Genomic DNA, 57,671 nt, shown 5'->3' on the forward strand with positions numbered 1-57,671 from the left:
GTTTTGCAATCTTTTCTTTAGGCAAAATATTTGGCTTATAAGGTATATATTTTTTACAAAAGTTCTTTGTCTTTTTATTGTATTTTTATGAGCAAAAGCACTTAGAAAACCGCTTTGTGTAAGTCTTCTTGTTAATTGACTATATGATATTTTTGCATTAGCTATTCTCTAATAAAACAAACACTAAGACATATATGAATTACAAGAACTATTTTTTGTTCCAGCAATTATTTTTTTTGCTTTCATATTTTTTCATAATTGATAATTAAATCATTATTGTAAATCTTTTTTCTATCGCCTCATTGGTTGCCATGTGCTAAATTAACTTCTTTTTTTGCATAATTCAGCATTTCTTAATTTTTGTTTTAATCTTTTTTGGTTGATATTGAAGATTTTGCTTTCAAGGATAATTGCTTATTTGTTAAATTGGAATATGTAGTTATAACATCTATTTTTTTGTTTTCTATTTCATGAATAATAAAACCACCTATAACATTTTACTATATATGTTAGGTGGTTTATTTTTGTTACAATTTAACGCTTTTTTTATGAAATTACAATTTTTTTAAAGAAATTAGCCACCATTGTCTTAAAAACTTCTTCTAAATCATTTTCATTATCTTTTGAATAATAATATGTAGTTAGTAATTTTGTGTTTTTATTCAAAAGATCTTTTGTTGAAGAAATAATAATTGGTGATTTTTTTTGTATACGCGTTTCAAATATGTTAATTAATAAGTCAAAAAATCATTGGGATTTCAAACCTAAACTAAGATTTGCAATGAATAATACATCAACATTATTCAAATAATAACATATTGATTGTTTTTCTTCTTTATTTGATGATAGAAAATTATATAGTTCATTAGCATTTAAAAAGGCTACTGTCTTGCCTTGGCTAATTACATTCATTAGGGCTATATATTTAATAATATCATTGCTTATTGTAAAATTGGCTCCTCATAATCAAATGTTAAAATCAAAAACGCCTTTTCCGGTGATCATTGTTCTAAATTTAGCTCTAATATCTTCACTAGCAATAGTTTTAGGTAATGAGTCTATAAAAATTTTTGTTGTTTTTTTTAAAGCAACAACATCAGACGAATTGTTATTTTTTTGAAAATATTTCTTAAATATTGGATCTAACTCTGTGATTGATGTCAATCAGAATTTTTCTAGTTGTTGGCTTCTTATTATCTCCTTATCATTACTATAATCTTCAGCCAAAAAACCATAAATATCAACAAACAGCTTATAGTCAGGCTTTTTATGATTTTTGATAACTGAATCATGATATCTTTGTAAGATACCCATACCCTTTTTTATTTGTTTTTCATTAAGGTTTAATCTTTTAATTTCTGTTTGAATAAAATCCTTTGAAAGAACTTCATTCCTTAATTCATCAATATTTATTTTTTCATTAGGTGATAATATTGAATCAAAAATCTTTTTCTCCATTATTTATTCCTTTTAGTCATCTCATGTTAGTAGATCGTTTAAATCATCATTAATATTATTATATTTTTTACTAAATAAAGAATAGCTATTATTTCTATTTAGAGAAGCTTGACATAATTCATTATCGATTAAATATGCATCATATAAGTTTCTTCTTGCAAAGTCATTGGCTATTTTTAGGATGTAATTGCATATAATGGCATTATTTATAGAAATTGAATATTTTATTATATTGTTAATAGCATTATCCTTAAAATTTAATGACTTTATTTTTTTTAGCATCAAAATTTGCGATGGACTGAGTTCTTTTCTTGTGTGGTAACTAATATATTCTTCCGAAGTGAGATCTTCAATTAATTCATGTTCATTAATAATTTTAAAATCAAAACAATCTTCCTGCTGCAAAGAAATTTTTTCACTAGAGAAGACCTCAAAAAAGTTTTTTGAAACATTATTAAATTCTGTTTCATCATAATAATAAAATGCATTATTCTTAATTAAATTATTATATAAAACTTCACCTAATTTATTTTTTAACAAATTAGCGATAAGGGAATTTTTTACAATTCCATTGGCACATAGTGGTTTTATTAATTTAAATAATAAAGTGCCATCTTTGTCTTGCAGGGTTTTAATTAGACCTAAACCCTCTAATTTATTTTTAGCATCTTTTATTTGGTTTATCGACATAACTAGAAATTCTGAAGTTTTGGCTAAATCATATTTCTTTAGTCTATTTATATTATATAAATCATATAAATGTTGATAGAAAGCAACACCCAGACTTCCAATAATAGGAGAATAGAAGGTTCTTAAATTAATTAAATCTTTTGAAGAAATATCAGCTGAATTATCAACCAAAAATTTAATTTGATCCATTTTTATCCCCCCTCTTGTTTATATATTTGTTTTTGCATAAAATTGATTTATGTTAAAACGCATTTTTACTTGATAGCAAAATTATTTTATGGGACTAAGAGAATGTTTTGTCTCATTTTTATTAGTTTTTTTGGGGCTAAGTATTTTTAGTGTAATTTATAGACATCGTTAATAGCCTTTATCATCTAAATTTAAGAAAAATTTATAAAAAAAATTCAGTTTTCTACATGAAAATGTTTAAAAAAATAACTGTTTTTGGGTTAAAAATGGCTAGTTTTGATTACTTATAAAAATATCTTTTTGATTTAAGTTGAATTCTATTATTTTTATTTAAAAATCATTATTATAGAATTTTTATTTAATATTTTTTTATATCTTTTCAATGTCTCTAATTTAAAATTAAACTTAATATTATTTTATAATTAAACTATGAAATTAAATAACCTACATCTTAATACGACGTTTTCTTTTTTGGAAAGTACAATAACTGTTGATGAAGCAATAAAACAAGCTCTTAATAGTGGTATAAATTATCTTGCATTTACAGAAAAGAATCATTTTTTTAGCTTAGCTGAAGCTAATAAAAAATGCATGGAAAATAACATTAAGGCTAATTTTGGGCTTGATGTAAAACTAATGATTGATGACCAATGATACCAATTTATCTTGTTTGCTAAGCATCAAAAAGGTTTTGAGATCCTTAAAAAGCTATCTTATCAATTATTAAATAATGAAATAATTTATCTTAATGATATTCTTGATTTTGAAGATGATATTGTTATTATAGAAAACCCTATTTTAAGCTACTTTAAATTAACTAAAAATGTTATAAACAAATCGAATTATTATATAGGATTCACAATCATAGATATTGAAAAAAATAAAGAATTTTGTTCTTATTTTCAGAATATTTTGGTTGTAAATAATTTTAACACAGTCGATTTTCAGGATTTTATGATTATAGAATTACTGAATAAAATGAATAATAAGACAAATAATATATTGTTTGATGGTACTTTGTTTTTTGATGTTGATGATGGAGATGGCTTGATGAATAAATTAGTAAATAGAACTAATGCATTTGTTGAGTCAATATATTTTGAACATCAAAAAAATAAATATAATTTGCCCTTTTTTAAAAACGAACAAAACCTTGATTCAAAAGGTTATCTAAAATTCTTAATATGAGAAAAAATTAAAAATAATAATAAAATCAAGGCACTTTTTGAAAACCAAGCTTATAAGGATAGACTATTAAAAGAATTTCAAATTATTTCACAATTAAGATTTGAGGATTATTTTTTAATTATTCAAGATTGAATTAATTGGGCTAGAAAAAAAGGGATTTCAATTGGCCCTGGAAGAGGTTCTGCAGCTGGTTCGTTGGTTTCATATATTCTTGGAATTACAGAAATTGATCCAATAAAATACAATCTTATTTTTGAGAGATTTCTTAATCCTAAGAGAATTTCAATGCCTGATATTGATGTCGATGTTCAGGATGACCAAAGACATGAAATTATTAATTATCTTGTACAAAAATATGGGTATGAATGTGTTGCTAATATTGTAACTTTTTCTGTTCTAGGTAAAAAATCTGCGATTAGAGATGTTTTGAGAACTTATAAAGATGTATCTTCCGATAAAATAAATCAAGTTTCAAAATTAATTTCGTCTGATGACAGAAGTTTATTTGAAGAAGCAAATAAAAATACGGCATTTATTAGTGCTTTGCAGCAAATTAAACCAACAGATAATTCTTTTGCTAAGAACGTTATCAACCAAACGTCGCGAATTTCTGGTTTCTTTCGTCAAACAGGAACACATGCCGCTGGAATTGTAATATCATCAAGGCCAATAATGGAGCTTGTGCCGACTTTTAAAAATATTGATAATTTTCAACAAACGCAGTTTAGCATGGAATACCTTGACTATTTTGGTTTAATAAAGATGGATATTTTAGGCCTTAGAACCCTATCGACAATTAAGCAAATTGAAGATGAAGTTAAAAAGAAAACAAAAAAGGATATCAATTGAGACATTATTGATTATAATGATCAAAAAACATTTGATCTTCTTTCACAAGGAAATACTTCCGGTATTTTTCAAGTGGAAAGTCCTATAATGATTAAGGCCTTAAAGCAAATTAAGGTAAGCACGTTTGAGGATATTAGTGCTATTATATCATTGAATAGGCCAGGACCAATGGCTTATGTATCAAGCTATGCAAAGAGAAAATCAGGTATAGAACCAATACCAAGCATCTCGTTGGAATATGATGAAATTGTTAAAGATACATATGGAATTATAATTTACCAAGAACAAATTATGCAAATAGTTCAGAAAGTAGCAAATATGACTTTCGAAGAGGCTGATTTGTTTAGAAAAATTATTTCAAAAAAGAAAGCTGATGAAATGAATGATATTAAGGATTCATTTATTGGACAAGCAACTAAAAATGGATATAGTTTAGAAGTGGCTAATAAAATTTTTAGTAATATTGAAAAGTTCGCTGATTATGGATTTAATAAATCGCATGCTGTCGCTTATTCAATGCTAACATTCAAAATGGCTTATTTAAAGGCGAATTTTCCATTAGAGTTCTATAGTTCATGCATTACAAGTTCAAATGGAGCCCAAGCGACGATTTCAAAATATGCAAATGAAGCAAAAACCATGGGCATTCAAATTGTTAGTCCAGAAATAAATCTTTCAACAAATAAGGCAATAATTTCTGATAATAAAATAATTTTACCATTAGGTTTAATCAAAGGCATTGGTCCCGAGATAATAAGGATAATTATTAATGATCGCAAAGTAAATGGCCAATATAAAAATTTCTTACATTGTTATTTTAGCTTGTTTAAAATTAAAACATTTGGCAAATCGACATTAGAGACATTGATTAAGGCTAATGCATTGCGAAATTTTAAATTAAGTCAAAAAACAATGCTTGAAGAGATTGATTCATCTTCGAATTCTAGTGTTTTTGTACAACAAAATTTATTTAAAAATACGGTTGATATTGTTGATAAAATCATTAATTGTGAACCACAAAATGTTTATGAAGATGAAACTCAAATAGTTGAAAAAAATGAAATTGAATTGCTTGGCCAAATATACAATTATTCAACAACACAAAACTACGAGATTGACGGCAATAGATTAATAGATACAAGACCTAATAATGAGTATGTAATGATTGTACAATGCGTTAATGTAGTAGTTGGAAATGATAAAAATGGTAGACAATATCAAAGAATTGATTTTCAAGATTCAAGTTTTAAAGTAGTTGCTTTTATGTTTAGAGTTGATCCTGAGCTATCCAAACTTAAACGCAGGCTTGTAAAAATTAAATTTATAAGAAAATTAGATAATAAAATTATTTTAAGAAATTACGAGGTAATTAAATAATGAAACAAAAAATATTAATTATTGATGGTACTTATTTAACGTATCGTTCTTATTTTGCAATAAATAAGAATAATACTTATTTAACAAACGCAGAAGGCGTTTCAACAAGTACAATATTATTATTTTTTAGAACATTGTTTAATCTTATTGAAGAATATTCGCCATCGCATATTTTTATAGCATTTGATGCAGTCGGAAAAACTTTTCGTCATAATTTATATGAGCATTATAAGGAAGGCCGAGCAAAAATGCCGAATGAATTTTACAATCAAATGACTATAATAAGAAAATTACTTACATCTTTAAATATTGTAAATATAGAAAAAACAGGGGTTGAAGCAGATGATTTAATTGCCAAGGTATGTTTTGAATATCCCTTGATTGAAAAGATAATTTTTTCAGCTGATCAGGATCTTAATCAATTAATTAATGAATATACTTCAATAATTAAAAAAACAAAAGAAGGAATTATTATTTTAACGCCAAAAAATTTTAAATCAATTTATGGCATTAACCCTAATCAAGTAGTTGATTATAAGGCCATAGTCGGTGATTCAAGCGATAACTTTTTTGGTGTTAAGGGTGTCGGGTCTAAGACAGCTATAAAACTTCTTGATCAATATCAAACCCTTGATAATATTTATGAAAATCTAGAAAATTTATCATCTTCTAGGCTTGCGCAAAAATTCATTGATTATAAATCTATTGCATTCAGAGATCAACATATTGCTAAATTAGTTACTAATTTTGAATTAGAAGGTATTAAATTAAATTTATTAGATATAGCGAATGTTGAGCTAACCCTTGACGCCGTAAAAATTATTGACGAGTTTCAACTTAATTCAATAAGAAGAGCATTTTTTAATAAAATAAAAATTATTAATTAAAGCCCTATTTCAGTAAGAAAAAACGCACAAACAAGGTGCGTTTTTTAAAGTTATTATGAGTTATCCTTCTTGGTTAATTCTTCTTCATATACTTCTAAATTTCGTTGGTGTAGTGCTAGTTTTTCTTGTTTTTCTTTAATTTTATCCTCACTAGCATTTTTCATAAAGTTTGGGTTATTAATAAAACTTTTATTAAATTCTATTTCTTTTTTCGTTTTTTCAATTAACTTTTTAAGTTCAATAATTTCATTTTCCTTATCTTCTTTGCTTTGTTTAATGAAGACCTTGGCAAAGGAGGTTTGAATAGACAAGTCATTATTTTCGCCAATAACAAAATTTGACAATTTAAAGATTATTAGTTGTTGATTTTCAGAAATATCGAAGTTTTCGATAAAGTAGTTTAATGTAATGTTTTTAGATATTTGTTTTTCTTCACGATATTTTCTAAACGTAGTGATTAGTTCGATTAGGTTGTTTATTTCATTTGAATTAAATGTATCTTCAATTGTGTAGTTGGCAAGTGCATTATCCCAAAGCTCCTCGTTGTATATTTCTTGAAACAAATAATCTGTAACAAAAGGCATATATGGTTGAAGCATTATTAAGATTTCTCTAAATAAATAATGAATAAAATAATCATTTTTTTTGAATTTTAAAAACTCTAAATATCATGATGAAAATTTATTGATCATAAATTCTTGAATATGTTTATAAACAACGGTGAATTCATAGTTTTTCATTGCTTCATCAATTTTAGATGTCATTTTTAAAAATTCTAGTAATATTCATTTATCGAAATTGTCTAATTTTTCATATTGCAACTCGCTTTTAATATTAATAGGAATATTTTTTATTAGGCGACCAATGTTTCAAATTTTATTAATAAATAACCTTGCGCTTTGAATTTTTTCATCTCCAAAATTAATATCTAATCCAGGTGTGCAATTAAATATTAAAGACATTCTCAAAACATCTGATCCATATTCGTCAATAACCTTAATAGGGTCAATACCATTTCCAAGTGATTTAGACATTTTGCGTCCGTGTGAATCCCTTACTAACCCATGTAATAAAACCTCTTTAAATGGTATCTTGTCCATAAATTCTAGGCTTTGAAAATACATTCTTGATACTCAAAAGAAGATAATGTCATATCCCGTTACTAATAAATTTGTAGGAAAGTATCTTTTTAATTTTTCTGATGATTGTGGTCAGCCCAAAAATACAAAAGGCGCTAATGCTGAGCTAAATCAAGTGTCTAAAACATCGCTATCTTGAATTCATTCATTACCAGGTTTTTCAGTTTGTACTTTAATTTCGTTGCCTTTGTATCATACCGGAATTCTATGACCTCACCAAATTTGTCTGCTAATTGTTCAATCATGAACATTTTCCATTCATTTGACTAGATTATCCTTAAATCGTTTAGGTATTATTTTTACACCTTCCATAGAATCTAGATTTTTTAGAAGTTGTTCTGAAAGTGAATTCATTTTCACAAATCATTGTGGTTTTACTAATATTTCGATTGGTTCTTTGGTTCTTTCACTATAACCAATATTTGAAATAATATTTTCTGTCTTGTAAATAAAACCTTTTGTTTCAAGATATTGCGCAATTTTTATTCTTGCTTCGAAACGGTCTAAACCTTGAAACTCCTTCGCTAATGAGTTCATTAAACCATCATCGTTAATACACTCGTTGATGCTAAGACCATAGTTTTTGATAATTTCAATGTCATCAATAGCATGAGCTGAAACTTTCATCGCCCCTGTCCCAAAATTGGGATCAATATTTTCTGAACTAATAATTGGAATTTCTTTTTTTGTTAATGGATGAATTACTGTTTTATTTTTTAGTGAATTAAAACGTTCATCATTTGGATTTAAGGCAATTGCAACATCGGAAAACATTGTTTCAACACGGGTGGTAGCTACAAGCAAGTAATTATTCTTATCATTTTTAAATGGATATTTAATGTAATACATTTTTTGATTAGTTTCAGTGGGTATTACCTCAATATTAGATAATGCGGTTTTTAGCTTTGGATCCCACAAAATTGCTTTTGTATCACGATAAATCAATCCTTTATTATACATATCAATAAAGACTTTTGCAACCGCTTCCGATGCATCCTTATCAAGAGTAAATCGTTCGCTATTATAATCAAGTGCTAATCCAAGTTTTGCTCATTGGTCATTAATGTTTTGCGAATATTCATCTTTTCATTTTCAAATCTCTTTAATAAATTTTTCTCGTCCTAGTTGATATTTATTTCTTCCGCTCTCTGATAATCTTTTTTCAACAACGGCTTGTGTTGCGATGCCTGCATGGTCTTTACCAGCCACTCACATAACATCAAATCCCTTTATTTTTTTATATCTAATAATTGTATCTTGAATATATGTATCTAAGGCGTGCCCGATATGAAGCTTTCCAGTTACATTTGGAGGCGGTAAAATTATTGTAAAAGGAGGTTTTTTGATATCATGTGTTGAAAAGGTTTTCATATCTATTCACTTTTGATGGCGTCCTTGTTCAACGAGTTTGTGATTAAAATTCTTATCCATGTTATCTCCTAAATTTGTAGCAATGTTTTGTATACTGAAATCAATAATTTTCTCCTCATCGTAATTTCTTTTATCCTTAATAGCTTTTTCATTCTTATTTAATGAGCGATCAAATGAAAAAATATCTCTTATTTTTTTATTCTGAGTGTTATCTTTGTTTATTCATTTAGATAATTGATTTCACTTGCAACTTATATAATGATCTGGTTCAATTTCATATTCAAAAATATTTTCAATTTCATCAATATTATCAATAAATTCTTCATAGTTAGATAATAGGTAATCATCTTTTTTGTCTAACATTTTTTTAACAACCGGATTTATCGGGTTGTCTACAACAATGTTTGTTTTACCTCTCTCAATAATTCGCGAGTTTATCATTATTTGCAAATCTGTTGTTAACTTACTGGCCGTTTTTATATCACTTAATAAGTAAATCCCGATGGCTTCATTTTCAAGAATGTATTCATTTATTTTATTAAGTACTTCGATTTGGTTTTTAGCATCAATTTTATCAATGTTGTTTCCGATTACAATTAAGCTTGGATTGTTGATTAAAATTTTACTTAGCTCAAGAGCAATTTTTTCATCCTTAGAAAGATAAGACAATTTCATTGTAAGTTTGTCTAGTGAAAGGTTTGCATTTAAAAGGATTCTATAAATATTGGATTTAAAAATAATTCTTTTCATCGCTTCTTCAGCGTCGCTTGTTTCAAAAATTCTTTTATAGATTAGAAACTGATTAAAAAGATTATTAAGTAAGAAGTTTAATTCTTTTAGATTAAAAAATGCTCTTAAAAAAGGATTCAAAAAGGTTAATTCTTGATTAAAATCTTCTTCAAATTCAATTTTATTTAATGAGTGGAGGTTGGTTAATAATTCTTTTATATTTTTAAATATTTTTTTGGCATTTTCTATATTATTTTGAAAAACATTTGCTAATTTCGAATTGTAATTTTTTGTTTCATCCCTAATACTTTTACCGATATTTTCAACATTTCAATGAAATTCTGCTTGTTTTTCTTCAAACTTATACTCGTATTCCTTGATTGTTGAAATATCAATATAATCACTAGTTTTCTCATTATTGTCTTCTTTGTCTACAAGTAATAAGCTTGGGGAATGATTTTTTTTATTTTTTAGCGATTTAAATCTTTCGATAAATGAACTAAAATTGTTGGTTATCATTGAATTAGCAATTAATTTTATTTGCTTTTTTAATTGTGTTCTAGTTCAGTAAGTTCCTAATAAACTAATTTCATTGATTATATTTTTTCTCAAATCATATAAATCATCAATAAACGAAAGTAGGGAGGTGCGATTTAGAAGCGAAATTAGAAAGAAATGTTTTGTTAAAAAACGCTGTATTATTTTATTAATATAATATCTACCATAATAGTGATTAAAAGAATCAATTTTAAGATTTGTTTTTAAATGAAATTTATTTAAGAGAATTTCACTGCTGAAGCTTTTTCTTAATCTAGAAAAATATTTATTATTTTCCTTTTTAACTTGTTTTTTTTCTTTTAATTTGTCTATTATTTTTTTTATCTTAGTTAGTAATTTACTTTTAAAACCATGATTTGAGTTTATGTCTTTTTTGGAACATATTTCAAGATAATTAGTTTTGGCTTCTTTATATTCATTATATTGCATTAACGACTTTCCAGAAACATAGTTCTTTATTGTTTGCTCTATATATGTAAAGAAGGATTGCTCATGATTTTGTATATTTTTTGCGATATTATGAATAATGCCTGAGAGATTTTGCATTAGTAAAATTTGGTCATTTTGATTTAATTTATTAAGATTTTGCGCATTATTTTTTGAGAGTATTAATTTTAATTCATTTACTAATGGTTCTAATGAGTATTGAAGTTGGTAATTTGTTTTAGAATATTCTAATCTAAAATGGTATCTCGAATCTTGGTAGACATCTTTTCAACTATTTTTAAAGATATTATTAAATGAGCTAGTAACTTTATTTTCTTTTATATAGTTTTTCAGATAAGCAAAAACAGTTTCTTCTGATTTTGTTTCAAATAGCTCATCGCTTTCAAAGCCATATGCAAGATTATCACGGAAATTTTGGTTTGAATCTATCATATAGAAATTTTCATCATCTTGTTTAAATTCGATAAATCCTTGAAAATCTTTGATTTTATTATCTCTATCTATCAAGAGATTGAAAATGTTTTTTTTAGATTGAATATTATCAGCAATAATGCCTAAAATACTGCTTTTAGAAAGCTTAAAATTTAAATCATTAATAAGATATTCGAATGAGTAATAATTGTTTTTTTTGATCTTATTTATTTTTTTTAGTTCTTGAACTCTAAAACCAGTAATTTTTTTCTTATTCATTAGAATCTGTCACCTTCCTTTGTTTTAACTAGCGATGCAACAACTCTATATGTTGCAAGTATGACAGCTAGATTAAAGAAAATCTTAACAGGACCCGTTAATGTTTGGCCAGTAAAATTAACTCAAAAATCAGTTTTTAATGTTTGAGTATCGGCTCATGCGAGTAACACGGTGTTTGCCAGTTCTAGTAGAGCGCTAAATGAAATAATAGCCATAACCTCAAGGAACGTTTGGTATTTTTTTCTCACAAAAAGGCGATATATAACAACAAATAAAATCATTCCAATAAAACCAGATGTCGTTAGTAGAATATAAAATGTTTTATTTTTAACAAAACGATTGTGTTCGAATATTGAATTGTCAAGTTTAGAAAATATAGTTACAATGATTAAAATTTGCAAGGATAATAGCACTAAAGTAGAAATAAATGAGAAATTCATCATTGCCGTAGGTCTTGGCTTGTTCTCTAAAATAATGATTTTAACTTCATAGAATGCAATTTTTTCTGAAAAATATTGTAAATCTTCAGAATTCCCTTTTGCTAGTGCTTCAGCAAACTGAATTTTAAAAAATTCTACAATTTGCTTATATTTATATATTCGGTAGTTTCTTGAAAAGAAAAGTTCATTTATGTTAAAAAAGTAATATGATGCTATTCCTGGAATAAATCCAGCAATAGCCACTGCAATAGTATATAAGAAACTATAATATGTAGGAACTAGAGCAAATGAAATGAAATCTGCCAATACTCCTGTGATCATTCCGACAAACGGTCCGAAAATAAAGCCTGTAATTTTTATTGGTAGGCCTATAAAACCAAATTTAAATGATGGTAGGGCGCTAATTGGTAAAATTCTTACTGAAATTAGAAAGAAAACAACAGAGATAGCAATTAAAACACCCACAAAGGCAATTCTTTTTGGGTTTCATTTTTTGAATGAAATATTTGTTTGTGATCTTAGCCATCTAATATAATGACTCAAGCCGCCTGGTAACTTTGAATTCATGCCTTTCCTTCGCTATCTTTTTAATAATAATTATATTATTATATTCTGAAACTACTTATAAAGTATGGTTATGCTTTGCTAATATTTTCTTGAAAATCACTTATTTTTCTCGAGAATGGGTAAATTAATAAAAGTTTTATAAAAGCTAGAATTAACTATTACGCCAGTGTAGATAAAATATGACATAACACTTAGCAATAAAATGATATACATAAATGATGCGACAACACCAAATTTCTTATAATCAAATACTGAGGTTAGAGATCCAAAAATTAAAATGTATAGGGTAGTTGGCACTGTTACTATTAGTGCGCCGGGATTTACATGTGAAAATTTTAGTTTAAAGTTAGGTGCAAATTTAAAGAAAAATAAAAATGCTACATATGTTATTATGGGTAAAAATAAAACTGTTGGAATTCAAAAAATAAGTTGAAATTCTCAGGGTAACATTTTAAGTGTTGTTGTGTGATCAACATTAATACTAAATACATTCTTTAATATAAAGTTAAGAAAAGCTGATGTAACTAATAAAAAAACTACGAGTAATACTGTGATAATTATGCTTGTTATAAATCCCTTGATTCGTGTTCTCCACATTGAGGATGAAGTTTTTTGTTCGTATAGAGCATCAAATGATCAAATAAATTTGCTATAGCCCTTTGATGATATTCACAATATAGATATGGTAAGAAAAATAAATGCAGCAATTCCGCCTGGGCTACTTCAAATTTCTGAAAATGCCGGAATAACGTTTTCAATACCGGGAATTAGCTGGCCTAGAATTGTGACTTTGATAACAATCTCTAACTGAGAATTTATTGCTCCAATAATTCCCATAACTAAACCTAGAGTCGGTATAAATGAAAGAAAAAGGTACATTGCGTATCCTGTTGGAACAAAGGCAAATTCATTTGAGTTTATTTTAGCATATGTCGATCTAACTATTTCTTTTCCTTTTACTTTCGAACTTCGCAAGTAATTTGGAATAGCAACAAAGAGAATCCCGTATATAATCGCCTTTAAAGCCTTTTCAAAAAAGTTTTGTTTATTTTTATTTTTTATTACTTGTTTTGCTGAAATAGAATTAGCATTATTATTTAGTTTTTTTTCTTGGTTTTTATCATTATTTCAACCGGTCTGGAGTAAGTTTTTATTCCTTTTTTTCATAAAGATCCTTAATTATTTGGCTTAGCTCAATTGCATTTGCTTTCCCAGCAGTTTTTTTCATTACTTGGCCAAGCATAAATTTTGAAGCTCTGTTGAAATTTATTTCAAATTCTTTGTTTAAAGTTGGGAATTCATTTAAAATTTCTTTAATAATATCTGTTAATGAAATTTCCTTGTGTTCAATGAAAAGGTTATTTTGTTTAATTATTTCATCAATATCATTGTTTTCGTTTTGATTAATTAGAATACTTAGGATGGTTTTTATGCTGGTCTTTTGTATTTTTTTATCTATTGTATATTGAATGATTTTTGACATAACATCAATATTTAGTTTTAGCTTTGATAATGACAAATTATTCTGATTTAGAAATGAAACGATTTCGGCAAAGAAAATATTCACGCTCTTCTTAAAATCTGTTGTGTTGAGCATATCAATGAAACTTGCATATTCCATATTTTCAATTAATTGCATAATTTGAACATTATTTAACCCATATTTTAGATAACGCATTTCTCTTTCATATGGTAGTTCTTCAATGGTAATGCTATCAACAAATTCTGGTTTTAGTTCGATACAAGGGATATTGGGATCTGGGAAATATTTATAATCAATTGAGTCAGATTTTGAACGCATTGTTATAGTTTTTAGTTTAGATTCATCAAATCTTTTTGTTTGTTGCGAGAAAGTTTGGCCGCTTTCATAACATGATGTTTGCCAATTATATTCATATTCTATTGCTTTTTCAATATTAGAAATTGAGTTTAAATTTTTTACTTCAACTCTTGTGTTTAGGTTATTAGTTCCTTTTTTTCTAACAGAGATATTTAAATCAACTCTTAAGCTACCTTCATTCATTTTGGCATCGGAAATGTCAAGAGCTAGCACAATTTTTCTTATTGCATCAACATATGCGACCGCTTCTTTAGCACTATGAAGAACTGGATTAGAGACAATCTCGATTAACGGAACACCTGAACGATTGTAGTTTAGTAAGGTTTGATTGCCTTCATGAAGAGATTTAGCTGTATCTTCCTCTAGGTGAATTCTCTCAATCTCAATATCTTTTCATTCATTATTGACTTTAATTTTTATTTTTCCATTTTTGCCAATTGGATTAAATTGTTGTGTAATTTGGTAGCCTTTTGTTAAATCTGGATAAAAATAGTTTTTTCTATCAAAACGAATATTATGGTCGATTTCCATATTTAAAGCTTTTGCCAATTTTATTGCCTTAATGATGGCCTGTTTATTTACGATCGGTAATGAACCAGGATATGCTAAATCAATGTGCGATACATAAATATTAGGGTTGGATGTATAAAGATTAGGTTGTGATGAAAACATTTTGGTTTTTGTATTAAGTTCAATATGTATTTCAATACCAATAACTAATTCTCAATTTTTATCCATTTATTTCTCCTAGTTTTTTTTCAAAATATAATGCTTGGCTAAATAACTTTTTGTCATTATTTCTTTTTGTATCAAAAGCAATATTAAATGGTAAATGGTTTTTTAAATCAATACCAAGTTTCATTGTTAATGATGGATTCCCAACTAGATTTGCATAAGTTAAAATAAAATCTAAATATGATTTATATTTTGACCCATTTTTAATATTGGGAGCAACATCATTAGAGGCAGGATAAACAAAAACATCAGCTGTGTTATGAATATTTTCAAAATATTCAACCAAGACTCTTCGCATCTTTTTGGCTTTTACAAAGTATCTAATTTGATTATTGGCTTTGAGAAAAAAAGATCCTAGAATTAGACGTGATTGAACCATTTTGCCCAGATATTTTGATCTGGTTTTTTTGAATGTATCAATCCAATCCTTGCCTTCTTCTCTTAATCCGAAGGAAACACCAGTAAGATTGGCGAGATTTGAAGATGCTTCTGAAAAGGCAATTATTTTGTAAACTACATCTATTGAGTTAAGAAGCTTTATATTTTCTTTAATTTTAATTAGTTTAATTCCATCTTTTTCCATCACATTAAGAAAGTTTTTGTATGATTTAGCAATTTCTGGATTAAGTTTATCAAAACAATCTAAATAGGCAATAGATTTTGGCTTTTCTTCCTTAATCTCATCATATTTAAAGCTAAGATCAATTGAAGTTAAATCATTTTTTAGATCTTGCTTGTACAATATTGATGATAATTTTATTAGGTCCTTAATGTTGTGTGTAAAATAAGCCACAGTATCTAATGAAGAGGCAAATGCAAAAAGTCCATATCTGCTAATTGCTCCATATGATGGTTTAAATCCAATCTCACCGATATTTGAAGCAGGTTTTCGTACAGAGTCTCCGGTATCTGAACCAATTGCAAAGTCGATATCTTTACTAAAAGTGGCAGCAGCACCTGACGATGATCCACCAACTAGATATTCTTTATTTAAAGGATTCTTTATTAAACCAAAGGCAGAATATTCCCCCGATCCCCCGAGACCGAATTCATCAAGATTTGTTCTAGCAACACATGTTGACCCATTTTCTTCGAGCAATTTAATAACACTAGCTTTATATCCAGGTCTGAAATTGTGCAAAAACAAGCTCGAGGCTTTACATTCAACATTTATGTCAGCATAGTTATCTTTTATTGTGTATATTGTATTGGATAGTGGAAGACTACTATCATTTAATTTAGCATCTTTGAAAATGTAGGATATAGCATTATTATCATCTTGTAATAATTTATCAATTATATTTTGAATATTTTTATTCTTCATGAACAACTCTTTTCATAATAACTAGATCTTCATTGCTATTATATGCGTTTTTAAGAAGTTTTTCTTTGTCAATTTTAGTGCAATCACATATTTCGTCGTCTCTTAAATCATTAAAAGAAATTTTAGATTCGTTGATATGCGATAACGGTTTTATATTGGCTAGATTTATTTCGTCAAGATCAGTTAGCGATTGGTTAATTGAGTCTAATAATTTTTTGGCCATATTAATAACTTCATCAGATGGGTCTAGTAATAAATTATTTGCTATTGTTTTTAGTTCTTCATCGTTCATTTTTGGTCCTTTTTATCAACGCGGTTGAGATATAAAAATTTGATTATTATATTCATTAAATTCATCAGGTAAATTTTGAAATTTTATTGAATATGAATGCAAATATAATCTTTTTGCTTTTTTTCCACCATATTTAGTATCTCCCAAAATTGGAGATTTTAGATATTCAAGAGTAGCCCTGATTTGGTGCTTTTTTCCTGTAACAATTTGAGCGTAACTACGGTTTCCTTCCTTGAAGAAGATGGTTCTAGCTTTTATTCCAAAATCTGGATTTACTCGCATTTTTTCATTTTTAATATCTTTTTCAAGGCGTACAGTTATGTCAAGCTTTTCTTCGTTAAAGTCTGCAACAAATTGATAAATTTTTTCAAAATATTTTTGATACTCATCAAAAACTACTAAGGTTTTATAGTTCTTTGCATATACCACTAAGCCACTAGTTTTTTTATCAATTCGGCCGATTGAAGCCGGTACAAAAGAAGAAGTTTTTTTAAAATTTAGATATTTATGAACTTGGTCATCTAGGCAATTTTCTTCTGAATGCATTGCGATGTTTATTGCTTTATCAACAATTAAAATATTTTTATCCTCATATATAACTTTAAAATTAATATTTGCAGTATTTCTCTTTTTTGGTTTTTGAATTTCAGAAATTCCATAAACAATAATTTCATCGTCTAACTGTAATTTATATTGTTTATCGTTAGTTTTAACTCCATTTACTCTTATGTCTTTTTCACGAAAAATTTTTTCAATTCGTGATTTCGGGACATTGTCACATACTTTTAATATGTATTTATAAAGAATACGATCCACATCATCTTTTTTTGCTCTAAATTTATTCATTATATGTTTCCTCTACAAATAATTCATTATTGGATGCGTCGACTCTTTGAGAATCAAATAAGTCAAAATTTTCATCAGCCATTTCTTCTTCGATATTCGAGTAGCGGCTAAATTCAGGAAAAGGAGGAAGTTCAGCTAGTGTTTTAATTTTAAAATAATCATAAAATTTGTTAGTTATTCCATAAATGATGGGATTACCTGGGGTTTGAGCTACACCTACCTCCTCAATAATTCCTTTTTCTAATAAACTTGCAACAATTCCGTCACTAACAACACCTCTAATGTTTGAAATCATTGAACGAGTTACTGGTTGTTTATATGCAACAATTCCAGCTACTTCAATAGCTGCATTTGAAAGTCTTTGTTTCTTGACAATTGTAACTAGTTCAGATATATATTCCTTTACAGCCTCAACTGTAAGAAATTTATAAACATCATTGAATTCATAAACCTTAATACCATGATCTTGGTTATTAAAAAAAGTCTTGAAATCTCTTAATATTTTTCTGCCTTCTTGGATGGTGTTTAATTTAAAAATATCTTTCACCTGTTCCGAACTTAATCCTTCACTTCCTTGAACGAATAGTAGTGCTTCAATTATTTTATTCTTCATATTCTATTCCTTTTTTAAATTTGATAATACCTTCATCAACATCTTGTTCTAAAATAACAATTTGTTGTCTTGCAAGATCCAAAACGGCCAACATTGTTATGACAAAATGGCCTATTGTTGGGACATTAAAAATCTCATTAAACATAACCTCATTTTTATTAACAAAAAGACTGATTATTCTCTTTTTTTGATCCTCAGGATTTACAGCAACTGTTGATATAGTAATATTTCTAATTAATTCCGAATATGTTCGTTCAAACATTTTTCTTAATGTTATAACTAACTTCGAGCTATTAGAATGTCCATCAAGAATTGTTGAATCAACTTCTTTAACAAATTCCTCGGTTTCTTCTGGTTCTTTTGAAAACAAGTTTTGTCTTTGTTCTTCTTGTTTTTTTAATATTGAGGAAATTTCCTTAAACTTTTCATATTCCGCAATTTGTTCAAGCAATCTTTTCTTTTCTTGTTTGATTTCCTCTTCTGCTTCCGGGTCTTGTAATAACATCCTTGCTTTTAATTGAACTAGTGTTGCAGCCATAACTAAATATTCTGATGCAAGATCAATTTCATAACTTTCTATGTGTTTAATAATTTCTAAATATTGAGCAGTCAATTCAATTAAATCTACCTCAAAAATACTAATATTCTTTTCTCTTATTAGTGTTACTAAAAGGTCAAGTGGACCATCAAAATTAGAAAGTTTAAAAATATGTTTATCGCTTTCGGTACTTGTGCTTATTTTTTTGTCATCTTCTGAAGATAATTTACCTGATTTTGGTGTGTTTGTATGGTTCATAATATTGATTATTCTCTATTTTCTTTTTGTAAAAGTATTTTTTATGGTTTCATCTGATGAGATATTTTGATCTTGATATTTGCTTGAAACAATATTTTTAACTCAGTTAGCAAAATCTTTTTTATCTAGTGTTTGAAATTGCTGAGGTTTTATTGAAGGGTGAAAAATTACCTTAACGACAAGCTTTCCTTGTCTTTTATTATCAAGAGCATTAGCTGCGTTATTTATTGTTACTGGTACAAGGGGAATGTAGGTTGATTGAGCTGTTAGAAATACACCACTATTAAAATGAGCTATCTTGCCATCTCTTGTTCTAGTGCCTTCAGGGAAAATAACACCACAAGTTTGGTGTTTTTTAACATATTGTCCAAAATCTCTTAGAATTGCTAACGCTTCCTTTGGCTTTTGTGTATTTATGTAAAAGGTGCTAATTAGTTGGCTAATTTTGTAAATTGATTTCTTTTGTTTAGCTTCCTCTCTAGCAACAAATGTCATTGGTTTTGATTTTCTTTCGCCATTACCATGGTTTCATAAAGCTGAAGCAATAATTAAAGGATCTAGATAAGTTGAATGATTAGGCGTTAAGAAACAAGGCCCACTTGGAATATTTTCAAATCCTTCAACTTCAACCTCGACATTCAGGTGTCGCAAAATATTTGAACTATATTTGTGGATAAAATGTTGTTTTTCCACGTCTTTATAATAATCTGGCATTGCTCTATTTCTTTTTGCTTTTGCCAAAAGTCTCACAAAGTTGTGTAGTAAAGGAATAAATCTAAGAAATTTTCTTGTTTTTAGTGTCATAAGTTTTTCTCCTTGTTTTATTTTTTAGGATTTAAATGCAACAGCAACAACATAACCATCTTCACTAGTTGTAGATAATTGGTAATTGGCATATGTATATCTTCCAGCATTCGTTTTTTTGATTAGTATGTTTTTAAAACTAAATATTGAATTGTCAATTTTGAATATGCACTCTTTTAATGCTCATCTGGTTGCTAAAAATATTGGTTTTTTAGAGTCGCTGATTTTTAAATATTCTTCAATTTCAATTGGGTGTAAAATTTTTTTAATGGCGTTGGTGGATATATTTATAAACCTATTAATTTTAGCCATATCAATTGAAATCATAAAACTCCTTAATAAATAATTATTAATTATAATTTAATTAATAAATATTATGATTACAAAAGGAAAAAAATACCAAGCTATTAAACTGGTATTTTGCTATTAATTATTCATCACATAGTGGATCAAATGGAGAAATCGTAAAAATAGGTTTATTAAATGATTCAATTATTTCTTTATCTAAATATTTTTTATCAACAATAGCCATGTAATTATAATCAGTAAATCATTGGTCGCTCATTGACCAAAAACCTTTTGATCCCCGATCGCTTCCTCAACTATTTTCGACCTTTCAATTAATTGCTTTTCCTTGGGAATCTAGGTTTACTCCTACCATATTCATTGCATGAGCAATTACTGAAGCTCTTGATTCGAACTTTTCAGCTTTTGAGAAGTCTGGCGTTTTTGTTAATGTTAGATCAAAATTGTAAAGTTCGGAATCTAGAATGCCCTCTCTATTTCCAAATGTAGAAACATCGCATCCAAATCATACTGGGTCCCCTGCTTTAATTTGATTAATCATAACTTTTTTCATTATCTCGATATCAATATTAATCATTGTTAAGGGAGTACCGCCAACCATATTATTGCATAGAGGGGCTTGGATGACAGAATTATGTGGAAACTTATTTCTCGGATCAGATACAAGAGTGATTTTTGTTTCAATATGTTTGCTTAGGTATTTTTGATAAAACTCAACTGGCGTCATTTTATCTAATGATACATATTTTTTATCCTTATTCATATATTCGAATTTGAATTCCTTTGGTGGTTTACCTAATGATTTTACTAAAATGTTATAAACATCTTCTAGTGCTTTTTCTCTTAGTAAAGAAACTTTATTTAAATCATTTGTTTGCAAAAATGTTTGTCTCATCTTAGCAGTATAAGCCTTTAATCTTCAATTAATTTGTTCTACCATTTCACTCGTGGCTTCAGAACTAAATGATTCATTCATTGCATCTTTTGTTACAATTCCATATTTCTTAATAAGATTTGTAAAGAAATCTCAATAGCCACCATCTGAAACTGGGTTAGTATTAAAATATCTAAATAGGCGATCTTCATTCTCTAATTTTAGTCCTTCATTTTCAATTCAATTTAAGTAGAAATTTGCCTTTTCTAATTTATCAAAGAAATGAATATAGTTTTGTGAAAGTTCTAATGATTCAACATTAAATTCTTCCATTAGTTTAGTTCTAATAGAGTTTAAGCCAGCAAAAATTCAACATCTTCCTGATGCTTTTTGATTAGTAATATTCCCTACTTTTGTTTCATGAGAAAAAACAAAATTATGTTTTTTTATTGCCTCATTGTTTATTGAGCTTTGTTTTAATCCATTTTTAAAAATGGCTGATTCAATAATTTTGTTATTTATATTATTTTCATAATTTTCTTCAAACTTGTTAATTAATTCAAAATTAATTTCTGACATATTTTTATATTTTCTCCTTATTTTATTTAGATTATTTTGATTTGGTACAAAATTCCGTCACTCTTATAATATCTTCAAGTTTACCAATAAACGTAATTAGGTCACCATTTTCTATTTCAAAGTCGCCGCTAGGAAGAAATCAACTTTCGCCTCTTTGAATTAATGAAACTGATACGGAGTATTTGCTTCTAAATTCTGTTTCTCTAATTTTCTTGCCAATTATTTCATGATTTTTAATCCCGACTTTTGAGCTAACAAACCCATCTTGAATTTCAGTAATACATTCCGAAAAATTTGTCAAAGCATTATCTGAAACTAGAATAGCTGTTTTTGTTCCTGCTTCTTCTTCTGGAGAAACGATTCACTTGACACCAATTTGTTTTAAAACACGTGAATGACGAGAATTTGATGCTCTTGCAATTACTGTTTGCACACCTATTTCTGCCAGCGCTGCAACAATTTCAATGTTGTCTGATGTCGCAACGATAACGACATCAAATTCCTTAACATTAATTGATTCAAGAGTTTTTTTATCAGCACAATCAGCGACGTAAATGTTTTCAACTTCATCTTTAAATGGTAGAAGGTGTTTTTCATCTTGGTCAATTAGTACTAATCGAATATTGTTCGTTCTATCTAAAAGAAGTTTTCTTACAACCGCTTGACCAAAACGGCCAATGCCGATTACACAAATTTCCCTTGCCTTTTTAAAAAGTTTCATATTTTCTCCTAAACTATTTTGATGATTACAAAATCATATACTAATAAATTTTAAGACTTTTATATTTAAATAAAGTAAAGTAATTTCAAAAAGATAACCCTAGCAAATGATTGAACTATTCAATCTAGTTGTCTGCAGATATAAATTATTAAATTTTTCTTTTAAATTTAAGTTGCCTTTTTAAATTTTAACATTTAAATTTTTTTAGTCAATTTCACCAAAAATATATTTTTTTACCTTTTGCTATATAATATAGCAATGATAAAAAAGCATCATATACCTAAAAAAACTAATATTTTCCTAAGATTTTTACGTAAGCTTGGGGTGGTAAGATATATTTTTATAATATATATCTTATTTACTATTCTTATGTCACTTTTGTTATTCTGAAACATATCCCATAAGGCCGATATAAAGGAACCAGTTAAATATATAGATGCACTTTTCGTATCTTCATCAGCATTTAGCGACACCGGGCTAACGCCATTAGTCACATCCGATACATTTAATACCTTTGGCCAGTTTTTGATTGCCTTAAGTATGGTTGTTGGTGGAATTGGAATATTTACATTTAAGATTTACATTTTTCAATCTATATTGGGTTTGAGATCTAACATCTTTAGCAATATGGTTTCTCAAACAGAAAGAGGTTCTATAACTGTTAGTGAAACAAGAAAGATGATTAAGATAGCAATTTCGTTCTTAATTATTACAACTGCTGTTGCTTCATTTATCTTTACAATGCTTTTATATTTGAGACCAAATTTAAATTTTATAACACAAGAGTTAAAAGAAACTAGCCCTTTATTGTTTAATAATAAAGTCGTTTTGAAGGCTAATGAGATACCATATAATAACTTTCTTCAATCATTAAAGTATGGAATTTTTCATGCGATTAGCTCAATAAATAATGCGGGATTTGACTTGTTTGGAAATAAGAGTTTACAACCTTTTTATAATGATTATGCTTTTCAAATAGTGACAATAATAACCTTTTTGATTGGCGGAATAGGCTTCCCGGTGATCTATGATATATGAAAAAAAATTCAATCAGTCAAGTTAGACCAACCACATCATAGATTTAATTTATTCACTAAATTTACAATAATAACTTATCTAATTACTACTGTATTAGGTTTTAGCATAAGTGTTATATTGGAATATAGTTCTAAATCAGAAACTACTTTTTGATATCAAAAGGAATATGGAACTGTGGGCGACAAACTATTTGCTATATACTTTCAAGTTAGTTCAACTAGATCTGCTGGTTTTTCAACTGTAAATTACTATAATTTTACACACTCAACCGTTTTATTACATAGCATCCTTATGTTTATCGGCTTTTCACCAGTTTCAACTGCAGGTGGTATTCGGAATACAACAATAGCAGTTATTTTTCTAAGCATAGTTACAATGATGACTGGCCGCAGTAGAATTAACGCCTTTAAGAGACAAATTGGTAAGGAAACTCTTATTAAAGCAGTCAATGTTTTTACTCTATCTATTGTCTTGATATTTATTGTATCAATTGTTAGTTATTCAACTCTTCCGACTCAAACTAAACAAATTGGTGATGTTAATTATCCAATTATTTTTGCAACATTTGAAGCATGCTCAGCTTTTGGCAATACTGGTTTGACAACAGGACTATCTTCAAATTCACACAACTTGCATATTGCTGGCAAATTAAGTCTTATTTTTATCATGATAATTGGGCAATTTGGTATTCCTCAGACTATCAAAATATTTGGTCGAGGAAGAAAAGCACCAGAATACTATCAATATATCTATGAAGATGTATCGATTGGTTAGGAGGTTTCTCATGAAAACGAAAGAAATGATTAAAAAAGTTACTAAAATAACTGTTGGTTTATCACTTGGATTAGTAATCCCAATTACTTCTATTTCTTGTGATAATAAAAAAGCACCAGATCAAGCAAAACCTAAAATTCAAAAGAAAAATATTCAAAAACCAGTTAGCGGAAAAATAAATTATGTTGCCATCGGTGATGATTATGCGGCTGGAAATAATAATAGTTTTAATGCTCATAGTAATAACTTTTTTAGCAAAGAAGATAATGAAGTATACGGAATTTCATATGCCTCATATTTAGCTAATTCAATCTCGCTAATTAATGATGATGAAACAATATTAAATAGATATGAAAATCTGGGTTTATCTTATTCTACTACTGATGCTTGATTGCATTTATTAAAACCAATCAATACTAGCAATTTAAATGAATTTAATGAGGTAATAAATCTAAATAAAAAATTAGGTTTGTATAATGCTAATTTGAATAGTGAAAAGGTTATTAGTAATATTAAAGAATCAAATTTTATAACCATTTCATTAGGATTTAATGATATCTTTAAGAAAGATGAAATTTTGTCATTAGTATTAAGACAATTTAAAGATAAAAAAGAAGAAAATCAATTTATTGTAGGCTATAATAAAATTATTTCAGCAAGAATTGCACAATTGTCAAAAAATTATACAGAGATAGTTAGGGAAATAAAACAAATAAATCCTAATATAAATATCAATCTAATTGGATATAGTGCGCCTTTAATTCATACTATCAATATTCAAGGTAATTTTCAAAATAATGTTTTGAAAACAACAACAGATTTATTGAATAAAACAATTAGCAATATTGCCGACAGTGAGAGTTTAAACTATTATAGTTTTTCATCTGAAAATAGCATTTATGAAAATGCTGAACAATTTTCGACTGATTATTTAAGTATCTTTCCAAGTGTTAACGGTTATAAAAAACTTGCGCAGGACATATTTGCAAAAATGTCTACAAATATTACAGAATATAATTCATTATTCAACAACAATGAATTTTCAAATCACAATAAAGCAATTTCATTTATAAAAAAAGCAACAACAATTAAATCATTAATTTTTGGAGTAGTTGGAAATAATGTAGATACATTTAAGAAACCGTATCCATTTGAAAAAAATTCAAAAAATAGTAGTCTTATTGCTTCTGAATCAAGCAATGTTTTTGCTCAAACTGTTTTGGCTGAATTTAGTAGTAAAATAAAAATGCTAAATAATGAACAACTTAAAACTTTTATTGATAACGTTCTTTCAATTATTGGCATTAATGATAAAGAGGCAAAAACATGATTTAATGAATTAATAAATTCATTGATATCTAAGCATAAAAATAATTTAATAGTTTCATTATTTGAACAGCTGTTTGATTCAGTTTATGTTCAACACTTTCTTAATAAGGCAAATATCAAGGTTTCACAATTATTGGCAAAAAAATCTCCTCAAAATACTTTAACATCTGAAATTAGGAAAATTCTTACGCAAGAATTTCAAGATAAAAACAGTATATACTTAATCTTAAAATCAGTATTAAATTCTAACTATTTATCTAAAATCGAAAATAAGGTTTTTATTAGACAAAATTTAGCTTCATTAATTAAAATATTATTTTCAAACAAATCTATTAAGCAACTATTTCCACAAGAGCTATTGCCATTATGAGATAAGAAAACAATGGATAAAAATATAGTTGTAAAATTTGATAATCTTGTTAATAAGGCAGTGGATAATTTATTAAGCAAAAGCGAATTATATTTTGCTAATACTAATTTTGATGGTTTTATAAATGATATTTTGAGGGACTCTAAGAAAGAAATTATTTCTCTATTTCAAGCAATTGTTGATTGAATAACCAAAGATAAGGGATCTCTAAAAGAGATTATTGATAAGATTGCAACCTCCTTAAAAAATGTTTATAGAGTGCCGCAAGAAAGACTTGATGACATTAAATATTTCATTCAAACAACAGTGGAAAATCTAAAGGATTTTAAGTATTCATATGAACTTCTTGATCTTTTTGTAGAAACTACACTCGATTCATACAAAGATAATAAGTTGTTAGATACACATTCATTTATTAAAGCATTTGTTAAGGGGTTGCTATTTAATACAAAGGATGCCAATAAAAATAATCGTGTCTTTTTTGCTCTAATTAGCAATGTTCCTAGAACGCCTAATATTGATCTTAATAAATACTATAATGGAATAAAATATCTCGGAGTTGGATTAGTGCAAGCGGAAAACATAATAAATTCAAATAATATAAGTAACTTGCTTGATGATCAAACAAGAGAAGCTATGCTTACATTGCTTAGAAATATTGCAAATAATTCTGATAACATTTTGAATATAACAGGTAAGAACTATATAAAAGACTTATTTTCATTATTGATTGACGATATCACTGCAAAGGGTAGTTTATTTAACCAAATTTTAGATAGGCTTGGGGACTATGTTGTTATACATCCATTAATTAATTTCATTAAAAAACAAGGTTATGAGAAACAAATACTATCAGCAAATCCCGAATTTAATAATATAGAAGAGTTTGTAAAGTCTAGTTATTCTTCATTATATAAATCAGTTAATAATAAGATAATTATTGATAAGCTAAAATTTTTGGTAAATGACATTGTTGATAATGGTAAGCTATATGACAAAAGTTCACTATTTGCTTTTGTTGTTTCAACCTTAAAAAGAGTACAAGAAAATGGATTGATAACATTAGTAGAGACTTTATTGCAACAAATATCGAGTAAGGAAAATACTAAATTATTAGTGAATGTTCTTACCTCATACATTAATTCATCGTTAAATGTAAAACTAACCAATGTTGAAAAAGAACTGATCGAAACTTATATACAAAGCATTTTAAGAAACATTAAGGATTCAAACTTATTTAAACACTTTATTGATAATTTTAAGAAGATAACTAAAAAAATTGATATATCAAAAATCGATACTTTTGATAAGCTGGGTTTATATCTAAAAGAAGAATTAAGCAATCTTTTGATTGAATCAACAAACCCCGGTGCAATACAAATGTTTCTTGATTTCTTAAGTCTAAAGAATACAAAAGAAAAAGATGGATTTAACAAATTTATTAATGTTTTATCAATATTTTTAAAAAATGAAAATAATGTTGATTTTATTCTTGACAAGCTAAATCTTAAAAAAAATGTTGCGGATATCCCTAAAAAGATTGATTTTGCAAAGCTGCCCCAAAATGTTAGAGATGATGTTAAAGGGTTATTAAATAATGTATTGGCATTAATAATTAAAAGATGAGATGACAAGATAAATCCAAAAATTAAGGAATTAATTAAAAATTCAGTTTCAAATGAAAAAATTAAAAATGTAAAAAATTTAAATGAATTATTTTTCTTATTAATTAATGAAAATAAGGAATTTTTGAAGGAATTTATTTTAGACATAATAAACAATGTTATTTTGGTTAATCAACAAAGCGAGCAAAAAACTGTTGATATAGTTGTTTATTTAATTTCTACTCAAATTAATTACACAAAATTAAGTGTTAATGAACAAGGAAACATCAAATCGATAGTCAAAAAAGCAATTGCCTTTGTTAAGGATAAAAAAATATTTGGGCCATTGGTCGAAAGTTTATTAAATACAATGACTTCAAATATTAAGAAATTTGGTATTGATTTTAATAAATATGACTGAGCAAAAATTGTTGACTTTATTGATGATTTAGATATTATAAAAATTGTTGAAGCATCTGAGGATTTCTTTATTAACAAGATATCAAAAGATGAGCTAAAAACATTATTAAAAACTCTCCTTCTAAATGCTGTGCATCTTTTTGCTTTGAACGAGAAGTCAACAAATGATGAATCTACAGCATCTTCATTGCAAGAACCAACTAAAAAAACTATTCCAAACATTAATGTTGAAAAAATTTTAGGTATAGTTCAAAAGATATTGAACAAACTTTCTTCTGAAAATAAGAAGGAATTAATACCTTATTTAGTTGATGCTATCTACGATCTAAAAGAAAATGAAGGTTTTAAGAAATTCTTATCTGATTTACTATCTAAATCTCTTAAAAATGGCAATCAGACAGTTATTAAGGAAATATTAAATAATAAAGGAGATTATTCACTATTAGCTAGTCTAATTATTAACAAGTCATATAGCCTTTTATTAAACGAAGAAAATAAACAAGGTTTAGTTTTGATTTTAAATAGTTTATTTGCCGATGACAAACCAATAGTTTTAGATGCAAATAAACTTGCGATTAAATTATTTAAAAATGTTAAAACAAATAATTTATTAAATTTCATTAAAACCAATTTAGACCGTATATTGGGTGACGAGGAATTGCTGGATGTGATTGCCAGATATCTAATTAGTTTAGTAAAACAACAAGTAAACATAAAATTTAGTGGCAATGAAGATCTAATAGTACTTAATTACCTAAAATCATTATTAAAATCTATTCCAAATAATCCTTTAATCCATAAATTAAAGAAGAATTTGGAAGAAAAACTCAGCGAATTAACAGATACATCAAGTTATATTGATTTCCAAAAAAAATTGAGTGATGCCCTTAAACAAACATTTAGTTTTAATAAGGAAAATATAGAACAAATTTTTGATCTTTTAATTATAAAACAAGACAAGAAAGCACTAGGTGAAAAAAAACTTGTAGAAACTTTAAAAGTATTGTTAGGCAAAAAAGAGTTTTTAGAATTTATTTTAAAAAATATTAATCCTAAACAATTGATTAATAATATGTTTGATAATATAAATTTATCTAATTTAAATTTAGGAGAACATTCAAAAGGAGCTCTTACTTCAATAATTAAAGACACGAAAGATCTTATTAATCTAAAATATAATGATCTTGTTTCACAAAATATCAATGAAATTATTGAAAAATTATTGCTTGAGGATGTCCTAAAGAATGTAGATTCTTTTGAAGGCTGATTTAAGAATTTCTTCATAGTTAACGAGGATTGGATAATTAAAAAGGTAGACTTAATTCTAAATGATATTTTATTATCAAAAGAAAGCGAACAATTAAAGCAATCAATTGCTAATTTCTTAGTTGAATTTGTTGCCGAAAAACTTAATGGCATTGAATTTAAAAACGGCCAAAAAGAATCGCTAAAAGCAATATTTAACAAGGCAATTAATTTACTCCCAGATCTTAATATAAGCAATGCTATAACTAAATCTGCTATTAAATTATTAGTTAAAAATATTAACCAATATCAATTCAATTTTGAGAAATATAACTTTAATAGTGCGTTCGACTTTATTAGTATATTTAATAAAATAAACATAGATAAGTTAGACCAATTCTTATCAGGATTAGACTCGCATGACTTAGCTAATATTATTCTTTTAGTTATAAATAATTTTGATAAGCTAGAGTTACTTTTTGCTACTCCATCTGTTACTTTGCAAGAAAAATCAAAGAATAAAACAATTGTTGAGTTCAATAAAAAAGAGGGAATTAAGATAAATATAAATGATATTTTTAGATTAATTAAAGTTGGATTTTCAATTTTAAATGCCTCTGATCGCGAGTCTATCAAAAAAGAAATTCCTAGTCTAGTTCAAAAGATACGTAAATCTCCAAAAATAAAAGAGTATGTAAAAACTAAATTAGACTTTTTAACAAATCTTATTTTAAAAGTTGATTCAAACGCTCGAGATTTTGCTGACAAAACAAAAGAAAAGATTATTGAATTTATCTTTGATAAGGACGATACTAAGGATCTTATAACTAACTTTATTAATACACTAATTTCCTTAGACCAAAAATCATTAGACAATATTCATAATATAAATGAATTAATTAAGAAACTTTTGAACCTAAATAAGTCTTCGATCAGTGACTTTATTAAAAAAATTGTTTCTAATGCCACTTCTGATGAAGCGTATATTAATAGTTTAGTTAAATTTGTGTTGAATGCAATTCATTCAGAATTAAAATTTGATTCAACTAGCGACGAGTTTGAAAATATTGCTAACTTGGGTACCAGAATTATTAAAAATCTAGGTAATAAAAATATTGTATCAGACATAATAAGTAAGCTTTTTGAGAGTCTTGTTGACATTGATATTATTGACCCAAAGGGCCATTTTGATCAAAATATATTGATATCAAAAATAATTTCAGGGTTAAAGAAAATCGATTGAAAGGCTTTATTTACATCCCAAAATATAGAGGATATGTTTAAATCACTTATTGGAAATAACATATCAAAAGAACAGTTAGTTAAAGAATTTAGTTCTCTATATCATTATTTGGAAAGAAATATACCAAAATTGACTAATCAAATAAACAACCAACATACAATATCTAATAACACTCAAAATGTGCTAAATCCAGTTATTTCTGATGAACAAAAAGAGTTTTTAAAGAATATTGAAGGCACAATATTCAATGTATTAACTGGCTTGAATGGTTCGCTTGATTCTAGCGAAACTGTTGGCAAGGAAGCTATAATCGAGGTTGTTCATACAATCTTTAAAGACCAAATTAAAAAGATAAAATGGCAAGAAATAAAACAAGATTTAATACCTAAGTCCGAATTACAAACTATAGTTGATAAATTTGTAGACAAACCAATTTTAAAAACGTTAATTAGCGATGTTATATCTGATTTTCTAACAAAACCAAAAGTCCAAGCAACAAATATTGGTGAAATAGTAACTAAAACATTAGAAAAAGTTTCGCAAAAATTAAAAGATAATGTAACAAAAGTGCTGGAAGCAGTTGTTGAAGACGATGATTTAATGAAGATTGTTATTGGTCATGTATTAAATTATTTAAAATTGGAAAATGTTACAGCCGAAGACATTTCATTTATCAAAGAATTAATTAGCGCTATTTTTAAAGAATTAATCGAAACTGATTTTTATAAACGAAAAGTTGTTAAGAGAACTATCGATCACATTGTTGGCTATAGTAAAAATTTCTCAATATTTGAACCAGTCAAATGACTCCTTGATGCCATTGAAAAAATTAAGGCCGGATTTTCATTTAATGATCTTAAGATTATTGCTTCTTTTGTTGGTGAAACTAAGGCTATTAATGGTGCTCGCTTGATTAAGCTTATAAATCTATTATTTGGAAAAAGTAATTTAAAGGATTCGGTTTTATATAATGGTTTGCGAAACATTAATATGAATCCCGATCCAACAAAGCGTACTAATATTAATACTCTACTTGATTTTGTAAGTATTGGACAATTAAGCAATTCGACTTCAACGAGTAACATTCAAAATGATGATCCAGATAATATTTCTCCTGACCTTGATGCACTGTCATTGATTAATGAAATCTTTAAAATGTTAAGTATTGAATATTATAAGAATCAAAATACTCAAAATAATAGTTTTAAAGTCAGATCTAAGACACCTGAATGGCAGGCGTTATATCGTTTTAAGGTGGCGATTGATTATATTCTTTTTGAAACATTTGGGCGTGAAACAGATATTGCTCAACGTGATGTGAGTCAAAGAAAAATTAATTTATATACAGGTGTTCGTTCGTTATTATGAGAGATTCAGGAAGGAACTAACATTTCGGCCATTCCGTTTTTAAGTTCTAAATTTTCAGGTATGCAAAGCTATTTTACAAAAGATATTGATCGTCGTCAATTTACTAATTATGCAGTAAGTGAATCTGGTTTTTGAATTTTCAAGTCATGAACTTACTTTGATGATAGTAATTATGGTCCTGAATCAATTACTTATTTAATTACTAGTTCTGGTTATAATGATAAAGAAAAGGGCAATTTAACTAGATTTAAATATAAGATTAGTGAGGCCGGACAAGCATATGAGATTTCTAAAAAAGAATATATCTTACTAACCTTAAAAGAAGGCGGTTATGGTAAATTTATGAAATTAAATAAAATGCGTTCGAATTCATCATGGTCTGGACTTGATAAAATTAATCCTGAAGATTTCTATTAGGATTTAGCTAAAAAAACAAAAATAGAGTAAAATAATTATGCACAGCCAACTGCTGCATAATTATTTTATGTAGAGGAAAATCCGCTCTAGCACTTGCTGCGATGCAAGTAGTGATCATGCTAGGCCAAATAAGCCTAGGCAGTTATTTAAATAATTGACGACTAGTGCAACAGAGACGAGCTTATTTAGTTAAGGTGCAACGATGTAAACTCCATGAGTTAGAAACCCAAATTTTGGTAGGGGAACCTGATTAATATAAATGAATAAAGATCGGGAAGCATATTATTTTAATATGTTTAGATAAATAGTTGGCGCTGTTAATTTACAGAACAAAAAGCGGTTTATCGTGCAAAAAGGCATTTTGTGCCTTTTTATTTTTTTTATGCGCAGCATTTAGGCGTTAATAAATTTAGTCTAATTTTAAGAACTATATAAAAAATAAATTTATAGAGAAAAAGCGAAAACTAAAGCCTTTTATCTTTTTTTAACAAAAAATAAGTCACTAATTTTCATTATTTGGTGAATTGGGTATCTACATTATATTTTGGAATAAAATTAAATATATATGGATGTTAAAAAGGAACAATTATGAAAAGAATGAAATTATTATTACCTATACTAACTATAATGCCTTGTTACTGGAGATTATAATTTTGTAATAAATAATAAGAAAAGAGATAAATTAGAAAAAAATGTTTAATTATAATGGAGTTAAACATGATGGGAATGAAATGAATTTTTTACTAAAAGAAAAGGGGTATATTAAATAATGAGTAAAAAGAAGAAAATAATTATTGCTATTGTAACTATTTTGGTTATTGCTTACATTATATTTGTAATATTTGGTTTTGCTTCATCATTAGAAAGAAGATATACAGAATATAAATAATGGAAAATAAAAACAATTCTAAATCAAAATGAATAGCAATACTAACCATTTATACAATATTTGTAGTTTTATTTTTTATTATAACACTTTTATATACGCAGTATTTTTTGGATTATGAAGCCCGACAATCTTATCCTCAAGTCATTAAACACGAGGAAGCAGTAGCAATATTTTGATATAGTGGATTTAGAGCCACAATTTTAGTTTTAGGGATAATATTAATCACATTTTCCGTTATCTTATATATATGTTTTAAATCAAAAATAAAAACTATATCTAAAACGAACACTATAATAATTAATATATTATTTGCAATTAACATAATTTTATTATCGATATCAGTTATACTAGATGCAACCTTACTTAATGCAATTGATGTTCTTTTATGAAAACTAAAAAGTAATAAACCGACTGAATTCTTAAATCCAAAGCACAAAGCCATTTCGATAATTTATTATGAAAATCTAGAAGTATTAGAAGCATTTCTATTTCTATCATCATCATTATTTGTAATTTTATCGTTCTTCAAAATTTACTATTTTGCAAGCGTAATTCATAAAAATTATTTATTAAAACAACATTAGAATAGAAACTACAAAAATGATTTGAAATACACTAGAATAGGCAAAGATAAATATTATAACGTCATTTAAGTATACTTTTTGTTGTGTTATTAGCGAAATTTTAGATAAAAATTGGAGATGTATTTTATATAGCATATGGAATTTCATCTTTTTATAAAAAGGCATTTTTGTGTCTTTTTATTTTCACTGTTTTTTCCCAATTTGGTTGAAGAAATCATCTTCTTAGCATATTATGTTTACATGTGGAGGACGAATGAACGAAATACTATTATATTTTATATTTAAATACAAAGGTGATTGAAATGATGTTTATAAGGCAATAAAAAATAAGGAAGAAATTAAAGAAGAAGAATTTGATACATTTAAATTTAAAATTCATGAGAAAAATAAAAAATTTATAACTATTTTAGATGATGAATACCCTAAACAACTTTTAAATATAACTAAGCCACCATTTGTATTATTTTATGAAGGAAATCTTAATATCTTAAAACAAAGCAATAGGCAACAATGCATCTACTTAACAGGATCATATGAAACAAAAAATATAATTGAATATATAGAAAAATACAAAAATGACAATGATAGCGTGTTTATTAATTTATATTGGACTGGATTAGAGCAAAAAATCCTAAAAACATTTTTGAAGCGTAATTTTAAGGTTATTATATTGCTTCCATGTGGAATTGAATATGCTAAAAACAATTTAAATTTAAAAGAATTTTTAAATGATAACTGTTTAATTATATCCGAATATCCTAGTGAATATCACATAACTAAAAATGCATTTTATAGTAGACAAAGAATTAACGCTTGTTTATGTCAAAAGATAATTTTGCTTTCTTCATTGGAAAAAAAATATAACGGAACAATTAATGAGTTTCTTGACCAAGGTAAAGATGTGCAATGCTTGCTCTTTAGAGATCATTTAAGTGAAGATCAAAATATTGATTTAATTAATGAGGGGGCTACACTTATAAATGATAATAATCAAATTTGTTAGGACTTTTATATATCATAAAGATAATTAAAAACTAATTTTGTAATAAAATTTTTAATGTAATTAAAAATATGGAAATATATAAGAAAAAAATAAGAAAAAAGGAGATTTTATGACACCTCATATAAATGCTAAAGAAAATGCGTTTGCAAAGTTAGTTTTAATGCCTGGTGATCCCTTGAGAGCTAAGTATATAGCTGATAATTACTTAGAAAATGTTGAATTAGTTTCTAATGTAAGAAATGTCTTAATGTATACTGGTTTTTATCAAGGAAACAAAGTTTCTGTGTGCGCTTCCGGGATGGGCGTTCCATCAATCGGAATTTATGCATATGAACTATTTAAAGAATATGGTGTTGAAGCAATCGTTAGAATTGGTTCAGCAGGATCGTTTAAAGCAGAATTAAAAAATTATGAAATCGTTCTTGCATCATCTGCATATAGCGAAAGTACAGCTTTTAGAAGTTCAATTATTAAAGGAGATAAAAATAATATCGCAATACCAAGCCATGACTTGAATGAATTGATCTTAGATTATGCTAAAAAGTTGGGAATGGATGTTCATTTTGAAAGAATTTTAAGTGAAGATGCATTTTATACAGAAAAAACTATTAGCGAAAGAATTGAAACATCTGGTGGTGCGGTTTGTGCAGAAATGGAAGCATATGGTTTATTTACTGTTGCTGAAAGATTAAACAAAAAAGCTGCAACATTATTAACAATTTCTGATAATCTAGTTACAAATGAATTTACAACTAGTGAAGAAAGACAAAATTCATTTAATGGAATGATGAAAATTGCTCTTGCACTTGCTAAGGATTTTCAATAATGAGAATAATTGATATCATAAATAAGAAGGCTAATAGAGAAGAATTAACAAAGGAAGAATTAGAATTCTTTGTTGAAAACTATGTTAATGGAAATATTCCTGACTACCAAGCTTCAGCCCTTCTTATGGCAATTCGTTTAAATTCATTAAATGAAACAGAAACATCGTATCTAACTAATGCAATGATAAATTCGGGTGACACAATTGATTGGTCATATTTAAATACAACTATTGTTGACAAGCACTCAACGGGCGGAGTTGGAGATAAGGTAAGTATTGTTTTATGTCCAATACTAGCAGCGCTTGGTCTTACAGTTGCTAAAATGTCTGGCCGTGGCCTAGGACACACTGGCGGAACATTGGATAAACTTGAATCAATTTCCGGATATACGATATCTCTAACGGACAATCAATTTAAGACTGTTGTTGAAAAACATCACATTGCAGTCGTGGGACAAAACGAGAGACTAGTTCCAGCAGATAAAAAGATTTATGCACTACGTGATGTTACAGGCACTGTGGAATCCATACCCTTAATTGCTTCATCAATTATGTCTAAAAAGCTAGCAACAGGTTCAAATTGTATACTTTTAGATGTTAAATGTGGTAATGGGGCATTTATGAAAAATATTGATCAAGCTGAAAAACTTGGTAAATTAATGATTGAAATAGGTAAAAAATTAAACAAAAAGATTGCAGTTGAAATTACAAATATGGAGAAACCTCTTGGCCGTGCTATTGGTAATAAAATTGAAATTCTCGAAGCAGTGGATACTTTAAAAGGTATGGGTCCTAAAGATTTTACCGAAATTATATATTCATCGGGTGCTACATTGCTTATTATTTCAAATAATGCTAAAGATGAGCAACATGCCAGAGCAATGATTAAAGAAGTTATCGCTAATGGTAAAGCATTGCAAAAATTCAATGAATGAATTAAAGCGCAAAACGGAAATGTTGATGAAGTTTATGAATCTAATTGATTTAATCCAACATATAAGTTTGAAATCATTTCACAAAATGAAGGATATCTAAAAATTAATTCAGCTATTGAATTTGGATTAGTGGCCATGAAACTTGGCGCTGGAAGAAGCAAAAAAGAGGATAATATTGATTTTGATGCTGGTGTTTATTTAAATAAAACAACAAATGATTTTGTTAAAAAAGGTGATGTTTTATTTACTTTATATTCATCTAAACCAATCGATGAAAAGCTATCTAATGATTTAATAGATAAAATTGAGTTTGGTTCAAAACTTTTTGAAACCAAAGAAGTTCTAACTAAATTAATGTAATTAAAAAACAAAAAATAGGAGAAAAAAAATGCTAAATAAGTTAATTGATCATACCTTCCTTGGTCAAGCAGGAACAACAAAAGATATAGATAAATTAATAGAAGAGGCTAAAAAATATGACTTTAAATCTGTTTGTATAGCGCCTTCTTATGTTAAATACGCAAAAGAACAATTAAAAAATACTGATGTCTTAATTTGCACAGTTATTGGTTTCCCATTAGGATATAACGTTGCAAGTGTTAAAGTTTTTGAAACAAAAATCGCTCTTGAACATGGGGCAGATGAAATTGATATGGTTATGAATGTTGGGCGTTTTAAAGACAAACAATATGAATATGTTCTTAATGAAATTAAAGCAATTAAAGAAGTTTGTGGTAATAAAGTTTTAAAAGTAATTATTGAAACAGCACTACTAACAAATGAAGAAATTGCTAAAGCAACTGAAATAGTATTACAATCAGGTGCTGATTTTATTAAAACGTCAACTGGTTTTTCATATAGAGGAGCAAGTTTTGAAGATATTAAAATTATGAAGGAAGTCGCTAAGGATAATTTATTAATTAAAGCATCTGGTGGAATCAAATCACAGGATGATGCATTAAAAATGGTTGAATTAGGCGCTAATAGACTAGGTACCTCAAAATCAGTTACAATTATCGAAGGTAAAGTAGATAATAGTTCAAATTACTAGTTAAAAATTTAACAAATAAGTAAGGACAAAATATGGTAAAAATTTTTCAACACCCTCTTATCAATGCTAAGTTGACAAAGATGAGAGACGAAAACACCACTCATAATGAGTTTAGGCAAAATCTTAATGAAATAGCATCTTTAATGGTTTATGAAATGTTAAGAGATTATCAAACTAAGCCGTTAGAGGTCAAAACACCAACAGGTTCAATTTTTCATGGCGAGCAATTGGATAAGGAGATTGTTATTATTCCTATATTGCGTGCTGGTCTTGGTATGGTTAATGGTATATTGGATTTAGTACCACAAGCTCGAGTTGGTCATATTGGAATGTATCGTATCGAGGAAACCACACAAGTAGTTGAGTATTTTTTTAAAATTCCTAATGTTGAGAAAGATAGCTATGTAATTATTGTTGACCCAATGTTGGCAACAGGTTCATCGGCTTGCGATGCTATTAGTAGATTAAAAAAACAAGGTTTTATAAACATTAAACTTATATGTTTGGTTGGTGTTGAACAAGGGATTAACAAGGTTAATATTGAGCATCCTGATGTAGATATTTATTTAGCTTCAAAAGATGAAGAATTAAATGAAAATAACTATATTCTTCCTGGTTTAGGAGATGCTGGTGACCGTATTTTTGGAACAAAGAAATAGAAAGAGAGACTATGTGTCTCATTTTCTATTTTCTACCTTATTTTTAAAGAAAATAAATATTTAAATTTTGAAGAAAGGAAAAAAATGGCTTTTAATAAAGAATCAAATAATAGAAGATTTTTATTTGCTCTTGATCTTGATGGTACATTGTTAGCAGATTCTGGTGCTGGAACTATTCACCCTAAAACAGAAGAAGCAATCAAGAGAGCTATTAAGGAAGGACATATTGTATCTATCATAACTGGTAGACCATGAAGAAGCACAATGCCGGTTTATCAAAAACTTGGATTAAACGCTATTGTGGGTAATTATAATGGAGCTCATATACATAATCCTGCAGATCCATTCTTTATACCAACAATAACATATCTTGATTTGAATGAGGTTTTATACATTTTAGGTGATCAAAAAGTTAAAAAAGAAATTTCAAATTATGCTATTGAAGGGCCGGACTGAGTTCAATTAATGCATAGAGATCCGAACCTGGAGAAGGTCTTTGGTTTTAATCAAGCTACAAAATTCCGCGAATCAATAAATTTGGAAAAATTACCCTTAAAACCAACAGGAATAGTTTTTGATTGTCAACCTACAACTGATGTTCTTGATTTGCTAACATATTTAAAAAGAAGATATGGAGATCTTGGTGAATTTTCATCTTGATCAAAAGGTGAAGGATTGAGCCCTGTTTTTGATATTACATCTATTGGAGTTGATAAAGGTAAGGTTATTTCTTTAATGATGAGATATTACAACATTGATATTGACGATACCATTGTAATGGGAGATTCATATAACGATCTGAGCATGTATGAAATCGGTAATGTGGGAGTTTGCCCTGCGAACGCTGAGCAAGCAATTAAGAAGGTTTCGACAGTTGTGATGCCTCAAACAAATAAAGAAGGAGCTGTTGGATACTTTATTGATGAATTTTTAGATAATCCAGATAAATATATTGAAATGGCTAAGAACCTAAAAAATGAATCAAAGAAGAATTTAAAAACTGTAAAAGCCGATAATTTTTATAATAAAGACGAAAAATAATATGATGACAAAAGATTCTGATTATATTGGCGTTGATGAAACGGGAGTAGGCGATTATTTTGCTCCTATTGTTTCAGTTGCTTGTTTTATTCCGGAAGAAAATATTCAATTAATTAAAAATCTTGGCGTTAAGGATAGTAAAAAACTTAGTGATTCTAAGATAATGGGGATTGCTGAATACATTATCAAAAATAATGTTGTTTTGTTTAAAGATACAACAATGAGCCAGAAGGGTTATAATAACTTGATTAAGTTTGGAATTAATAATAATGCAGTTAAAACTCTTATTCATATGAATTCAATTGATAGATTGCAGAATATTGTAAAAAATAATAAAAAAGTTGTTATTGACCAATATACAACATTGAATAAGTTCAATGAGCATATAGCAACCCTTTATAATAAGAATCTTATCAAGAAGAATATTTTTGAGAGAATTAGTTTGGTACAAGAAACAAAAGCTGAGGATAAATTTTTATCCGTGGCTTGCGCTTCCATTTTAGCAAGATATATTCTTCTTAAAAAGATGGAAGCTCAAAAAGCTAATTATGATGGCTTTGATTTTATACTTGGAGCAAGCGATTTGGTTATTAAACAAGGAGTTAGTTTTGTGAAGAAATTTGGGATTTCTGAGTTATATAACGTCGCAAAGTTTCAATTTAAAACAACAAAGAAAATTCTTGAAGAACTAGAAAAATAGCTGTGTTTTGTGTAACTTAACCATAAAATTTATATATTGAAAAAATCCCTATATTTTCTAGTAAAATAATTAGGTTAAAATATTTTAATTTTAAAAAATTATTAACAAAAGGGTGAGACTCCTTGGCCAATATAAAGGCCCAAAAGTCCAAAAGGAGAACTATAATGTCAAAATATGAAATTATGATTCTAGTTAACCCTACATCAACAGAAGAAAGTGTTAAAGATTTAGTATTCTCAGTATTAGATGAAAAAAACACAAAATTCGAAAGATTAGAGAGAACTGAATTAGCGTATCCAATTAACAAATTAACACGTGCAACATATTTCTTGATTTTAACAAGTGCACAACCTGAATTAATAAAAGAATTAACAAGAAAATTTAATATTGATAAGTCAATTATTAGATCATTAATTATTAATTTAAATTCAGAAAAAGGATTGAAGCCAAGAAAACAAAGAAGATTTACAAAAAGAAATTTTGAAAATAGAAGATCATTTGATAAAAATGAAAACAAAGAAGCAACATCAAATGATAGAAGAAATGAACAAAGAAGACCATACATTAAAAAACAACAACCAGTGGCTAAATAGTTAATTTTATTTTATTGGAGGCAAAAGTTATGAACAAAGTTATTTTAGTCGGAAGACTAGCTTCAAAGCCATATAAGGGGATTACTGCTTCAAGCGTTGAATATTCAAGGTTTACAATCGTTGTAACTAGAACATATTCGACGCCTAACTCTGAACCTGTTGCGGATTTTATTCCATGCGTAGCGTGAAGAAGCAATGCATCATTTATTAATAAATTTTTAGATAAAGGGTCGTTGATGCTAGTTGAGGGAACTTTCCAATCAACAAGAACAACTGATCAAAATGGGCAATTAATTAATAATTATGTTGTTAGTGCTGATAAAATACAATCTCTTGAATCGCGAGAAGTTACTGAGGCTAGAAGAAAAAATAATTTTAAAGAGTTTAGCATTTCCAATGAAGAAAATAATAAGGTTCCAACTAGTGAACAAGCATCTACGGAACATACAAGTGATGTTGATGATGCCATAGATGGTTTGAGTTGAGACTTTTAAATAAAGGAGAAAAAAAATGGCGAGAATTGTTCGTAAGAAATTATTCGTTCGTAAACGTCCATGTCAATTTTGTTCAAATAAATTACCTGTTGCTTATGTTGATTATAAAAATGAAGAACTATTATCAAAATTAGTAAATCTACAAGGAAGAATTATATCTTCAAGAATAACTGGAACATGTGCTAAACACCAAAGAGCGGTAGCATTGGCAATCAAAAGAGCAAGATTAGTTGCTATTTTGCCTTATATTGGTCCAGTTAAAAAAGAATTTGTTAAGAAGGAAGCAACCCCAAAACCAGTGGTTGATACTACAACACAGGAAACAAAATAAATTTATTTTATAAATAAGTGCACACGAAAGTGTGCGCTTTTTTAATGGTAAAATTGAATGAGAGTTGCTTTTAAAACACCATCATAGAATATTCTTATAGTTTTTTAATTTCAATTATAATTAGTAATATGAAATTAAACCTATCTAATCAATTGCGCCCTAATAATTTAGATGATTTTGTTTGTTCAAAAATTAAAAGAAACCTTTTCAATTCTATAATCAAAAATAAAGACCTTTCTTCATTTATTTTTTATGGTAAACCAGGTTGTGGCAAAACTACAATAGCTTCAATTCTTGCTAATCAAATGAATGTTAATTATGATTTTTTTAATGCTGCTATTGATAAGAAGGATGATTTACTTACAAAAATCAAAAATAACGACATTTTAATAATTGATGAGCTGCATAGATTGAATAAAGATAAACAAGATATTTTGTTGCCTTACTTAGAAGACGGTTTTATTACCATTTATGCCACAACTACTGAAAATCCTTATTTTAAAATACAACCAGCATTGCGTTCAAGAACTCATATTATTGAAATGGATTTTCCAACGCAACAAGATATTAAAAAAAGACTACAACAGATATCTATACAAATGCAATTCGACTGATTAAAAAATGTTGAAATACAAGATTTTATTGCCACACAGGCTAACGGCGATTTTCGAGGAGCCATAAATATTGTTGATCTTATAAGTAAACTTAGCACAAGTGATAATATTACATTGGGAAAAATTAAAGAGTTGGTCCCCTCAATAAATTTTGCAAGTGATAATAATGCCGATAATCATTATGATTTGCTAAGTGCTTTTCATAAGTCATTGCGAGGTTCCGATCCTGATGCTGCTTTGTATTGAGGGCTATTAATTTTAAAAACTGGAGACACTAGCGATTTATTTCGTCGAATGTTATGCGCTGCTTATGAAGATGTTGGGTTAGCAAATCCAATGGTCGGCCCACAAACGCTAGCAGCAATTGAAAGTTTCGAGCGATTAGGATTACCAGAAGGTTATTTGCCGATTGGTTTTGCGATTCTTAATATTTCTTTGAGTCCCAAATCAAACTCAGGATATCTTGCTATACAACAAACTAAAAAAATATTGGAACGTAATTTAATTTATCAGCCTCCTTACTATCTTAAGGAATTTAATTTGTCTGCAAGTTTTAAAAAAGAGAAATATAAGTATCCTCATGATTATCCTTATCATTGAGTCCAGCAACAATATCTGCCTAATGAATTGATAAATTTAAAGACATATGAATATCAAGGCCAAGGTTGAGAAAAGAAAGTTAAACAATACTGAGAAATAGTTAAAAAAAAGGAGAACAATAATGTTTAATTTGGATAAAATCAATAATTTAGAAGACTTAAAAAATATTAAAAATCAATTTAATAATTCTCCTGAATTAAAACAATTAATGGAGCAATTAAAAACAGCCTCTAAGGAATTAAAACCAGAAATAGGTAAAAAAATTCAAGAATTAAAAAAACAAGCAGAAGACTTTTTTGATATAGCAAAGGATAAACTTAATAATTTAGAAATCCAAAAACAACTAGAAAAAGATTTTGTGGATTATGCCACTCCTGTTGAAAATGAAGGTTCAATTCATCCCGTTAATCTTGTTTCTCAAAAATTTAGAGAGTGGCTTTTATTTAATGGTTATATTGAGCTAAGTTATTCTGAAATTGAAAATGATAGATATAATTTCGAGAATTTAAACATTCCTGCATCACACCCAGCGCGAGAAATGCAGGATTCCTTATATTTAAATAATAATGAGCTTTTAAGAACACATAATACAGGAATAAGCGCTCGTGCACTTGAGAAATTTGCTAATAAGGAATTTTCACAGTTTGCCATTGGTAAGGTTTATAGAAATGATGAAGAAGATAAAACACATACTCACCAATTTACACAACTTGATTTAGTGAGTGTGGGTAATGTTTCCTTTGCGTCATTAATGTATACATTGAAAGAAATGCTTTCTTATGTACTTGAGGAAGACATAAAAATTAGGCTTCGTCCATCATATTTTCCATTTACAGAACCTAGTGTTGAGGTTGATATTTTTTTCAAAAATAGATGAATTGAGGTTTTGGGGGCAGGCATGTTAAATGATAAAGTTTTAAAATCTGCTGGTTATACTAATATGATGAACGGGTTTGCAGCTGGCATTGGAATTGAGAGAATTACAATGATTAAATATGGTATTGAAGACATTCGAGAGTTATATACTAATGATAAAAGATTTTTAAATCAATTTAAATAGAGGTTTAAGGAGTTAAGAATATGATTTTTTCATTTAAAACATTATGTAGACTAGCTAATTTACAAACTCATACTATCGAGGATGTTGTTGAAGCAATAAATTCAATTGGTTTTGAAGTGGAACAATATTATAAATTCAGTGATGTTGAAGGTATAAAAATATGTCATGTTACAAATACATACAAGAATCCTCAAGCCGATCGTTTAACAGTGTGCGAGGTTGAATATAGTGACGGACATAAAGCTATTATTCAAACAACTGCAACCAATATGAAAAAAGGTCAGTATGTTCTTTCCTTTGTTCCTGGTTCAAGAAGTAAAGAAATTATCTTTGCTCCAAGAAAAATGAAAGGCATTACTTCGGAAGGTATGTTTGTGAGTTTGGATGAATTAGGTTTTAATTCGAATGTAATTCCAGAGGAATTTGGCAATCAAATATTTCAATTAGATAAAATAGATTTAAATATCGACCCAATAACTTATTTTGATTTAGATGATTATATGATTGAAGTTTCAATTCTTTCTAACCGTGCTGATGCGCAATGTTATCTTGTTATGGCTAGAGAATTAGCGGCATTTTTTGACACAGAGATAAAATGACCAAAAAAGGCAAACCCTAACTTGATTTCTTCATTTGAGGTCAAAAAGTTAAATGATACTCATTCTTTTTCATTGGTTGAAGCGTCTAATAGTAATTTAAGATGTTCATTACAAGAACAAATGCTATTATGAAGACATAACATTAAAACATTCAATAATGCTGTGGACCTTACCAACTTAGTGCTTTTATTTGCCGGCGTCCCATGTCATATTTATAATAAAGAAGACCTACAATCAAATGTGTTTAATGTTGATTATTATAGCGGTAAGCTAAATATTTTAGGTAATAAAGAAGTTGAATTAAAAAATGCGCTTTGTGTATTTAATAATGAAACGCCTATATCTATTGCTGCTACTATAGGTTTAGAACAATATCAATTTAAGAAAGAATCTCAAAAAGTTATATTTGAACTTGCTTCGTTTAATATTATGAGTGTTAGAAAAAATGCTAAGCAAATCAAATTAAATACAAATTCATCAATGCGTGCAAGTCGTGAGATATCGGATGGCTCTTTGATTTTGGCTTATAATTTTTTAGCTCAATATTTAACTGATTACTCGCATCAAATCAATGTTCCCAAAACCCATAAGAAGAGCATCTTAATAGATAAATCATATTTGAATAAATATGCAGGGTTTTCAATTAATAAAACTAAAAAGTTTAATGAGGTAATGAAAAAAATATCTAAACTTGATTTTAAATTTAAAAATGATGAATCAGTTGTTGTTTTTCCAACTTATCGCTATGATTTAAATACTTTGCAAGATTTCGTTGAGGAGGTCTTTAGATTTTATGGTTATGATAATTTTCCACTAAAACAACCTAAAATAACAAGATTAAATTATGATATTAACAACGTTTATGAATACTATAGAACATTAGCAAATAAAAATTATTCAAATGTTAGAACATATACACTAATAAAACCTGAGGACAACATTTTCGATCCTTTTAATATCAGAGAAATTTTGAATGCAGTGGATGCAAAAAATTATGATCACTCGCAGGTTCGTCTATCATTTATTCATAGTTTGAATGAGGTGGCTATTCATAATGAGAAACAAGGTTTTAAAAAAGGGTCTTATTTTGATATCGGAATGATCGGGCGCAAAATGAATATTTTGGGTCTTTGTTCAAATATTAAATCATTTGCTGAAATTAAACAAGATGTTATGTCATTGACTAATAAACAATTAGAGTTTAAAAAAACACATAGCACAATTTTTCATCCCAACGCATCATGTGTTATTTATCTAGGGTCAGAAATGATTGGATATATAGCTAAAATTCATCCCCAAATTATTAACTCAGATTATATTTTTGCAGAAATAATGCTTGATAAATTATTAAATGATTCTAATACTTTTATTAATTATCGACATGAACCTATAAAAACAAGGGATATTACTTTTGAACTGAATAAACACGAAACTGTTGAAAAAATCATTGAAAAAATTAAGTCAATAAAGGGCATTTATTCATACAAAATTATTGATACTTTTTATAAAAATAATGATACTAAAAATGTTACATTTTCCTTTTTAATTGAGGATTGAGCAATTAAAAAACTTGAGCAAGTTTTTGCTGTTTCTAAATAATTCAAATTTATATTTTTTTCATCTGTTTTCGCTATTTTTTCCTAAAATAACCTACTTTAAAAGCGAGTATTGCAAAATATTAGTGGAGGCAAAAATATGAATGAAACAAACATAAAAAAGGTTGTTAATATTGATCAAATTTTGAAGGAAATTGAAAAAGAATTCGGTAAGGAATCAATTATGTTATTAGGAGAAGAACCTAACATAATTCCAGAAACTTTTAGTTCCGGTTCTTTAAACATTGATAATATTCTCGGAATTGGTGGATGACCAAGAGGCAGAATTGTTGAGATATTTGGTCCTGAAAGCAGTGGAAAAACTACATTAGCATTACATGCAATTGCCGAAATTCATAAGAATGGCGGTATTGCTGCTTTTATTGATGCTGAACATTCTATTGACCCAATATATGCTAAAAACCTTGGCGTCGATATTAAAAATTTAATTCTAGCTCAACCAAATTCCGGTGAAGAGGCATTAGAAATAGCTGACAGATTAGCCAAAACCGGTGCAGTCGATTTGATTGTTATTGATTCAGTGGCTGCATTAGTTCCGGAAGTTGAACTAAATGGCGAAATGCGAGACCAAACAATTGGTGCTCAAGCTCGATTAATGTCGAAAGCATTAAGAAAAATTACCGGTACATTATCTAAAAATAAAACAACGATTATATTTCTTAATCAAATAAGGGAAAAAATTGGAGTATTGTTTGGTAATCCAGAAACTACAACTGGCGGTAAGGCGCTTAAGTTCTATTCTTCGATTAGGCTTGAGGTAAGAAAGTCACAAAATATAACTAGCAACGGTGATATAACGGGGAATCAAATTAAATGTAAGGTTGTTAAAAATAAATTAGCCCCACCATACAAAAGTGCACAAATTGAAATTGTATTTTCAAAAGGTGTATCTAGGGTTAATGAGATTATTCAATTAGCAGAGGAATTTATGATTATTTCTCGTAAAGGTTCATGATATAACTATAATGGCCAAAATATTGCCCAAGGTCAAGTTAATTTATCGCTATTGTTACAAACAAATAATGAACTTTATAGTGAAATTTATAATCAGGTTATTGAAAAATTAAACAATGTCTAATGTTTATTAACAATGTGTTTACTTATAAAGACTTGTTTGATCTAAAAAACGTTAAATTATATATAATTTAAAACTATGAAAAAAGAGAATATAAACATTTTATTTCTTGGTGATATATTTGGAAACCCAGGTATTGATTTTGTTATAAAGAATTTAGACAAAATTATTAAAGACGAGAATATAGACTTTGTAATAGCACAATCTGAAAATGTTTCTGGTAGAAAGGGCTTTATTCCTGAACATTACTTTCAATTAAAAAATGCGGGGGTTAATGCCTTTACATTGGGTAACCATGTTTGAGCTAAACATGAAATAATGGATATAATTGATAATAATGATTTAATTAGACCTGTTAACATAGATCAAGGCTATCCAGGGTCAGGTATTAGACTATTTGATGTTAAGGGGAATAAAATTGCTGTTATATCATTTATGGGGATAACTTTTAATCCCCTATTGCAACCTTGGAAACAAGAGGTTGCAAATAACTTTTTTGATAAGTTTGATGAGGTATACAGCTTATATAAAGCTGATTATTATATAGTTGATTTTCATGCTGAAACAACATCAGAGAAATCTGTTTTTGGTTTGTATGTTGATGGAAAAGCTGATGCACTTATCGGTACCCATACACATATTCAAACAAATGATGCTAAGATTCTTCCACATGGAACATATTATTTAACTGACGCCGGAATGTGCGGCCCAAGGGATTGCGCTATTGGTTCTAATTTTGAAGAAGTTTATCAAAAAATGAGATATGATGCAAGATTGCCATTTAAAGTATCAAACAATAAGTGTCAGTTTAATGGTGTAGTTTTTACGCTAACTAAAAATAAAGATAAAAAAATGATTAAATTAATAAATTTCTTGGAGAAGTAATGAAAGAAAAAAAACAAATAAGCATGAAAGGCAATTTTCTAGTTAAAAAGTATAATTATCGAAAAAACATCATTTTTTATCTTTATCAATCAGAACTATTTAGTGTGCATTTAGATACGAGCGTTATTGTTAATAATCCTCTAAATGAAATAAATCCTTGTGAAATACAAGCGTTGCAAATAATAGAGTCAAAATATGAAACCTTAAAAAAAATTATTGAGAAGTTTATACTAGAAACATGGGAGTGAGAGCGAATTAGCCCATTAATTAGAGCAATATTAATATTTGGTGTTTATGAACTAACTTACAATGATAGTAGCGTAGTGATATATGAATTGGTTAATATTACTAAGCTTTTTTCACCTGGCAATGATTATAAATTTGTTAATAAAATTCTCGATAAAATTTCTAAACAAATAATTAATAAATAATATGAAAAAAACCTTGAAACAGTTAATAAAGGAAAAATTTTTATTGGATGAAAAAACCATCGATTCTTTAGCAATGCAAGGAAGGATAATTGTAAATAATGAAAAAGTTTTTTACCCAACATTAAGATTTAGTGATGATTGTGTTATTACCATTAAACAAAAAAAGGATAATTATGTTTCACGTGGGGCATACAAATTGAAAGAAGCAATTAAGGAATATGGTATTAACGTGGAGGATAAAGTTTGTTTAGATATTGGCTCTTCAACGGGTGGATTTGTTCAGGTATTATTAGAAAACAAAGCAAGAAAGGTTTATGCTCTTGATTCAGGCACAAACCAATTAGCTTTTTCTTTAAGAATAAATGATAAGGTCGTTGTATATGAAAAGACAAACCTTAAGGTAATAAATAATAATTTATTCGGTGAGGATATAAACTTAGTGACTTGCGATGTTTCTTTCATAAGTTTAAAATATGTTTTTGAGGTTTGCAATAGGACCTTTGGTAATGGTGTTTTATTAGTTGCTTTAATTAAACCTCAATTTGAAGCAAGCAGCAAATATGTTGAACCTGGTGGATATGTTCCTAAACAACATCATGAATATATAATTAATAAAGTGATTAATATAGCTAGGGAAAATAATTTTATATTACTAAAGCCCATTATTGAGAGCCCAATCCGTGGGGAGAAGTCAAAAAATATTGAATATCTTTCTTTTTTTGTTAAACAGGAGAAAAAAAATGACTAATGAACAAAGAGAAAAAATTTTTCCTATGTTTAAAAATAATCCTAATATTATCTATTTAGATAACGCTGCCTTAACATTTAAGCCTGATGTAGTGATAAAAAAAGGGATGGAATTTTATGAAAATTATTCAATTTCAACTCGTACTGCTGATTCGAAACTAGGAATAAAATTAAACAGTGATCTACAAAGAATTAGACGTGATGTTGCTATGTTTATTAATGCTGATCCTGAAGAGATAATTTTTACTTCGGGTACAACTGAAAGTTTAAATTTGGTGGCGCAGATGCTTTCAAAGGTTGTAGAGAGTGGTGAAATATTATTTACTTATTTTAACCATTCTTCTGCAATTGTTCCCTTTCTTGAAAATTTTAGCATTAAAAATATAAGATTTAGATATTGTTTTGACGGTGAGGACATTATAAAATCTATTAATAAAAATACACGAATTATTGTTTTACCTCAATTAACAAATAATTTTCAAATAAATCTTGATATTAAGAAAATATACTCACTTTGTAGAGAAAATAACATTATTTTAATAAACGATGCAGCCCAAGCTATTGTACATAGTAGCGTTGATTTTCGCTATTGCGATGTTATTGCATTTTCTGGCAATAAATTATATGGTCCAACTGGGACTGGAATATTAGCTATAAAAAATAATATTTTAAAAAATCTTCGGCCTTCAAAATGGGGTGGTGGCCAAGTGCAAAATATTTTAGAATCAAATAATTGAGTAATGAGAAATTCATCTTCTAAGTGAGAACCTGGCACACCAAATTTTGCTGGCATTATCCAATTAGGAAGGGCAATTGAGTTTTTTAAAAGTTTTAATGCTACAGAATTATTTAAATATGAGAAAGAAATTGCGATATATGCCTATGAGAAATTGCAAACTTTGCCTAATGTTTTAATCGATTCTAAAAAAGGCGATACGATAATTTTGTTTAATATTAGAGGCGTTCCGGCCCAGGATGTCGCATCATATCTAGGGAACAGAAATATTTATGTGAGATCTGGTGCTTTTTGCGCTTATAAATTTAAAGATACAAACAAATATTGTAGTTCATATGTAAGAATATCGTTAGCAATGTATAACAATAAAGGGGATATTGATAAATTAATTAAGGAATTAAAAAATGGGGGTAATTTTATTGAAATCATTTAGTACCCAAGAAAAACAACAAATAATATTTAATTCTTATTCTGAACCAAAGCACAGTTTATCTATTCCAAGAGGAAATGGTATAAAAGAACATTCAAGAGTTTGCATTGATGATATAGAGCTAAATTTACTATTTGAAAATGATAAATTAATTGATGCAAAGTATTATGCAACCGGATGTGCTATCTTTATTTCAAGTGTGGAATTGATGATTGATCAAGTTTTAAATAAAGATAAGAGCGAAATTTTATGTATTCTGGAAGAGTACTTTAAATTAATTAACAGAGAAGAACAAATAGATATAAATATTGATTTAGGTAAATTGTTGGTATTTGAAAATGTTAAGGTTCATCTTAATCGTTTAGAATGTGCCTCAATAGTTTATCGCGCTTTTAAAAAAGGATTAAATGGCTAAGGTTATATTTCATATTGATATGGATGCATTCTTTGTAAGTTGCGAGAGATCAAAGAATGAAAATTTAAAAAACAAACCAGTGGTAATTGCTTTGAATTCAAGAAGAGCAATCATTTCTGCTATGTCTTATGAAGTAAAAAAACAAGGCTTTAAAAGTGGAGATCCCCTTTTTAAAGTAAGAGATAAGATTAAGGATTTAATTGTTATTTCACCTCATTATCAACTTTATTCTTTAATGTCTAAAAAAATTTTTAATTTTATAAAAACAAACTACTCTAATATGTTGGAAGTTTATTCAATTGATGAATGTTACTTAGATGTTACTAATAATATTAAAAAGAATGGCAATGCGATAGATTTTGCTAGAAAAATACAAAATGATATCCTTAATGTATTTGACATTCCCTGCTCAATAGGTATTTCTTATACAAAATTTTTAGCAAAAATGTCTACAAACAAGGCAAAACCATTTGGTATTTTGGAAACAAAAAAGGAAGATATTAAAAAACATTTTTATGATCTAGGTGTTGAAAAAATTTTTGGTATTGGTAAAGCTAATTCGAAAAAAATAATTAGCTATAACATTAAGACTTGAGCAGATTTAGTAAATTGTGATAATGATATTTTTTTAAGAAGCGTTTTTGGCAAAAATTATTTTAAACTTGTTGAAAATTTAAAGGGAATTAATACAGGGATTGATCATATATTTTATAGCGATGCTAAAAGTATAAGTAATAGCAAAACATTTATTACTGACGACTCTAGTGATAGACTTTTTTTGCTTAATGAATTAAAGAAAATTACTCAAAATGTATGTCTTAGAGCGAGTGACGCAAATTTAGAGGCTAAACAAGTTTCTGTTATGCTAAGACGTCAAAATAAGATATGGATTTCAAAAAACAAAAGTATTTCAACTTGAACTAGCAACTTTGATTTGATATGAAAAAATGTTGAATTGATTTTTGATTCTTTGTGAGATGAAGAGCCACTTCGTGGTTTGGGGGTAAGTATAGGTAATTTAAGGACAATTTTTAATTCTGATTCTTCATTTGATATACTTTCTAGCGATTCAAAAAATATGGTTGAAAAAATAATTAATGAACAAAATTTTATAAATGGTAATAATTTATTAAAAACTTTATATCAATATAGCATGGAAAAAAATATCAATACAGACAATATAAAATTTCTAAGAAAGAATTCAAAGACAAAAAACAAGAGAATTAGTTTGGAGGATTAAATGAAAATAGGAATATATGGTGGTAGTTTTAATCCAATTCATAAAGGCCATATTAGCTTAGCAAAATTCGCAATAAATGAGCTTTCATTAGATAGGTTATATTTTGTGCCCACTAATAAAAACCCCTTTAAGAATAGTAGTGAGTATGTTGCTAATAACCATCGCATTAATATGATCAATATGGTCTTGGAAGATAAAATGTTTTTGTCTGAGTTTGAAACCAATAGAAAAGGTAATTCATACACAATTGATACAATAAATTATTTTAGAAGCAAATTCCCTAATGATGAACTTTATTTATTTATTGGTACTGATAATGTACCCATGTTAAATAAATGAAAAAAAATTGATGAGATTGCTAATAAAGTAAAAATTTGTGCATTTAACCGCGGTAATAAGTTTTCAAAAGTTAATGCGAAGAAATTTAATGTAAGAATTTTGAACAATACTATTTATAATTTTTCTTCAACAAAATATAGAAAAGGTGATTTTTCGCAAGTAGAAGATAGAGTACAAAAATACATCGGTGAAAATTTTTTATATTTTGAGGAAATTGCTAAAAATCTAATCTTTGATATTAAAGATAAAGAAAAGCAATTTAGATATTTTCACTTAAAATGGACGGCAGAATTTGCTGTAAAGCTTGCAAAATTAAATAATTATAAAATAAAAAATGCTTACCAAGCGGGTTATGCTCATGATATAACCAAGAATTGGAATGAACAAGATGCATATGATTTTTTGGAAAAATACGGGTTTAGTCGAACAAATTTGGAGCCATATAAATTGCATCAAACCACAGCCTTTTTTTGGTTAAGAGATGTTTATAAATATAATAATCCGGAAGTTCTCTCAGCAATTAAAAAGCATACTTCATTAGATATAGAATTATCGTTGCTTGATAAGATTCTTTATGTTGCTGATAAGATAAGTCAAGGTCGTAGATGAGAAGGAATAGAAAAAATAAGACAACTAAGCTTTCAAAATTTTGATAAAGCATTTTCATATATTGTTTCAAGGTGTGCAAAATATGAATCTGATGTTAGAGGCCATTGCTTCAGTGAGGAGCAAAAAGAAATATATAAAAAATGAGGTGAAAATTAAAACCTCATTTTTTATATATCCAAGGTTTTTGGAGATAACAAATCAATTAGCAATAATTCGCTAATCAATGAAATTTAATAATAAAAATAAAAATTAGCACTCATTTTATTAAAGTGCTAAAAAATATGGTACAATTATTTTATAAATTATTGAAAGATGATTTAAATATGTAAAAAATCTTAATCTTAAATTTAAAAAAAGGAGATAAAGAATATGACAAAAGAAGTTATTTTAGGAATTGACCTTGGTACAACTAACTCTGTGGTTTCGATTGTTGAAAACGGAACTCCTAAGGTTTTAGAAAATCCAAATGGTAAGAGAACTACCCCATCTGTTGTTGCCTTTAAAAACGGCGAAACAATAATTGGTGAGAGTGCAAAAAGACAATTAGAGACAAATCCAGATAGTATTGCCTCAATTAAAAGATTAATGGGTGGTTCAAAAACTGTTAAAGCAAATCAAAAAGATTATAAACCTGAGGAAATTAGTGCCTTAATTCTTTCATATATGAAAGAGTATGCGCAAAAGAAAATTGGGAGCGCAGTTAAAAAAGCAGTTATTACAGTTCCAGCGTATTTTGATAATGCGCAACGTGAAGCAACTAAAAATGCCGGTATTATTGCAGGTCTAGATGTTGTTAGAATTATCAATGAACCAACTGCAGCAGCATTAGCATTTGGGTTAGATAAGTCAAAAGATGAAAATCACAAAATATTAGTATTTGACCTTGGGGGCGGTACTTTTGACGTTTCTATTCTTGAAATGGAAAATGGAACATTTGAAGTGTTATCAACCTCTGGCGATAATCATTTAGGTGGTGACGATTGAGACCACAAAATTGTTGATTGACTAATTAAAGAAATAAGCAATAAGTATAAATATGATGCTAGAAATGATAAGATGGCAATGGCTAGATTGAAAGAAGAAGCAGAAAGAGCAAAAATTTCACTTTCAGAATCATTGGTTGCAAACATTTCACTTCCATTTTTAGCTATGAATGAAAATGGTCCAATTAATGTTGAATTAGAGCTAAAAAGATCAGAATTTGAGGCAATGACTTCGGACTTATTAGAAAAAACTAAAAAGCCATTGCTTGATGCATTAAATGAAGCAAAATTAAATTGAAATGATATTACCGAAGTTTTATTGGTCGGTGGTTCAACAAGAATGCCAGCTGTTCAAAAAATAGTTTCTGATATTACTGGCAAAAAACCAAATAATTCAATTAATCCTGATGAGGTAGTTAGTGTTGGCGCCGCTATTCAGGGTGCAGTTCTTGCTGGCGATATTCAAGATGTTCTATTGCTTGATGTTACTCCGTTGACCCTAGGTATTGTTGTTGAGGGAGATATTGTCGCACCTTTAATCCCAAGAAATACTACTATTCCTGTAACAAGAAGTCAAATCTTTTCAACTGCCGCAGATAATCAAACCTCTGTATCGATCGTTGTTACACAAGGTGAAAGACAAATGGCACAAGATAATAAATTTTTGGGAAGATTTGATCTTAGCGGAATAAGCCCTGCACCAAGAGGAGTACCACAAATTGAAGTAAGTTTTTCAATTGATGTTAATGGTATTACCAAGGTTACAGCCAAAGATAAAAAGACAAATCAAGAACAAAGCATTACTATTCAAAATACATCTTCATTATCGAAGGAAGATGTTGAAAAAATGGTTCAAGAAGCCGAACTTAATAGAGAAGCTGATCAGAAAAAACGTCGCGAAATTGAATTGACTGTTAGAGCAGAACAATTAATTCATCAAATTGACAAAACTCTTGAATCAGAAGAAGCTAAAAAAATAGAGGAATCACAACTTTCTGAAATTAAAAAGGTTAAGGAAGATATCCAAAAAGAATTGAATGATAAAAATTATGATGAATTAGAAAAGAAAATAAATGATTTTGAACAAAAAATGTCTCAAGCTATGGAGTTCATAAAGAAGCAACAACAGCAACAACAACAAAATACGACCCCACAAACAGATGAGAATAATACTGAAATGAACTAATTTATAATATATTAAAAACCACTTATTAGTGGTTTTTATTTCACATTTTTGTTTAAAAAATTGCATTAAAAATATAATTATAATTATAAAAAATATGTATTATTGCTAATTTAATATATAATTATATATTATAAATTTGAAAGGTCTAAAAAATGAAAACTTCAGCATTTAAATATTCGAAATTTGCATTTAATACTGTTTTTAAGAAGAAAAGTTCGATTATCATTCCTGCTATAACTTTAATTTTTTCATTTATAGTTGGTTTTGTATTTAAATTTGTGATTAGCGAAAAATATTTGACGCTTGCTTCATATCTTTATATTTTTTCTGTTCTTATAGTAACTGTATTATTTGCATCTATTAAGGCGCTAAATATTTTTAAAGATTTCGAACAGGAAGGATTAGAGCTTGTTAGCATTGCTAAACCGATCTCAAGAAAAGGGTTGGTTTTAGGCAAATTACTATCATTAATATACTTCGGTTTATTATGATCAACAGTTCTTTTTATTTCTTCATTATTGTCAACATACGCATTATATTCAGGAGCAAATCTGTTTTTATATTCGCTATTATTTTTTGTTATCTCCTTAGCATCTTACTTAATGATTGCTTTAATTACAGCGCTAATAGGATATAAACTAAGCCAAAAAATTGCTATTACATTGCCTTTGGTGTTTTTTATTCCATTAGCTCTTGGTGGTTCCTTATTGTCAGCTAACGCAACAACAAATGTTAATAACGCTGCTTACTTTATCAATAAGAAATATCCATATCACTTTTCTGGCAATGAAGCAAATGTTGAACCATATTTTATAAACAATAATAAGGATGAGTTGTTAATTATTCCCAACGGATCTCAAAATAAGCAATTTTCAAACGAGCAAGTTTCATATCTTAGAGAGGTAATGAAACTTGCTAATAATTCATCAAGTGAGTGGCAATTTTATTCATGATTATCTATTCCGTATCAATTACTAGATATTTTTAATACTAAAAACCAAAATGTTTTTGAGTCAATTAGCAAAACTAAATACTCAAATCAAGATAATTATATTTATTATAACAATCTAGATAGCATTTTATATAAATATAAGTTAGACGAAAATCCTAAATTGCCTAAATTTACGGTTACATCCAAAGAAGGTAATATTGAAAAGTATATTGTTCCAGGATTGTTAAAATCTAATTCAGTTATACCTAATACTATTAATACTGATATTATTTATGCGAGAGAGGGAGCATCTAGCGTTAATATTTCATTCCCTGAGGATAACTCACAATTTTCTGCTGAAAACAATATTGTAGGGAGATTAAAATGACAATATGTTTATGAAGCATTAAATGATAAAATTTTTAACAATATAGCTAAAAGATTTGTTGATGATTTTATAAAGAATAAAACATCTGAAAATGTTATTGATTTGCATAATGAATTAACAAAAGGTATTTCTACTTTTATAAATAATTTAGAAAGTCCAATTAATCAATATTTGAATTCAAATGTTACAGTATTCAACGAAAACGCTGTTAAAGAAAAGAAATTGCAATCAGAAATAGAGAGAAAAATATATTTAGGCGTTGCATTACTAAACTATATATATTTTAATTACCAAAATAATAAAATTTTTGAAGCAGTTATAAAAAATCCAAAAAGTTCAAGTGCATATGGCGATAATCAAATTGAATTAAAAATAGCTGGTTTCAATTATTACATCGGAGGATATGCAGGGTTTGAAAAGAGACTTTTTGTTAAGAATGAAAAAGTTTTAATTAGATACGAGTTAACAACAAGCCCTACAAACTATCTTTTTCAATCTGCGGATAAAGTGTTTGCTATAAATCGTGAAAAACAAATTGTTAATAAAAATGTTTACTTTATTTTATGAGCAATTTTGATTGGTGTATTATTTGCTTCAGTTTTTGCTTTATACAAGAGAAAGGATTACAAGTAATTATGGAAAATATTCTAGAAATCATTAATCTAAAAAAAATCTTTCCAAAAACTGATCGCGGAATTAAATCAATTAATTTTGCTATAAAGCATGGTGCATTTCATGCCTTTATCGGAGAAAACGGTGCCGGTAAAACAACAACAATAAAAACAATTATTGGTGCATATGCAAATTATGAGGGTGATATTTTAATAAATAATATTAATATTAAAAAAGCAGAAGCACGTTCAATTATTGGATATGTTCCAGAAGTTGCTGAATTTCCGAAAGAATTAACCGTTTTTGATTATCTTTACAATCTTTCAATACTATCAAATATCAAAAAAACTGATGCTATTAATGAAATTAAAAACTACCTTAAATTTTTTAATATAGAACAGTTATTGTATGAAAGACCTTATACATTTTCTTCTGGACAAAAAAAGAAGATTTTATTAATTCAAGCACTATTGCATAAGCCCAAACTATTAATTCTCGATGAACCAGCAGCTAATTTGGATCCGACAGCTAGATTTGAACTTTTTTCATTGTTAAAAGATATTAATGAAAATGAAAAAATTACAATTTTAATTAGTTCCCATGTTTTGGCTGAAATCGATAAATATGTTAACTCTGTAACCCTAATACATAATGGCAATATCTTATATACCGGAATTAAAAAAGAACCATTAGAAAAACTATTTTATGAAAAAGTTATATCTAACTAGCTTGGTTTTGCCGATATTACCGCTTTGTGCTATTAGCTGTGCTAACATAAATAATATTAAAGATACTTCTATCGATTTTCCTAAAAAACAAAGAAAAGAATATTATAGAAATGAATCAATTAGTTTATTGCTTGATTTCTTTGCTAAAAATAATCTTAATGAAAAAAATATTTACATTTTTCAACAAGAAAATAAATCGGATTCTAAATTTAACGAATTAAAAT

45 protein-coding genes and 1 other RNA gene (1 of these 46 running past the window's edge) are annotated in these 57,671 nt (G+C 27.7%); 30 read left to right on the forward strand and 16 right to left on the reverse strand.

Translation table 4 applies throughout. The annotated features are described in order from the left end of the window. Positions 1 to 546: 546 nt before the first annotated feature. A complete protein-coding gene (locus tag ACWXVU_RS01295; RefSeq protein ID WP_456012005.1) occupies positions 547 to 1,458 on the reverse strand; it encodes a hypothetical protein in 912 nt (303 codons plus the stop codon). A gap of 12 nt (positions 1,459 to 1,470) precedes the next feature. Further along, complete coding sequence (locus tag ACWXVU_RS01300; protein WP_456012006.1) at positions 1,471 to 2,337, reverse strand: hypothetical protein; 867 nt, start codon at positions 2,335 to 2,337, stop codon at positions 1,471 to 1,473. A 429-nt stretch (positions 2,338 to 2,766) separates the two neighbouring features. Between ACWXVU_RS01300 and dnaE the strand changes: the two genes are divergently transcribed. Together dnaE and ACWXVU_RS01310 are read left to right on the forward strand one after the other, a co-directional pair. Further along, entirely contained in the window at positions 2,767 to 5,751 is a 2,985-nt protein-coding gene (gene dnaE / locus ACWXVU_RS01305) for a DNA polymerase III subunit alpha (RefSeq protein ID WP_456012007.1), read from the forward strand. Beyond that, complete coding sequence (locus tag ACWXVU_RS01310) at positions 5,751 to 6,638, forward strand: 5'-3' exonuclease (RefSeq protein ID WP_456012008.1); 888 nt, start codon at positions 5,751 to 5,753, stop codon at positions 6,636 to 6,638. The genes dnaE and ACWXVU_RS01310 overlap by 1 nt, the downstream gene beginning before the upstream one ends. 53 nt (positions 6,639 to 6,691) lie before the next feature. Here ACWXVU_RS01310 and ACWXVU_RS01315 read toward each other — a convergent pair whose 3' ends face one another. From ACWXVU_RS01315 to ACWXVU_RS01375, 13 genes are all read right to left on the reverse strand, one after another. Then, positions 6,692 to 11,572, reverse strand: a complete 4,881-nt coding sequence (locus ACWXVU_RS01315; RefSeq protein WP_456012010.1) for a valine--tRNA ligase — start codon at positions 11,570 to 11,572, stop codon at positions 6,692 to 6,694. Beyond that, positions 11,572 to 12,579 carry a hypothetical protein gene (locus ACWXVU_RS01320; RefSeq protein ID WP_438340417.1) on the reverse strand — a complete coding sequence of 336 codons (1,008 nt, stop codon included), beginning with the start codon at positions 12,577 to 12,579 and terminating at the stop codon, positions 11,572 to 11,574. Before ACWXVU_RS01320 ends, ACWXVU_RS01315 begins: the two co-directional genes overlap by 1 nt. A gap of 78 nt (positions 12,580 to 12,657) precedes the next feature. Beyond that, on the reverse strand, positions 12,658 to 13,746 hold the full coding sequence (locus ACWXVU_RS01325; protein WP_444704845.1) for a YihY/virulence factor BrkB family protein: 1,089 nt from the start codon (positions 13,744 to 13,746) through the stop codon (positions 12,658 to 12,660). After that, complete coding sequence (gatB, locus tag ACWXVU_RS01330; RefSeq protein WP_456012011.1) at positions 13,730 to 15,157, reverse strand: Asp-tRNA(Asn)/Glu-tRNA(Gln) amidotransferase subunit GatB; 1,428 nt, start codon at positions 15,155 to 15,157, stop codon at positions 13,730 to 13,732. Before gatB ends, ACWXVU_RS01325 begins: the two co-directional genes overlap by 17 nt. Next, a complete protein-coding gene (locus ACWXVU_RS01335) occupies positions 15,150 to 16,478 on the reverse strand; it encodes an amidase family protein (RefSeq protein ID WP_456012012.1) in 1,329 nt (442 codons plus the stop codon). The genes gatB and ACWXVU_RS01335 overlap by 8 nt, the downstream gene beginning before the upstream one ends. Further along, the gene (locus ACWXVU_RS01340; RefSeq protein ID WP_444704842.1) at positions 16,468 to 16,770 is read right to left on the reverse strand and encodes an Asp-tRNA(Asn)/Glu-tRNA(Gln) amidotransferase subunit GatC; all 303 of its coding nucleotides are present in this window, start codon (positions 16,768 to 16,770) and stop codon (positions 16,468 to 16,470) included. Before ACWXVU_RS01340 ends, ACWXVU_RS01335 begins: the two co-directional genes overlap by 11 nt. A 12-nt stretch (positions 16,771 to 16,782) precedes the next feature. Continuing rightward, a complete protein-coding gene (locus tag ACWXVU_RS01345; RefSeq protein WP_455993846.1) occupies positions 16,783 to 17,616 on the reverse strand; it encodes a pseudouridine synthase family protein in 834 nt (277 codons plus the stop codon). Beyond that, positions 17,609 to 18,229 carry an SMC-Scp complex subunit ScpB gene (gene scpB / locus ACWXVU_RS01350; protein ID WP_438340411.1) on the reverse strand — a complete coding sequence of 207 codons (621 nt, stop codon included), beginning with the start codon at positions 18,227 to 18,229 and terminating at the stop codon, positions 17,609 to 17,611. Before scpB ends, ACWXVU_RS01345 begins: the two co-directional genes overlap by 8 nt. Beyond that, entirely contained in the window at positions 18,219 to 19,025 is an 807-nt protein-coding gene (locus ACWXVU_RS01355) for a segregation/condensation protein A (RefSeq protein ID WP_456012013.1), read from the reverse strand. Before ACWXVU_RS01355 ends, scpB begins: the two co-directional genes overlap by 11 nt. Before the next feature lie 15 nt (positions 19,026 to 19,040). Beyond that, the gene (locus ACWXVU_RS01360) at positions 19,041 to 19,829 is read right to left on the reverse strand and encodes a 1-acyl-sn-glycerol-3-phosphate acyltransferase (RefSeq protein WP_438340409.1); all 789 of its coding nucleotides are present in this window, start codon (positions 19,827 to 19,829) and stop codon (positions 19,041 to 19,043) included. A gap of 24 nt (positions 19,830 to 19,853) precedes the next feature. Continuing rightward, positions 19,854 to 20,156 carry a 4'-phosphopantetheinyl transferase superfamily protein gene (locus ACWXVU_RS01365; RefSeq protein WP_438340408.1) on the reverse strand — a complete coding sequence of 101 codons (303 nt, stop codon included), beginning with the start codon at positions 20,154 to 20,156 and terminating at the stop codon, positions 19,854 to 19,856. A gap of 103 nt (positions 20,157 to 20,259) precedes the next feature. Further along, positions 20,260 to 21,588 carry a C1 family peptidase gene (locus tag ACWXVU_RS01370; protein WP_456012014.1) on the reverse strand — a complete coding sequence of 443 codons (1,329 nt, stop codon included), beginning with the start codon at positions 21,586 to 21,588 and terminating at the stop codon, positions 20,260 to 20,262. Positions 21,589 to 21,619: 31 nt separating this feature from the next. Beyond that, complete coding sequence (locus tag ACWXVU_RS01375) at positions 21,620 to 22,309, reverse strand: NAD-binding protein (protein WP_438340406.1); 690 nt, start codon at positions 22,307 to 22,309, stop codon at positions 21,620 to 21,622. A 369-nt stretch (positions 22,310 to 22,678) separates the two neighbouring features. Here ACWXVU_RS01375 and ACWXVU_RS01380 point away from each other — a divergent pair, with 369 nt between their 5' ends. From ACWXVU_RS01380 to rnpB, 3 genes are all read left to right on the forward strand, one after another. Continuing rightward, positions 22,679 to 24,121, forward strand: a complete 1,443-nt coding sequence (locus tag ACWXVU_RS01380) for a TrkH family potassium uptake protein (RefSeq protein WP_456012015.1) — start codon at positions 22,679 to 22,681, stop codon at positions 24,119 to 24,121. 10 nt (positions 24,122 to 24,131) lie between these two features. Continuing rightward, positions 24,132 to 32,117: a hypothetical protein gene (locus tag ACWXVU_RS01385; protein ID WP_456012016.1), complete on the forward strand. Its 7,986-nt coding sequence runs from the start codon at positions 24,132 to 24,134 to the stop codon at positions 32,115 to 32,117. Between the two features lie 37 nt (positions 32,118 to 32,154). Next, positions 32,155 to 32,466: RNase P RNA component class B (gene rnpB / locus ACWXVU_RS01390), an RNA gene on the forward strand. Positions 32,467 to 33,136: 670 nt separating this feature from the next. Here the strand turns inward: rnpB and ACWXVU_RS01395 are convergent. Beyond that, positions 33,137 to 33,448: a hypothetical protein gene (locus ACWXVU_RS01395; protein ID WP_438340403.1), complete on the reverse strand. Its 312-nt coding sequence runs from the start codon at positions 33,446 to 33,448 to the stop codon at positions 33,137 to 33,139. A 395-nt stretch (positions 33,449 to 33,843) separates the two neighbouring features. Between ACWXVU_RS01395 and ACWXVU_RS01400 the strand changes: the two genes are divergently transcribed. The 25 genes from ACWXVU_RS01400 to ACWXVU_RS01520 all read left to right on the forward strand — a co-directional run. Beyond that, the gene (locus tag ACWXVU_RS01400; protein ID WP_438340402.1) at positions 33,844 to 34,593 is read left to right on the forward strand and encodes a DNA-processing protein DprA; all 750 of its coding nucleotides are present in this window, start codon (positions 33,844 to 33,846) and stop codon (positions 34,591 to 34,593) included. Between the two features lie 109 nt (positions 34,594 to 34,702). Next, positions 34,703 to 35,419, forward strand: coding sequence for a purine-nucleoside phosphorylase (gene deoD, locus ACWXVU_RS01405; protein WP_438340401.1), 717 nt, complete (start codon positions 34,703 to 34,705; stop codon positions 35,417 to 35,419). Further along, complete coding sequence (locus ACWXVU_RS01410; RefSeq protein ID WP_456012017.1) at positions 35,419 to 36,714, forward strand: thymidine phosphorylase; 1,296 nt, start codon at positions 35,419 to 35,421, stop codon at positions 36,712 to 36,714. Before deoD ends, ACWXVU_RS01410 begins: the two co-directional genes overlap by 1 nt. A gap of 28 nt (positions 36,715 to 36,742) precedes the next feature. Next, positions 36,743 to 37,405, forward strand: coding sequence for a deoxyribose-phosphate aldolase (gene deoC / locus ACWXVU_RS01415; RefSeq protein ID WP_438340399.1), 663 nt, complete (start codon positions 36,743 to 36,745; stop codon positions 37,403 to 37,405). Positions 37,406 to 37,437: 32 nt separating this feature from the next. Beyond that, positions 37,438 to 38,064: a uracil phosphoribosyltransferase gene (gene upp, locus ACWXVU_RS01420; RefSeq protein WP_438340398.1), complete on the forward strand. Its 627-nt coding sequence runs from the start codon at positions 37,438 to 37,440 to the stop codon at positions 38,062 to 38,064. 84 nt (positions 38,065 to 38,148) lie between these two features. Beyond that, complete coding sequence (locus ACWXVU_RS01425; protein WP_438340397.1) at positions 38,149 to 39,105, forward strand: HAD-IIB family hydrolase; 957 nt, start codon at positions 38,149 to 38,151, stop codon at positions 39,103 to 39,105. A gap of 1 nt (position 39,106) precedes the next feature. Further along, positions 39,107 to 39,805 (forward strand): ribonuclease HIII, encoded by a 699-nt coding sequence (locus ACWXVU_RS01430; protein ID WP_455966127.1) that lies wholly within the window; start codon positions 39,107 to 39,109, stop codon positions 39,803 to 39,805. A gap of 164 nt (positions 39,806 to 39,969) precedes the next feature. Then, positions 39,970 to 40,398 (forward strand): 30S ribosomal protein S6, encoded by a 429-nt coding sequence (rpsF, locus tag ACWXVU_RS01435; protein ID WP_438340395.1) that lies wholly within the window; start codon positions 39,970 to 39,972, stop codon positions 40,396 to 40,398. A 29-nt stretch (positions 40,399 to 40,427) separates the two neighbouring features. Continuing rightward, on the forward strand, positions 40,428 to 40,892 hold the full coding sequence (locus ACWXVU_RS01440) for a single-stranded DNA-binding protein (RefSeq protein ID WP_438340394.1): 465 nt from the start codon (positions 40,428 to 40,430) through the stop codon (positions 40,890 to 40,892). A gap of 16 nt (positions 40,893 to 40,908) precedes the next feature. After that, entirely contained in the window at positions 40,909 to 41,223 is a 315-nt protein-coding gene (rpsR, locus tag ACWXVU_RS01445) for a 30S ribosomal protein S18 (protein WP_438340393.1), read from the forward strand. A 128-nt stretch (positions 41,224 to 41,351) separates the two neighbouring features. Continuing rightward, positions 41,352 to 42,566, forward strand: a complete 1,215-nt coding sequence (locus tag ACWXVU_RS01450) for an AAA family ATPase (protein ID WP_438340392.1) — start codon at positions 41,352 to 41,354, stop codon at positions 42,564 to 42,566. Further along, complete coding sequence (gene pheS, locus ACWXVU_RS01455) at positions 42,559 to 43,497, forward strand: phenylalanine--tRNA ligase subunit alpha (RefSeq protein ID WP_438340391.1); 939 nt, start codon at positions 42,559 to 42,561, stop codon at positions 43,495 to 43,497. Before ACWXVU_RS01450 ends, pheS begins: the two co-directional genes overlap by 8 nt. Before the next feature lie 20 nt (positions 43,498 to 43,517). Then, positions 43,518 to 45,695: a phenylalanine--tRNA ligase subunit beta gene (locus ACWXVU_RS01460; protein ID WP_456012018.1), complete on the forward strand. Its 2,178-nt coding sequence runs from the start codon at positions 43,518 to 43,520 to the stop codon at positions 45,693 to 45,695. Between the two features lie 96 nt (positions 45,696 to 45,791). Continuing rightward, positions 45,792 to 46,790, forward strand: a complete 999-nt coding sequence (gene recA, locus ACWXVU_RS01465; RefSeq protein WP_456012019.1) for a recombinase RecA — start codon at positions 45,792 to 45,794, stop codon at positions 46,788 to 46,790. Between the two features lie 75 nt (positions 46,791 to 46,865). After that, entirely contained in the window at positions 46,866 to 47,672 is an 807-nt protein-coding gene (locus ACWXVU_RS01470) for a YmdB family metallophosphoesterase (RefSeq protein ID WP_438340388.1), read from the forward strand. Continuing rightward, positions 47,672 to 48,103: a transcription antitermination factor NusB gene (locus ACWXVU_RS01475; RefSeq protein ID WP_438340387.1), complete on the forward strand. Its 432-nt coding sequence runs from the start codon at positions 47,672 to 47,674 to the stop codon at positions 48,101 to 48,103. The genes ACWXVU_RS01470 and ACWXVU_RS01475 overlap by 1 nt, the downstream gene beginning before the upstream one ends. A gap of 1 nt (position 48,104) precedes the next feature. Further along, entirely contained in the window at positions 48,105 to 48,851 is a 747-nt protein-coding gene (locus ACWXVU_RS01480) for an SAM-dependent methyltransferase (protein ID WP_438340386.1), read from the forward strand. Further along, positions 48,844 to 50,019, forward strand: a complete 1,176-nt coding sequence (locus ACWXVU_RS01485) for an aminotransferase class V-fold PLP-dependent enzyme (protein ID WP_456012020.1) — start codon at positions 48,844 to 48,846, stop codon at positions 50,017 to 50,019. Before ACWXVU_RS01480 ends, ACWXVU_RS01485 begins: the two co-directional genes overlap by 8 nt. Next, positions 49,991 to 50,431 (forward strand): iron-sulfur cluster assembly scaffold protein, encoded by a 441-nt coding sequence (locus ACWXVU_RS01490; RefSeq protein WP_456012021.1) that lies wholly within the window; start codon positions 49,991 to 49,993, stop codon positions 50,429 to 50,431. The genes ACWXVU_RS01485 and ACWXVU_RS01490 overlap by 29 nt, the downstream gene beginning before the upstream one ends. Continuing rightward, a complete protein-coding gene (locus ACWXVU_RS01495) occupies positions 50,424 to 51,671 on the forward strand; it encodes a Y-family DNA polymerase (RefSeq protein ID WP_455993822.1) in 1,248 nt (415 codons plus the stop codon). Before ACWXVU_RS01490 ends, ACWXVU_RS01495 begins: the two co-directional genes overlap by 8 nt. Then, on the forward strand, positions 51,672 to 52,775 hold the full coding sequence (locus ACWXVU_RS01500; RefSeq protein ID WP_456012022.1) for a nicotinate-nucleotide adenylyltransferase: 1,104 nt from the start codon (positions 51,672 to 51,674) through the stop codon (positions 52,773 to 52,775). Between the two features lie 213 nt (positions 52,776 to 52,988). Further along, positions 52,989 to 54,788 carry a molecular chaperone DnaK gene (gene dnaK / locus ACWXVU_RS01505; RefSeq protein WP_438340381.1) on the forward strand — a complete coding sequence of 600 codons (1,800 nt, stop codon included), beginning with the start codon at positions 52,989 to 52,991 and terminating at the stop codon, positions 54,786 to 54,788. A 152-nt stretch (positions 54,789 to 54,940) separates the two neighbouring features. Beyond that, a complete protein-coding gene (locus tag ACWXVU_RS01510; RefSeq protein WP_456012023.1) occupies positions 54,941 to 56,740 on the forward strand; it encodes an ABC transporter permease in 1,800 nt (599 codons plus the stop codon). A gap of 2 nt (positions 56,741 to 56,742) precedes the next feature. After that, positions 56,743 to 57,447, forward strand: coding sequence for an ATP-binding cassette domain-containing protein (locus tag ACWXVU_RS01515; RefSeq protein ID WP_438340379.1), 705 nt, complete (start codon positions 56,743 to 56,745; stop codon positions 57,445 to 57,447). Further along, on the forward strand, positions 57,425 to 57,671 hold the 5' portion of the coding sequence (locus ACWXVU_RS01520) for an aromatic motif membrane protein (RefSeq protein ID WP_444704826.1). 731 nt of this gene lie beyond the right edge of the window; the window shows 247 of its 978 coding nt (coding positions 1–247); it begins with the start codon at positions 57,425 to 57,427; its stop codon lies off the right edge, out of view. The genes ACWXVU_RS01515 and ACWXVU_RS01520 overlap by 23 nt, the downstream gene beginning before the upstream one ends.

The organism is Mycoplasma sp. 2575 (assembly GCF_053851635.1).